Here is a 48,981-nt window from a genome sequence, read left to right on the forward strand (position 1 = left end):
TTCTAAAAATTCTCTAAAAACTTGCTGGATTTCATATAAGTTGTATGAATTTTCAGTTGCAGGATTGTTGATGAATTCATACTCATCACACGGAGCGTCCCCACATGTGTCTCTGTCGACCTGTGAGTAGAACTCCTGACCGCAAGTTTTGCAAGTCTGTTTTTTATAACCGAGTTCGTCAAAAATTTCTACCATAATAATCAATCTAAATTGTTTATTAGTAGATATTATGTTTTTTGTGTAATAAATAAATTTATGAAATTTGCGAATTTGAAAAATATTCTAAATTCAATTTATCAAATTGAAATCAATATTGGAATAAAAATTTATAAAAATTTATATATAATTTATTCCAAAAATATAGACCATATTGTGAGGCTGGAAAAAATGGTAAGTACAATTGGAGATAGAATTAAAAAACTACGAAATGAGAATAATTTCACACAAAAACAAGTTGCAGATTATTTAGGATTTAAACAAACTCAAATTGCAAAGTTAGAAAGTAATGACCGTACATTAAAATCTTCATCATTAAATAAACTTTGTGAATTGTATGATTGCACTCCAGAATACATTTTAGATGGTGTTGGTGAATATTCCATAAAAAAATTTAAATTCAGATCAAATAAAAACAACCTTGATTTAAATACATTGGCTAACATGAATAGGATAATTAAAAATTTGAAACATTTAAATGAATTAAATGGTGATTAAATGAATTTCTTCAAGCTTAATGAACTAGCTATAGAATTCAGGTCAGATATCGGGATAAACCATAGCGACCCAATTGATTTTTTTCCATTGATTACAAATAAATTAAAAAATCTGACAATAGCCTTTCTAGAAATGGATGATGAAATCAGCGGAGCATGTTACAAATTTGACACACAAAAGATTATGTTTATCAACTCCAATCATTCAAAGGGACGGCAAAGATTTACTGCCGCACATGAAATATATCATTTATTCTATGACAATACTCCATTTACAATCTGCAACATCAACAGCGATGATGAAATCGAAAAAGATGCTGATAATTTCGCATCCTTCCTATTAATGCCTATAAATGCATTATACAATTATAAAAAAGATAACAATATTGAAAAATGGGATTTGAATTTGATTATCGATTGCGAACAATACTATCAGATATCACATGAATCCCTCATTTACAGATTAAAAAACAATGATGAAATAACATTTGAAGAATATATCTCATTCAAAGGGGATGTTAAACTCAATGCCCACCGCAGAGGATATGATTCCAGTTTATATGAGCCTTATATCTCAAAAAACTACACATTAGGAAATTATGTGCGTTTGGTTGAAGAGGCCTTTGAAAAGGAACTGATTTCAAATGCAAGAAAAGACGAATACCTCCTTGATGCATTTTTGGATGATTTAGTATACAATATGGAGGATTTATGAGTAAAGACATATTTTATGATACGGACTGCTTAAGCTGTTTTATAAGTATTGATGATGTTTCGATTTTGAAGGAATTATTTGACAAAGTGATAATACCCTATGAAGTTTATCGCGAATTTTCAAGAGTGACAATACTGAAAAATCGTGTTGATGAACTAATCAGTGAAAAATTCATAGAAGTAATCGATCTAAAAAATAGTATTAAAAGCATTCAATCATTAACAAAATATGAGTAAAGCTCGTCCTTGACTTCGGTGTTGATTTTAAACTTGAAATTGACAATCGGGTGTTGCCTGCCATCGATTTCCCTGTAAACCTGCTTATACTTTAACGGAGTTAGCTTACCTATATAGTAAAATTCTATACCCTCATCATTGCTTTTCTGGATAAACAGTTCAATATCCAAACCGTTATAGTTAATAATCGGTTCAAGCTCTGGTGAAGAGGTTTTTCTGTTGTTTCTACTCATCCAGTTGAAAGTAACCTTATCAATGAAATGGTCTTCATAGTTGATGGTTTCTGAAATGTCCTCTTTTTTGTTGTAAGTTACAAAGATAGGGCAAGTGTCGTATTTGATTTTATACCCTCCGATGTTTTGACCGTTCATGAAGTGTTGCCAGTTCATTATTCTTAAGACATCTTCACGAGAGTACTTTTCATATAACTTGAATGGATTTAAATCACAATAGACATTGTCATATTTGTAAAATCCGTATTTTATGCTATCTTCCAAATGATTCAGATAAGTAGGATTTGCTAAACAGTTTTTAAATAAACTTGAAGCTTCAAATTTATAGTCTCCATTGTTTTTGAGGTCATTGTAAACGTTTTTGTCAAAATCAAAGAACAGATTTTCAATGTCCAAATCCTCATCGGTTACAAACTGGATTGTGTTTGCCTGATAATCGTCGCTTGTCTCTTTTCGATAGAAATTCATGCTTAAAACGTTTATTGCACTTTTTATTGATTCAGACTGATTTTCAAGACCATATTTATCTTTTAAGTATGTTTCAACCTGACTTACTGTGAAGTATCTGTTATATTTAAGGCAGCTCAATATTGCAAGCTCATGAGGCCTTATTCCCTTGATTAGCTTTTTGGAAATGAATCTTAATGTTGCAAGTTCCTCTTGTGTTAATGTGCTTTCATAGTCTTTGTCAACATAATCCAAAAACGTGTGGTAACAGTCAAACTTATTGTGGTTGAGGATAATTTCCGGGTTGAAGTCTCCGTTGATTGCAAAGTCATATAATGAAGGGATTTTACCGAGCTTGTACTTTAGATTGTTGTACTTTTCCTTAAATAAGGCGACTTTGGAAAATGAGGTGTTGTTTATAGACTCATATATCCTCTTTTTGGAAATCTCATCGAAATTGATTGAAGATGCACCGGGAATGATTTTGTTTCCTTCAATCAGGTATTTTCTGATTTTATCCTTATCATATGATCTGTCGCCTGAAAGGGCAATTGGAATCATGAAATTGTTTTTATAATTGCCAATGAAATCCAATATTACAACAAATTCCTTGTTTTTGTATTTTCTCAATCCCCTTCCCAGCTGTTGGATGAAGATAATCGGAGATTCTGTTGGTCTTACCAGAAGAACCTGATTGATTTCGGGAATGTCAACACCCTCATTGAAGATATCCACTGTGAAAATGTATTCTAATTTATTTGGATTATCATCGTTTGTAAGTCTGTCAATAGCTTCCAGACGTTTTTCCTGTGAATCATCACCGGTAAGAACAATAGACGGATGGCCTCTTTTGCTAAATTCTTGTGAAAGCATTTGCGCTTCCCTTTTTCTTGAACAGAATACCAATGCCTTGATTCTATCGCCGGAATAACCGTAAAACTCTGATTTTTCTAATAAATATTCAACACGTTTGTCTGAAGCCAGCAGGTTAAAGTCGCTGAAATCATCGTCAATTTCACCTGTGTCAAACTCAACATCTGTAATTCCAAAGTAATGGAACGGACATAATAAATCCTCTTCCAAGGCTTCCTGCAGTCTGATTTCGTGAGCAATGTTATTGTCAAAGAGATCATAGATGTTAAAGCCGTCTGTCCTCTCAGGTGAAGCGGTCATTCCAAGCCAGAATTTAGGTTCGAAATATCTGAAAATCTTTTGATAGCTCAATGCCCCTGCCTTGTGGACCTCATCGATGATGATATAGTCAAAATGATGTTTATCATATTTTGTGTAGACGTCATCCTTTGACATCGTTTGGATTGTTGAGAAAAGGTAGTTTTTATCATAGTCTTTGGAGTTTCCTGACAAAAGCCCGAAGTTATCGTGGTCCTTGAAGACGTTTTTATAGGCATCAATTGACTGTTTTGCAATCTGTTCCCTGTGAACTAAAAATAAAAACCGTTTAGGTTTGAAATCCTTAACGGCGAAAGCTGAAGCGTAAGTCTTACCAGTACCTGTGGCGGAAACCAGAATGGCCCTATTTTCGCCCTGCTTGATTAAAGACCTTAAGTTCTTGATGAAATCCTCCTGCATGATATTTGGAGTCAGATCTCTGATGTTTTGCTCCTTTAGCTCATCGGTGATTTTTCTGATGTTTTTGAAGTTTTTGTTATCGTTATATATTTTTTCATACTCTGGAAGGACATCATTTAGATTGTCCGCCTGCATCCACAAATCATTGAACTCTCTTTTGAGTTCACTTAACATTTCACCCTCTTCAAGAGATGTGAACTCGACATTCCATTCCTTGTTGACTGCAAGAGCATTCATTGTCAGATTGGAGCTTCCGACAATTCCTCTGTAGATATCGTCCTTTTTAAAAATGTAGCCTTTAGTGTGAAAACCTTCCTTTTCCTGGCTGTAAAGCTTGATTTCAAGGTTTTTGAACTCCTGAAGTTTTCTTAACGCCTTGGGTTCTGTGAAATACAGATAATCTGTTGTGAGTATTTTTCCTTTAATGTCGTTTTGCTCCAGATGCTTAAACTCTTCTAGAAGTTGTACAATACCGCCGTAAGTGATGAAAGCCGACGAGATAATGAATTCGTCACAATCCCTGATTTCATCTCTGATTGAGTTTATGACCTTATTGTTTCTGTTGTTGTAAAGCAGTTTAGGTCTAAAATCAGCACTGGAGCTAAATTCTTCGTTTATGAATGCAGTCTTTGCTCCGTTGATAATGTCTTCAGGGTTCATTTTTTATTCTCATTTTGAGTTAATCGTCCATGGTTTCCTTCAGATAGTTTACAGCTTCGATGTCTGCAGGAATCCAGTCGACTTCATCAAGTTCGGCTTTTGTGAGCCATCTGGCGTCGTTGTGTTCTAGAAGCTTTGGAGTTCCTTTTGTTATTACTGCTTCAAAGCAGGACATTTTAAGATAAAAAGTAGGATATTGATATTCCAAGTCTAGTGCAAATTTGGTGGGTGTTATTGTACAGTCAAGTTCCTCTTGGATTTCTCTTACAAGAGCTTCTTCTTTGCTTTCGTTGGGTTCTATTTTACCGCCTGGAAACTCCCACATGTTAATAAACTCACCATAGCCCCTTTTGGTTGCTAGGATTTTATTGTCCTTTTTAATAATAGCTGCAACGACATTTAAAGTTTTCATGTTGATAAATCTCCTGATTAAATATTTAGCAGCTTACGTTATATAGTTTAATGACTAGCACTATCCCAAGTATACATAATCAAACCATGATTAAATAAAAGTGTCTTTAACACTTCTTTAATGAAAATTTCAAGATTATCTTCCTCTACATCATCATTGCCCGGAGTTAAAGAAAATGCCCCCACAGATGGAATAATTAAATCAGATTCATAAAATCGTTTTGTTTTATTTCCCGGATACAAGACATAAGATCCCTCGGTTTTCAGAATTGAATCTTTATAAGTGTGCATTTTATAAATATCTCCATCTTTAAATTCACGATCTTTTTCTTCTAAAGAATCTCTTTCATCAATTTCTTTGTCCAAATCTTTATTGGACACTTCAATTTTATTGTAAAAATCAATGATTTCTAATTCTGAGCGATATTTTGCATCAAAGTGAATATAATGTCTATGTTCACTAATTGAAATAAGTAAAGTGTAATCCGGTTTAAAAGCAAGAGAATATGACCTATATTTTGATTTATCTGAAAATCTTAAATTATAAAACAGTTTAACATCAATTTCATTATCATAAATAAATAATTTGAACTTTTTAACCGATCTTTCTCCTTTTTTGATATTAATTGACCAGTTATCCTTGTTAATTTCAAATACATCCTCAAAGTTGATTTTATTAACACTTAAATCATTTAAAACTTTCAATATTTTGAAATAACACCAGTATTCATATAATTCAGACAATTTTTTCTCAAATCCTTTAAATTGATTATTTACTTCATCCCAACTTAATCTAAATGAGAATTCAAACATTAAGAAGTACTGGAAAATTTCCCTATAACCTTCTTTTTTCTGTAAAATCTGTGAATTGAAAGGAACATAATCCATTGAAGATATGTGATTGAAAAACTTACTTGAGAGATAATATGAAATTTCATCTCTAAAATACAATAGTTTATCTTTAATGTAACCTTCCTTTGAGCTTCCAAGTAATTTTTCGACCAAATTTTGTATTAATTCCAAGAAATATTTGAAAAATCTGTTTTCAGGAATATCAATAACATCCTCATGCTTGACTTGCTCTAATTCAGACGGAATATAACCATTTAATTTATCAACAATTAAAAAATCAGCACTTGACTTGGATAATTTATTTGGTTTTGAAACAATATTTTTTAAAGTATTCTGATTAACATTTGATGCGAATGAAACTGGAACAGTTTCAACATGATTTCTAAGCTGTGAATGAAGGTTTTTAGATAGATATTCAAAAATTGAAGGCAAATTATCTTCTCGGAAAAGATATTCTAAAAACATGAAATCTTCATAATATGTTTCTTTTTCTCTTGAATCCAGCTCAAATTCTTGATATAATGGAGAATTTACTTCAAAGATTAAGCTTAATGCATGTTGTGATAAATCAGCTATCATTGCCGAATATTGATTAAAATAATCTATTTTTTTAGATCTTACTTCAATTGGGATTTTTTTGGAGTTAATGTTATCCTTTCGAACGTCTAAAAATGATTTTCCAACATAACTTCTAAAGTTCAGAGTTCCAAGTATTTTATCATCTAAAGAGAACCTAAATGGTTTAAAATGATTGTCATTGATTTTAGTTAACGAGTATAAAACATCAAGATTATCTTCAGAACCCTTAGATTCAAATAAAATTTGATATTCTGTTTCTTCCAAAAACATTAACTTGGCAAAATTAGCTCCAATATTTGGACAATACTGAATAGGAGTTAAATTATCCGGTTTATCAACAATTGGAACATTTTTTAGAGTCATGGACTGTGAAATATTAACTTTAGATTCCGAATCTCCCCTGTAGTCAAGAGAACTAACTGTTAATGTTCCAAATTCATTTAAATCTTCATCGGTTAATTGAATAATAACTCTTTGCTCAATCATTTAAATCTTAATTAATAAATGAAACGTATCTTTGATCAGATAATACTTTAGACATGTTTTGAAGCTTTAAGGCTGAAGTATAATATCTGCAGTTTTCTTCAGTAATAGTGAAGTTTTTAGGATTTTCATTATTATTCCTATCTTCCAGACAACTGTTAAACAAACTAGTCAACACATTTCCAATAGCTTTTTCGGATCCATGTAATTTTGGAAGGATTTTTTGTTTAATTTGAGCATCAAAGTATCTCTGCCAGTTTTCCCATTCATAAGGTTCGTTTTCATACCTCCATGCCACAACCATGAACCTTAGAATTTCATTGATTACTCTAAAACCAAAGTCAAAACTAGAATCCTTAAGAATTTCTTGAAATGCTGTAAGTTCAATAGCTAAAATATCCCATAGATTATTATCATTATAGGAAATTTCAGATAGAATTTCCTTTAAATCTTCAATATTTAAGTTGGAGATGTCAGAATCCATTAATGGAGATTGCAAATAATTAATATTTCCTTCAAAATCTCCTTCATCCAAATCAGAGGACATATACTCCCATGCAGTTAAAGTATTAAATTCAATAGTATTTGCCCTATCAAGGACTTTCGGCGAAAACATATAAGTAGTTTCATCAACATTAACTGTTCCTATTATGAAAAGGTTTTTTGGAAGTTCTAAAGTTTCATTATTGCCATACAAAGGTATTTCTTCACCACTTTCAATAGCTGATAAAAAGTCGGCGAAATATCTTTCAACATGAGATAAGTTCATTTCATCCAATATTAAGAAATAAGGATTATTTAGATCATCTTGAGCTTGTTTAATTAACTCATAAGCAGGAGTTGATTGATAATCTTCCGTGATTACATTATAATAACCAACAATGTTAGTGTTATCAGTCCAATTAGCTCCGATTGGAACAATTTTATAATTCATATTATTAAAATTTGGTTCGAAATTTTCAATAGGGATAAAATTCTTAATTTTTAATTCAAATGATGATTCGCCTTTACTTTTAAGAGAATTTAAATATTCTCTAATTTCATCAGTTAAATAATTATACATTCTAAATTTTAAATGAAACCTTGCATCTGCAGAAATGCCTCCTGATAATGCAAAACAATCGACCACCGAATTTAAAGGACTATATTCATATATGTCCTTAGCAATAAGCACCCCATCATTAAGAAAAGAATCAATATTATTCATTTTAACAGAAAATTCATTTGAATGAATATAATCATTGGAAAGTATAGATTGTAAACTTTCACAAGAAATGCCTAAATCAACTAATTGATCTTTATGCTTAGTGCCTTCAGCCTTATCTTTTGTGATTTGCTCCTTTTCATCATAATACAATTCTCTAAAATAACTTTTTAATTCTTCATTATGCTTATCATAATATAATTGAGGGAATATCCTGATTTGAGCAGTAGTTGTATGACCGCCAACTTCAATTTCATAAGTATCTTTAATATTATATGGAACAATACCTTCAACATACTCCGGAAAAATAGTCCAACCACATCTATGTCCTTCAGTACCCTTTTTTTCACTATATCCCCAAGATCTAGCTTTTGTGGTGACTTTTATCATGTAAAAATTTGAATCTTTTAAAAATTGAGCAAACAACTGTGATAATTTTGTTTTTCCAGTCCCAGAATTTCCAGTTAATATCTCAAATGGTTTAACTTTTAAAGATAAAAGATAATTTTCAATTAATTCCTTATCAAAATAATAACCATTAGAAATTAAGTATTTATAAAATGAGTCCCCTTGTAAGTTATTTTCTGACATATTAAAAACCCGCTTAAATCAATATTTCATAATGAAAACAATTTTTCATAATCAATACAATTTATATATAACATTATATTAAAAAATGACTATAACTTACAAAAAAATAAATAATAATTTATTCTCAAAATAAAAAAAATGAGTTAAAAATTAACCCATATTTTTTTCAATCAATAAAGTTTCACGATACTCATCAGCGTCTGGCCTCTCAATAAAACTATGAACTGCCCCTTTATTTTCCTCAACGATTTGTTTAACATCTTCCATACTAATGCGGAAAAATTCTTTACGATTGTTGACTTTATTAACTCTTTTATTATCAAAACGTTGATGTAATTTATTTTCTAATTCATATGCATTTTTACTGAAGATGAACACATGTGAATCATATCTAAAAGGAACAGATGCTGAAGATAATTCTCTTATTCTATCTTCAGGATTATCTCTTCTAGTTACACCAATTTTAAAAACATCTTCTCCAAAACTACCTATATTCGAAATTATGTATACATATCCCGCACCAGGTGTTTCTTGCCATTCATTAATTTTACGAACTTCCTCATTATTTTTATCCAATGCTGCTTGGAGTTTTGCAATTTCCGCTTCTAGTTTTGCTATTTCATCATTCTCTGCTTTAGTCATTTTACTTTTAACTTCCTCAATTTCAGAAATAATAGTCTTATTTTCTCTTTCGAATTTTTTACGTTCTTTTTCTAAAGCTTTTTGGAGTTTTTTCTCTTCTTTTTCTCTTTCTCTTGCTTCACGCAGAGCCTCTTTCTCTTCTTCTTTTTTCAAATCATAATCAAGAGCCAACTGCAATTCTTCGAGTTTTAAATTTAAGTAGGGATTTTTAATGTTAACACCTAAATGATTATTTAATTTATTTAATTGTTCATAAGATTTTATAATTCTCTTTTTACTGTTTTCATAATTAGAACGTCTTACTTTACCAACAACCATATCACATTCCGTATTAAATGTTCTTAGAATTTGTTTAATAGTGTCCCTTATCATTGCTTGACCTTTTTTAAGATTACCATCCAAAGTCATTCTAGGATTGTCTGTGGTTGCAGTTTTATTTTTAATCATTTGTTTTTGTTGCTTGCGGATTTGATCAAGTTTCTCCTTATATGCTGTTGAATCCATAAATGGATATTTTGGCTCATATAAACCATAACTTTGAAGATTCACTTCATCAGTAGTGAAAACAAGCTCATCTTGAAGATTTCTTATTTCAAACTTAAGATTCATTTCTTCTTTTCTTTTCTCCGCAATTGATTTATTTAACTCTTCATTTTTTTCTTTTGTTAATTTTTCATATGTATCATCAAGATTTTCTAATTCAAGTTTTCTTGATTTAATCTTTTCATCAACTTCAGCAATTCTTTCCGCTTCCAAATCATCCAAAGTTTGTTGAATATTATCCAATTCTTTTTGCTTATCTGCCAACTTTTGTTTAATCTCAATTTCTTTGTCAGCTTCCATTTTATTTAATTTTTCATCAATATTTTTAAGTTCTTCTTGTTTATCATGTAATTCGTTTATTACATCCTGATTTGGATTTTTTAATGATTTATATACAAAATATGCTCCAATCAAAGTTAAAGGTGCTCCAATCAGAACCCCATAGATAGTACAACTTAGTAAACCGCCAATAATAACTAAAATTAATCCTTTATCCATAATATCACAACACCATAATTATAGTATTATATATTGTGAGAATTATATTTTAATATTGTGTTTATCTGAGGAAAAATATAATATTCTATAAAAATCAAAGCATATTTTCACTATAAAAAATACACCAAGACACCATTTGAGAATTATTAAGTTATATTAAATCTCTTAAAATCAGTTCTAACAAGTAAAAATTACTTTTAAAATAAAAATCATCTAAAAATACAAAAAGTTCAATTATTAAAAAATAGTTCTAAAAATAGTCAAAAAAAAAGAAAAAATAAAAGGTGATAGATTTTTAAAAAATCTATCCGAAGAGAGCACCTAATCCAGCTGCTGCTTCTTCTTCAGAAGCTTCTTCTTCTTCCTCTTCTTCTTCCTCTTCTTCTTCAGCTGCTTCAGCTGCTGCAGGTGCAGCTGCAGGTGCTGCTGCTGCCATAGCAGTAGTTTCCATAGCTTCGTCGATGTCAACATCTTCTAAAGCTGCGATTAAAGCTTTGATTCTAGCGTCATCAGCTTCAATTCCTGCTGCTTCAATAATACTTTTAACATTTTCTTCGTTAATATCTTTTTCTGCACTGTGCAAAATCATTGCCGCATATATATATTCCATGTTATCACCATTAATTTGTTTAAAGTGTTAGTTATTATAAAAATTTAAATTAATTTTAGAATAGCAACCCTAACCCAGCTGCTGGTTCTTCTTCCTCTTTTTCTTCCTCTTCAACAACTTCTTCTTCAACTTCCTCTTCTACTGGAGCTGCTGCTACAGCGGCAGATGAAAGTTTTTCAGCTAATGCTTCGCTTAAAGCGCCTTCAGTTCCGGCAACTTCGGATGCGATAGCCATCATTTTAGCTTGTGCTAAGCCTATGATTGGTTCTGAAGTTTCTGAAGTCATAATTGCTCCTTGGACACCAACATTTATTGCTCTGGTGTATGCGAGAGTAATTATTGTGGAAATAGTTTCATCAGTAGGAATAGCTGCGTTTACAGATAAATTGAATGCATTTTTGAATGCGTTTTGTACGTCAGCTAATGTTTGTTCTTCATCGATTGCAAGTACATCGGAAGTATAAATTGATCCTTCTTCGTATACTGCTTTTAAGTCAATTCCCACTTCCATAGGATTGATATCCAGTCTTGATAAGGTAGCTGCAACCTGTTTTGAAACTTCTTCGCCTGCTTTGACGACGACGGTTTCTTTTTGTACGCAGATTTTTCCTTTATCAATTTTTGCAGGAATTCCAACCTGTTGCAATTCACCTAAAAATGGACCTGGTTCAAAACCAGTGTCTCCTTCAGGTACGACAATATCGTCAGGTGCAACGGTTCCCGGTTTAGCAGGAGCCTGGGTTTTGCTGTCTTCCAATATTTTGTACAGTTTGAAAGGATTCATTTCGGTTGCAATAAGTGCAATCTGACCATCCATATGATTTGACAAATCAACAATGTTGGTTTTTTCAGCATTACAATCTTCAAGAGCTAAATTAATAAGATTAATTTTGGACATTCTGATTACAGCTTTACCTTTGAGAGATCTTCTCATTTCCTGGAGCTGTTTTGCAGGAATGTTTTCCAAATCTACAAGACCGATAACATCGTATTCGTCTACAATAGATTTGAGCTCTTTAACTTCTTCCTTTTTCCATTCAGCAACATGAGCCATTAGATCACCCTCACTACTGGTCCCATAGTTGTTTTAATAAACATGGACTTTATTTGACTTCTTCCTTTTTCTAAATTGCGGTCTAGGACTGTAAGAACAGTTTCCACATTTTCAGCTATGTCCTCGTCTGACATGTCCTGGCTTCCAACGACAATCTGAATACTTGCCTGTTGTTTTACGCCAACTTTGACAGTGTTTTGTAATCTTTCTAAAAGAGGGTCCAATTTGATACTTGCAGGCACTGGTTTTGGCATTTTTCCACGAGGACCTAATACAGGACCGAGGAATCTACCAACGAGTGGCATCATATCAGCTTGAGCTACTAAGAAATCAACAGAGTTTGCCATTTTTTTGGCGGATTTTCTGTCTTTTCCGAACTCTTCTAAATCTCCTTTATTAATTACAGTGTCAAGACCAGCATCTTTAGCTTGAACAATGAGTTCCCCATCAGCGATGACTCCGATTTTTACATCTTTGCCACGGCCGTTAGGAAGAGTAACTTCCTCATTAAACCTATTTTCTGGTTTTTTGACATCTAAGTCACGGATATTAATAATAATATCTACGGACTCAGTGAAGTTTCTCGGCTTAGATTGTTCTTTAGCCTCCTTCACCGCGTTAACTACATCTTGTGTCATATTCATCCCCCATGAACATTTGTTGTTCATTGGATTTTTTTGGTTTCATGAGTATCGATTACAAGAAAAAAATTCTTAAACGATTGCATGAATTAAAAACAGTATATCAATTATAATTGAATTATAACGTCATATACACTGTGTTGTTAACTTAAATTTTAAATTTTACAATATCTATTCGAGTAAGATATCGTCATATTCTCCAGCATCTACTGCTTTTTGTGCTTCTCTAGGATCTTTACCGTCTACGGATAATCCCATACTTACACAGGTTCCCATGACTTCTTTGATACCTGCTTTGTAGTCATTAGCGAGTAATGAATCGAATTTCATTCTGGTAATTTTCAAAGCGGTTTCAATAGGCAAGTCATTGACAATGTCCAAACCCGGTTCGTGAGAAGCTTTTTCGATGCCTAATTCTTCCATGATAAGTGAAGTAGTTGGTGGAGTACCGATTTCGATTTCGAATTCTTTGGTATCTCTGTCAACACTGACGATAACAGGCACTTTCATTCCTGCAAAGTCAGCGCTTTTTTTGTTGATTTCTTCGACTACTTGCATCATGTTAATACCGAGAGGTCCTAAAGCAGGGCCTAATGGTGGTCCCGGAGTTGCGCTACCACCTTCGATAAGAACTTCGACTGTATCTTTAGCCATCAGTCAGCCTCCTTTTGAATTATTCTAATTTGATCAGCTTTAACAGTAACTGGTATAGGTACTGCAGCTTCTATTAACTCAAGGACGACTTCTTCACGTGATTCATCAATACGAACCACTTTCGCCCTTTCACCTTTGAACGGTCCAGAAATAAGCTCAACAATACTTCCTTTCTGAATAGAGGAAATAATCGGTTCCGGTTTCAGGAATCTTTTTGCTTCATCAAAGGTAATGCCTACACTACCTTCAACAACCCCTCTTAAATGCTGTACCTTTAAGTCAGGGTTTCTTAGATCTATTTTTGTTGATGATTCAACTAAAATATACCCTTTCAAAGATTCTGGAACAAGAATTGAGGAAATGCCAATGCCATCAATGGTTCTGGCTTTACGAGCCAAAAGCCTGGCCACATTCCTTTCTTGACCTGCAGAGGTCTTAAGAGCATATATGGAACTATTAGATTCTTCCATGAAAAATTCACCTATTTTAATATTTGACTAAGTTAATGAAGTTCCACAAACAGTATGTGGTTCTTAGGTAATTCACAATCTTATGTGAAAATTTACTAAGCTATCCCCTATCTTCAATAGGTTTAAAAACTATCATCTATTTGATTAATTCACATATAAACTTAATAAAGTCTTAGTTTTTTTAATCCAAAAAGATAAATTCATACATTAAGTTAAAAGTTATTATAAAAGCCATGATTTTTCAGGAAAATGAAAGTCCTGAAAATCAGATTTCTATAATATCTATATATATGCAAATAAGTAATATATAAAACTTTTCAAAAAAATAGTCTTTTGAAATAAAATTAAAAAATTTTTATTATAAAAAAGTTGGGATCAAAAAAAATGTAAAATTGGTTTTATAAACCAATTAATGAACCTAATAATACAATTACAAAACCGATAACTCCAATGATTAAAACACCAATGGAAACTACTTTAGCGAGTTCTTTGTATTCTGGTAAATCAGGTTTTCTTGATACTTTCAATACTCTTTTACTGTCTTTGATAAATTTATTAAAGCTTTCTTGTACATTCATTTTAAATACCCAAAATAAAAAAACTATGAAAAAATCATAATTTAATGAATTATAATAAAATAATAGTAATAAAATAATCTATATTTTAAACATTAATAAATGTTTGCATTTTTGAAAAAAAATAATTAAATGGAATTAGAAAATTCCATCAATAAAATCATCCAATTGGTCATTTGCAGTCTCTGATTCAGTAACTTCTTCTGCATATTCAACATCAGGTTCATCATCAGAGTTGTAATCGGTTTTAATGCCTGAAACAACCACAGTTGTCCTGACAGTATTTTGGAGACTTTCATCAATTTGAGTACCCCAAATGATATTTGCTTCAGGATCCAGTTTGTCTGCAACAACCTGAACGATTTTTTCAGCTTCATGCAATGTCAAATCAGAACTACCGGATATGTTGACCAAAGCACCTGTAGCATTGGAAATGTCAATGTCCAGTAATGGGCTGCTTAATGCTTCATGTACTGATTCCAAAGCTCTGTCGCCGGAATCTGATTCTCCCATACCAATCATAGCCATTCCGGAACCGCTCATGATGCTTCTGATATCTGCAAAGTCCAGACTTACAAGACCTTTTTTGGTAATCAGTTCTGTGATTCCTTTGACTGCTCTTCCCAGTATTTCATCGGAAACCATGAAAGCCTTGTTCAATGGTAAGTTTGGTGCAACTTCCAATAACTTATCATTTGGAATTACAATAACGGTGTCTGCAGCTTCCTGGAGTTTTTCCAAACCTAATTCTGCATTTTCTCTTCTTTTAATACCTTCTGCAGAAAATGGCATGGTAGCAACTGCAACGGTTAAGGCACCTAATTTTTTAGCCAGTTTTGCAATGATCGGAGCTGAACCTGTACCGGTTCCGCCACCAAGACCGCATGTTACAAATACCATGTCTGCGCCTTCCAGTGCTTCTCTGATTTCATCTTCACTTTCTTCAGCACATTCCTCACCTACGGCAGGTTCTCCTCCTGCACCTAAACCTTTGGAAGTGTTTCTTCCTAAAAGGATTTTTTTAGCGGATTGGCTGTAGAATAAATCTTGAGCATCAGTATTAACAGCGATTGTTGTTGCTCCTTCAATACCCATTTCGTTTAATCTTGTAATAGTATTGTTTCCTGCTCCACCAGCACCAACAACAAATATATTAGTTTTAACACCTTGAATAATATTGATTAAATCTTCGTCTATGTCTGAAGAGATTTTTTCTGGAGCTTTCTCTTCCATTCTTTGTTCGGATTCTTTGATTGCATCATCTATAAATTTCACAACTTAACCCCACATAATGCTTATTAAAATTTATTGTTAAATATTTCTATATTATCTAATATTTAAATGCACCTATTATTTAAATGGTTTGAAAATTTAACCAACTTTATAGAAAAATATATTCAGTCCCTCGGCATTGCAATGATTTCATGGAACTTCATGTTGAACAGATTTTTTGAATTGACTGGAGTCAAAATGACTGCGGTATCGACACCATGTGCCCTTCCGCCTATTGCGATTATTTCCTCACCGACAGGAACCAGTCCTGCATCTGCAGCCATTATTGATATTTCACCGGCCACCTTCACGCCATGGGAAAACATTCTCAATGTATCTGCAACAACATCCAATGGAGAATATCCCCCGTATTTGTTGGTAACGCCTCTTGCAGCACCGCTGAATGCATGGATTCCCTGGAATGTTTTGATGCCTTCTTTTTCAAGCTTTTCAATCATCTCATCTGAAATGTCGGATTCGTTGTCTCCGCTGAATCCCACATTATGGGAAACGTTAATGATTGTAATGTCATCATCATCGATTGCTTCTGCCAGCTTGAGCGCTGATTCGCCTGAGGAGGATGCTATTAAAATATATTTAATGTTGTCGCATGTATCCAGCTTATCTCTGACTGCTGAGATTAGCTCATCGGTATAGTCTTCGCCCTGCTTGTCAAAATATGTTATAAATTTCCTTGCCATAATTACACTACCTTTTTATAATTAAATATATAAATTCAATGTATATTAAAATGTTCTAATTGATTTTTATGAATGGTCTGGAAAACATCAAGCACGTAACCAATGGAGATTACATCGTGATACCCATTGAAACCGGTTACATCAAACCGAATGAGGATTTGAGCTCCATAATAGAGCCTGCAAAGGAACTGATGCAGGACGGAGATTATCTGGTAATAGCCGAAACACCGATTTCCGTTTCACAAAACAGACTGGTTGACGAATCCCTTTATACTCCATCGCTTACGGCAAAATTCCTGACAACCGTATGGAGCAAATATCTTTGGGGATATGTTCTCGGACCCCTTCTGGGAATCAAGGAAAGGACAATAAAAAATCTGAGAAAGCTACCTGAAGAGACAAAGGCACACAAGGAAGTCGTTCTCCAGCTCTACGGTTTAAAGCATGCATTGAAGCCTGCTTCAGAAGCGGGAATTGATTTAAGCAATGCCCCTGGAACATTCGTATCGCTTCTTCCGGAAAATCCAGAAAAGGTCGCATGCGAAATCAAAGCGCAAATTGGACGTGACATTACAGTAATGATTATTGACACAGATGCAACCTATATGAAAAACGGGAAGTATTTTACAGGCCTTCCGATTGCAATCGAGGGAATCGATGCCGACAACGGGTTTTTCGGATACCTGAAAGGACAGCTTTCTGAAAACATGGGATCAACACCTCTCGGCTGCAGTGAAAAGATGGACGTTGAAAGCGCCCTTGAAATAGCCAATATTGCCGAGGACTATCAGAAATCATTATCAACCGAGATGAAAACAATACACAGCGTCAAGGCAGTTCTGGGAACCGAAATAGATGAAGTTACCGTTGAAGCCCTTGATTCAATCACCCACACACCAGCCGTCATCATCAGAAAAAAATTATAGTTATATTTTTATAATAAGAAAAACAAAACTAAACATTAATATTTTATATTTATTCAATGTTTTCCATGAAAATATGAATTAAAATCCAGGGGAAATCAAATGATAAACGATCCATTAGTAAAGACATTGCTGACAAATATTGTTGAAGATGAAAGTAATTTGCCTATTGTTGAAGCATTGATTGATGGTGTGGAAACCGATGAAGAAATCGCTAATAAAACAGGCATTAAACTAAATATCGTGAGAAAAGTGCTTTATAAACTTTACGACATGGGATTGGCTAGTTATAAAAGAAGTAAAGACCCTGAAACCCAATGGTTTACATACTCATGGAAATTTGAAAAAGAAGAAGTCATAAACCGCATCAAAAAGGATTCCGAGCAATACCTTAAAATGCTCAATGAGGAACTGGAACGTGAAGAAAACAACATGTTTTTCATATGTCCGCAGGGCCACGTCAGACTTGATTTTGATGATGCGTCAGATTATGAATTCCTATGTCCTGTCTGTATGGAAGAGCTTGAATTCCAGGACAATGCAGATAACATAAAACAAATCAAGGAAGATTTGGAAATGGTTGAAAGTAATTTTAATTCATTTAACAAGAAAAACGGATAGAATGGAAATAGAATTACTTAGAAAAGAAAATACACCGGAAAATGTTATTGAGCATTCACAGGCAGTTTATAAAAAGGCTATGGAAATAGCTGCTAATTTTGATGAAGCCGACCCTGATTTAATCAGAAAAGGCGCACTTCTCCACGATATCGGAAGGTCAAAAACCCATGGGATAAGACATGCGATAGAAGGCGTTGAGATTGCGCGAAAGTACGGTTACAGTCAGGACGTCTTAAATATTATTGAAAGACACATCGGTGCAGGCATTACCGCTGAGGAAGCCGTTAAGTTAGGCCTTCCTGAAAAATCATACCTTCCCCAGACACTGGAGGAAAAAATCGTTGCCCATGCAGACAATCTTGTAAGCGGCAGCGAGGAAGTGGACATTGATTTTGTAATTGAAAAGTGGAAGCGAAGAATAGAAGACCCCGATGAAAACATTGAAAGACTAATAAAACTCAACGATGAGCTAATCAAACCTTTTGAGGAATAATCATGAAAGTAATTTGTTCAAGTGAAGAATCTTTATGGCGCCCGGAAGCCGTCAGATGGAGACAGAGAATGGAGATGATGGAACCTCTGGGCGATACTGTGGTTCTGTTGCCGTGCAGCATGAAAAAACCGTATTCCAATTCAAAATCACATCAGAAATTCAGAAAGCTTACAAGATCATATCAGGAACTTATCGTAACTTCCCCATTTGGAATATGCCCGAGGGAACTTGAAAATACGTTTCCTATCCAGTCATACGATACCAGCACAACAGGAGTCTGGTCTGAAGATGAAATCGAGGAGACCGGAAAACTGATTGAAAAGTACACCCGTGGCAAAAACATTGTGGCAAACCTTGCTGGAGGATATTTGCAGTCCTGTGAAGCGTATATTGATGATTTCATTAATGTGTGCGTTGATGACAGGCCAACATCACCTGAGTCCCTTTACAATTTAAGGATGGAACTTAAAAACCATCAGAAAGTCAACAGAAGACAGAAGACCCTTCATGAGTTAAGGTCAATTGCAAAATACCAGTTTGGAGAAAATGGCGACAGGTTCATTCCGGACAACGTTAAAACAAAAGGAATGTATCACAAAAGAATCCTCTCCGACGGCGTTCAGCTTGCATTGCTCAATAAGGACTACGGAATGTACAGGCTCAACCTTGCAGGCGGAGAAATCCTGAAGGATTTGGGCATCAATATCGTAAACATTGACTTTGACCTCACGACCAACACTGTCTTTGCACCGGGAATCGACAGGGCAGACCACAATATCATTCCGAACGATGAAGTGGTTGTCGTTAAAGATGACAGCGTTGTTGGTGTTGGAAAGGCCATAATGACCGGTCGTGAAATGGAAGAATGTGATAATGGAATAGGTGTGAAAATTAAACACCGCTTGAAATAATCAAACTATTTATATATCATAACTTTTAAAATAAAAATATAATAAAAAATAGGAGACTCTATATGTCAGAAGATTTAGTAAATGATATTAAAGATGCTGTTTCTGTAATTAATGACCCTCACATGGGTATAAGTATTGTAGAAATGGGTATTGTACAAAATATTACTGTAGATGGCGATCAAGCAGAAATTATTCTCAAACCAACCAACCCTGGTTGTATGAGTATCACTCGTATTGCAGCTGATGCTAAAATCAGAGCAGAAAGTGTTGAAGGTATCGACACTGCAAAAATTATCGTTGAAGGACATGCTATGGCAGACTCCATTAACGAAATGATTAATAGATAAAATTTTAAAAATCTTATATAATTCTATATATAACCGAAAGTGTTATATATAGTAATTAATATAAGTATAAGTGTTGACAGTTAACTGTCGTCTAAATTTTATAGGCTAGTGGCACAGCTTGGTTAGCGCGCTCGGCTGATAACCGGGAGGTCATGGGTTCGAATCCCATCTAGCCTACTTCTAACTTATTTTCAAGACATTTTTCATTTTACCTGACAATTTTATCGAAATTTTACTCTTTTTAAAAATCATTAAATATCATGTTCAACATAATATAACCTGAATGTACAAAAAGTTGGAATGATGATAAAAATGTGGGAAAGAGTCAATGAAAAATTTAAAAAATACCCTGCAAGAATCAGGGTTGCAGAAAAGATGATTGAACTTGGTCTGTCCATCAGCGATGACGGAAAGATTTACTGCGGCAACCTGAAAATCAGCGACAAGGCCCTGGCCACTGCTGCAGACGTCGACAGGCGGGCTATAAAATCAACCATAGAAATAATAAGAGAGGATGAGGAACTTAACAACCTGTTTTCAAACATCATTCCTGCCGGAACACTACTGAAAAACATTGCAAAAAACCTCAAATTGGGAGTCATTGAAATAGAAGTCGGATCTGAAAGCGAAGGTATACTGGCTGCAACAACAAAACTGATTTCACAAAAAGGAATTGGCATAAGACAGGCCTACGCCGAAGATACTGAGCTTCAAAAAACCCCAATATTAACAATAATTACAGAAGAACCCGTCAAGGGTGATCTGATAAGCGAATTTTTAAAAATAAAAGGAGTAACAAGAGTGTCAATCTACTGATTTTCAGCTTCCATTCTTGCCTTTTCCATTTCCATATCCTCTTCCTCGAGGATATCCAAAAGTTCTTCCCAAGCTTCTAAAGATTCTTTAGCAGCTTCTTCGGTTAATTTTTCAATTGCATAACCTGCATGGATTAAAACATAATCACCAATCTCTACATCAGGCAAGAGATCCATTTTAGCCTGTTGTCTTGCTCCACCAAAGTCAGCATATAACCAGTTATCTTCCTTATTAATTTCTACAACCTGAGCGGGTGCGGCAATACACATTATTTACATCTCCATAATTTTAATATATACATTATTACAAAGTGATATTATATAAAATTATCTAAATTGGTGTTTTAATGGAAAATATTGTTATTGGTTCCGGCCCTGCAGGAAGATTAGGTTCCCTGGAGCTTGGAAAACTAGGAAAAGAAGTTACTTTAATTGAAAAAAACCACATCGCAGGAACTTGCCTAAATGAGGGCTGCATGGTGATTTGTGCACTGACAGACATTACAAAATTTATCGACACAAACAACAGATTCAACAACCACGGATTCATCAAAAGCCAGCTGGACATTTCCTACGACAAAATCGTTGAAAAAATCAAAGAGACCCAGGAAATGCTGAGGAAATTAAACCAGATGGAAAACGAAAGCTTTGGAAACAACATAATATACGGTGAAGCAAGCATCGATGGTGAAACCGTCAGTGTCAACGGTGAAAGCTTCGAATACGACAATCTCCTGATAGCCACAGGCGCCAGACCATTCATTCCAGATATAAAAGGCAATGAATACGGACTGACAAATAAGGACATATTAAAGCTTGATAAAGTTCCTGAAAAGCTGAATATCATCGGTGGAGGAATAATAGCCTGTGAAATAGCCAACATATACTCAACACTGGGAAGTGAAGTCAACATTCTTGCAAGAAGCACATTCCTAAAAGAGCTTGGAGAAAATGCAAAAAAATACATTCTTGAAAAAATAATGGCTGACGTCAACATCTTCGAAAACACCGGCGTTAAGGAAGCTTTCAAGGACAAGGTACTGACAGACAGCGATGAGGAACTGGAGGGAATTCCATTTTTTGCAACAGGAAGAACACCGAACAGCGAAATTGCCCAGGACATTGTCGAGCTGAATCCCGACAGAACCATCAAGGTCAATGAAATGATGAAAACAAGTGTCGGAAATATATATGCTGCAGGAGATGTCACTGGAGGATATCAGCTGACACCGGTAGCAAGAAAAGAGGGCATCACAGCTGCAAGAAACATGGCAGGATATGGAAATAAGATAACCTATGAATGCATTCCGCAAACATTAAGCCTGAACACCGAAGTCAGTTTTGTTGAAAATGAAAAGTCACAATGCGCAGATGAGGACAAATCAACAATTGCAATACCTGGAATTGCAGGCCCTCATGCGTTCTGGCACATACTGACCGGAGATACCGGATACAGCGAAGTGGAATTCGACAAGAAAAACAATAAGATAAACAGAATCAATTCAATATCCCCATCTTCAGTAAGTGATGTGGCATATCTCTCATATCTGATGAGAATGGACTATGATTTGGATGACTACTCAGAATTTATAGAAATACATCCTTCAACAGACACAAATTATAAAATCATAAAAAATATGTGGTTATAACCACTATTTTACTTTTTTTAACATCTTGTCTGCCAGAACGTCACTGGCTTCAAGACAAAGCTTGGCATATTTTGAAGTGTTCTTTTTTAAGGAATCCATGTTTTCAAATGCATACTGAACGCTTTTGACGGTATCTTCAACTGAAGATTCCACAATAGCTCCCTTGAATACACCGGCCATATTCTGATATCTTCCCCATTTGACATGGGTCAGGGCAACTATAGGAGTGTTGCAGCATAGGGCTTCCTGAATTGAAACACCGTCATCGGTTAAAACGGCCAAATCAGCATATTTGAACAGATGATTAATCCAGTCAACATAACCTGCGTAAATGATATTCCTTTTATTTATTTCATCCAAATACTCGTCATGCAACGGAAGTCCGACCAAAACGAGATTGTATTCATCGCTTGAATCAGAAACACTACAAACCCCATCAATCATTCCTTTGAAGATGGATGATCCGGATGAAAATGCAATTGTCTTTTTGTTTTCATCAAAATTTGGAAATTCCTTTAGCTTGGAAAGTCCCCTTTGAGCATCACCATCACCTGAATCAGGTGCCAGAGGATAAAATGATTTATCGGTGTTTTTAGGAAGTGTTTCCCATTTGAACTTATCCAAATCAGGTAAAATAAAGCATTCATTGAATTTTGGACAAACCTTTGAGTCAAGAGGGGTTGAAATTAAAGAGAATGCAGGTTTTCTTGCAAATTTTGCACCTAAAGAACCTACAATAGCTCCTCCACCCAAAACTCCAATTACAAAATCAGCGTTAATTTTTTTAATGAGGCTTCTTGCCTTAAATGTTGCAGTCATCAGTTTCAATGCACCTTTTGCAGCAGACAGTTTTGTAGCCGCATGGCCTCCTGCCTGAGGTATGGATATTTTATGCCAGGAATATCCGTGTTTTTTAAACAGTATTCCCGGAGCGGACTCATCCAGTGCGATTTCACATTGAACGCCCCTTTTTTCAAGTGCCTTTATGACATTCAATGCAATTGCAGCATCTCCTCCAAGCCCTCTTCCTGTGACAACAAGCAATGCCTTCACGAAATCACGCTCCCAGTCTCAATTTTGATTTTTTGGGAACATATGCCTTTGGATGAGGCGCATGAGGATTAAATAATAACCTTCTAAAGCCTAACTTAATCAGCAACGGATTGGTAACCTCGTGCTGTTTGTCCTTAAGTATCCATTTTCTAAACAAATCACCCAATCCCCCACCGGTAAGGACATCCATGAAATAGTCTCCGAATGTTGGATTGAGCAGTCTCAGATTCTGTCTGAAGAATACCTTTAAGGTGTTTCTTCTAACAAAGGCTATAAGTACTGTAGTTAATATGAACATTACAATCAGGCCAACTAAACCTCCCATTATGTAATAGGAAACTCCCAACGCTATTGCAAAGACATGGTTTCCGACTTCACCGAGCATGATTTTTCCTGAAAAGTCAAGAGGTGAGTATCCCATACATACCACAAAGAGCAGTAGAGGAGTGTAGAGAGCCGGCAGTTCAGCAACTTCAGCGGAACCGAAAATGACCATTAAAATCATTGTCAGAATGCACATTATCATTGTGACAATACAGGTTGATCCCGGCTGCATGTCTGAAATGTTGAGAGGCTGTACAAGAAGAGCGATGAAAATTGCAGATACTCCCAATCCCTGAATGAATCCTGCAATCATGACAAGTATGATTCCGATTCCTCTTGACAGCTGACCCCATTCAATGCCAAATGGAGATTTTCGCCTGCCCATGACGTCATCGATGAATGCAAAGATACCAATGATTAGAATAAGACTGTTATATCCCGGCAAAAAGTAAAGTGACAGAATTACGAATGGAACTAAACCTACTCCTCTTGGAATTCCACCACGAACATTGGGATATAAATTTCCCAAATAGCCCCTTTTGCCTAAAAACCTAAAAATTATGTCTATAATAGCGGTTCCAAGCAAAGATAAGACAAAAACAAAAATCATTGCTATAACTATCGATGCATACATATAAATCACGGATTTTTTAATTTTATTTTGACTAATAATAGATTACTAATTAATATTATATAAATTAAGCTATTTCATATCTTAAAATTGCCGCCATGCCACCAAGGCTTTCCAATTGTTTTCCGCCTTCATGTTCGCTGCTGATGACCATCACTTCGCCCTTCATGTTCTCGACCATGTCCATCAAATCGCCCATGTTTTCCGATGCAACCTTTGTATCCAAAACCAGAAGCTGGCTGACTGCACCCAGATTAATTGCATTTTTAACTTCCTTAAGCCCATAAGCAATTTTGGATGAATTTCGCCCGATTTGCTCAAGCAGGTTGTTGATTGCACCCATTTCTATGGCAACACGATTTTCGACTGTCAGCTTTTCGACCGTTCCCTTCTTTAGAACCTCGCTTATTCCCACACGACCTCCAGAACCTGTGGATTCTATGATGGATATCTTTGCGAGATCCTTATGCTTTTCTTTGAGATAATCATAAAAGTCATTTTTGACAAAGCCAGGTCCTGCAAGAACGATATTTTCGATTGAATCGAACTTGATGATTGATTCAATGACCTTTTCATAAAACTTGATGATGTTTTTCTGCCTGTTTTTGTCGACAATTCTTTTGCCTGAAACCTGACCCTTGATTGGACCGTAATACTCTATTCCGAATTGTCTCATCAGCCCCAATGTTGCAGTATCATCTTCAAGAACAACAATGATTGCAGACAGTTTTTTGGAAGCGTCAATTGCCTGGTTGAGTCTTTTGATAGCCCACTTTGGCCATCTTTGTTTTTTGATGGTGATTGGAGTGTTTAGCTTAACTTCCAAAGTGTGGTGAGATCCAAGAGGAATCAAGTCTTCAGGCCCTCTTGTAATGACTCCGGTCAATCTTAACTTGCCTGTGAACAAATGAAAACTGATATTTTCAATATCCAAACCTAAATAAAATGTTTTTTTAACTCCCCTGTCGCTTCTGAGTTTATCTCCGGTATTGTCCTGAATACGACGGGTTGTTTTTGAGGATGCATTGTCTCCAACCTCCACAATATGGGACAAATGCCATAAATCATCCAGGGTTTCGGGAACTGTTTCAATTATTCCTTCTTTTGTATCTTGTTTTATGATTTTCATGCTTTCAAAGATAATATATACTTACTTGTTAATGAAACTTACCAATTTTTAACTCAAACATCCCCGCTGAAAACATGCCTCTAATAACCTTATAAATTATAAAAACATATTACATTACATGAATGTTGGAATTATTGGAGGTAGTGACGGTTTAGGAAAAACCCTCATTTACTATTTTAGAGACGAATTTAACGTGTTTATAACCGGAAGAGACCACAAGAAAGGGCAAAATGTTGCAAAGGAAGCCAATGTAAATTACATTGAATCAAATGCAGGTTTGGCAAACATCAGCGACATGCTAATAATCTCCGTTCCGATACAGCACACCTCCGATGTTATCCGTGAAGTTGCACCGTTTATGAAAGAAGGCTCAGTAATGGTTGACGTCACATCCATCAAGGAAGAACCTACAAAAACCATGGCAGAGGTGTTGCCCGACACCATAGAATATATTCCGACACACCCTATTTTTGGTCCGAGAACCACACAGCTGGACAATCAGGTAATCGTTCTGACAGCAGACAAAAAGGGCAAATGGTATGATAAAGTCTACAGATATCTTGAAGGCAAAAACATGAGAATCATCGAGACCACTGCCGAAAAGCATGACTATATGATGAGCATTGTACAGGTTCTGACTCATTTTTCATTTATTTCAACAGCTTCAGCAATTGAAAAGCTAAAAATCAACATATCCGAAACCGAGGATTATGAAAGTCCGATTTACAATTTGATGATAGATCTTATTGCCCGTATTGTAGCTCAAAATCCATATCTGACATACAACATTCAATCAATGAACAACAACGGTCCAAAAATCCGAAATACATTTGCCGATGCGGTCATTGAACTGAGGGACGTCATCAACAATGAGGACAGCGAAAAGTTCATTGAAATAGCCATCAACGCAACAAAACATATGGGGGACATCAAAAATGCTTTGGGTAGAAGTGACAAGGCAATCAACGGACTCAACCATGAATATAGCGTATTATATGATTCAATAGGCTGTGAAGTCGGTTTAAAACACATCTACTCCGGAAAGATTCACGTCGGAATTCTTGAAGGCCTTGACGGCAAGACAGCATTTCTGAAAACCGGAAACAAAGTCAAAAACTTAAGGATAGCAAACATCGAAGTTTTAAGCGATGATGAACTTTACCGCTGGAAAATAAATAATCTTGACAAGAAAACCGAATCCATAAGCTGCGTGTTTTCCAAAAACGTTCATGTGGAAACCATCGAAAGGACCGTGCTTAACATTGACAACATCATCGACATCAGACTGACTGATGCATATAACGGCCCGCAGATTGATGAAAACTCAATCAGCCTGACATTTGAAGTTACGGCAATGTCAAAAAGCGACATTGAAAATGTGAAAAAACTGTTTACAGGATTTGGCGGGACAATAAGATAATTTGTTCTATTGCATACGAACAAATATTAAACTGTCAAAAAGTAATTAAATTTTTAATTCAAATATAACAATCACACCATTACTCTTTTTTGAAAATAATGCTAACAAAAAATTTAAATTAAAAACTAATTAATCAACATTATTTAAAAGAAAAATAAACATCTTAAAATCTGTTTTTAAAAAGTTACAAAACCGAAACCTTTATATAGTAAAACATACACAGATATGTTTGTCACTAAAGTTACAAAAAGTAACAAAAAGATTGGCCAAATTACAATTATTCAAATCACAGCCATAAAAGGAGATGATAACATGGCACAAAATGAAATCACACTAAAAGTTGCAGAAGCAATTTCTCAAAAGGACGTCGGTCAAGGGGTTGCAAGACTTGACCCAAACGTCATGGATGATTTAGGCATTAAAGAAAGAGATTTAATCGAAATCAACGGAGAGAAAAGGACTGCTGCAATTGCTCTTCCTTCACAAACCGACATTGGTCTTGGAGTTATAAGAATCGATGGGTTAGTACGTAAAAACTCAGGAGCAACAATCGGCGGGGAAGTTACAGTCAAAAAAACCAAAGCGACCGAAGCTAAAAAAGTCGTTTTGGCACCAACCGAAAACAACATTCGCGTACAGGGTGATGTTCGTGGCCTGTTTGCCGGAAAAGTAATGATGCAGGGAGACATCATCGGATCACAAATCCGAGCACCCAGACCAAGCATGGGCTTCAACAGCCTATTCGATGAACTGATGGACTTTACACCTGCAATGAAGGAAATAAAATTTGCAGTAATATCCACAAACCCTAAAGACATCGTTATTGTCGGACCGAATACAGAAGTGCAGCTCCACGAATCTCCGGTTGACGTAAGCAAAATCGAAGGTGTCGGAAACCTTGTTGATGTAAGCTACGAAGACATCGGAGGTCTAAAAGAAGAGGTTAAAAAGGTAAGGGAAATGATTGAAATTCCTCTTAAAAGACCTGAACTCTTTGAAAAGTTAGGAATTGCACCGCCAAAAGGAGTACTGATGCATGGTCCACCGGGTACCGGAAAAACCTTACTTGCCAAAGCTGTGGCAAGTGAAAGTGATGCCCATTTCATTGCGATAAACGGACCTGAAATCATGAGCAAATACGTGGGCGGATCTGAAGAAAACCTCAGAGAATACTTTGAGGAAGCTGAAGAAAACTCCCCTTCAATCATATTTATAGATGAACTGGATGCAATTGCACCGAAAAGAGAAGAAACCAATGGAGAAGTTGAAAGAAGAACCGTTGCACAACTTCTAACATTGATGGACGGCCTTAAATCCCGTGGCCAAGTGGTAGTTATCGGTGCAACCAACAGACCTGATTCACTTGATCCCGCACTCAGAAGACCTGGAAGATTTGACAGGGAAATCGAAATAGGAGTGCCTGACACTGAAGAGAGAAAGGAAGTTCTTGAAATCCACACAAGAAACATGCCTCTGGCAGAGGATGTCGATTTGGATAAAATCGCATCAACAACACACGGATTTGTTGGAGCGGATCTTGAATCATTATGTAAGGAAGCCGCAATGAGGGTAGTCAGAAGAATACTGCCTGAAATCCAAAACGATGAGGAAATTCCAAAAGAAGTTCTTGAAAAGATTGTGGTAACCGGAGATGACTTCAAATCAGCTCAAAAGGAAATCCAACCTTCAGCACTCAGAGAAGTTCTCGTCCAAATTCCGGACATAAAATGGGATGACGTAGGCGGACTTGAAGACGTCAAACAGGAGCTGAAAGAAGCTGTTGAATGGCCTTTAAAACACCCTGACACATTCCAGCGCCTTGGAATCAGACCACCAAAAGGAACCCTCCTTTACGGAATTCCAGGAACCGGAAAAACCCTTCTTGCAAAAGCCGTTGCAAGCGAAAGTGAAGCGAACTTCATTTCAGTGAAAGGTCCTGAACTCCTGTCAAAATGGGTTGGAGAATCCGAAAAAGGTGTTCGTGAAGTGTTCAGAAAAGCAAAACAGGCTGCACCGACAGTGATCTTTTTCGATGAAATCGATGCAATAGCCAGCACACGCAGCGGAAACGACACCGACAGCGGAGTAACAAAAAGGGTCGTAAACCAGCTATTGACTGAAATGGACGGTTTGGAAGAGCTTGAAGACGTTGCAATCATTGCCGCAACAAACAGGCCGGACATTCTGGATGCAGGTTTGATGAGACCTGGAAGATTTGACAGACACATACAAGTCAAGGAACCTGATGAAGAGGCCAGACTTGCAATCTTTAAAGTACACACAAAAGACATGCCTTTGGCAGAAGATGTAAACCTCAAAAAACTTGCCAAAAACACTGAAGGATATGTTGGAGCTGACATTGAATCAGTATGCAGGGAAGCTGCGATGCTTACCTTAAGAGACAACCTTGAAGCTAGTGAAATCCCGAACAAATACTTTAAGGAAGCAATCGACAAAGTAAAACCTGGAAACAGCGCAGCTGACGAACAGCTCGTACAGTACATGTAAGGAAGAAAACCCCAATTTTCTTCCTTTTTTCCTCCTTTAATCTTATAAAAACTTTCTAACCATATTTAGTGGGAAGATGGAACTTCCCACACAACCTCCAAAAACATTTTAATACTATTTTTTACAATATCTTCAAATATGAGCGAACATATTATCGAAGCATTGGGATTGAGCCGAATAACCATCAGAAACGGAAAGGTAGTTGAAGTAACCGAACCTGAAGTTGAATACTGTCCTCTTTTTGACCACCACAGAGGAATCAAGAAACTCACCACAGACGTCGTTGCCAAAAACATCCAGTTCAGAATTGATGATTTTGGAATGTGCACAGCAAACAGACAATTGAGAATGAAAGACTTTTTGAACTTCGGAATATCTGAAATCCTGTGCACCCTGCTTGAAAAGGAAGTGATCGATTCTGTTGTGATGGTTCTGGAAGGCTGCGGAACCGTAATCGTAAGGGAACCGGAACTTGTTCAGGGAATCGGAGGAAGGGTTTCAGGCCTTGTGAAAACCAGCCCAATACCTGAACTGTTTGATGAAATCGGCGAAGACAACATTTTAAATACCAAAACCGCCGAAATTAATCAGGGCGAAGGAATTAAACTGGCCATTGAAAAAGGATGTAAAAACATTGCCGTTACAGTGGCTCTTGCAAGCGACATCGATAAAATTAACAGACTGAAAGATGAAAATCCTGACATAAACATTTACGTCTTTGTTGTCCACACATCAAAAAGAACACCTGAAGAGGCAAGAAAGCTGTTTGACGGATGCGACGTTGCAACAGCATGCGCTTCCAAAAACATAAGAGATATCGGTGAAAAGGAAAGCGTGAAAATCGTTGGCCAGTCAATACCGATTTATGCAAGAACAGAAGCGGGAAAGAGGTTTCTGGAGATGCGTCTTGAAAAAATTGGCGGGGAAAAACCTAAAAAGGAAAATCCCGATTTGCCTTATCCGTTGATTTAGGCTATTTGTTTGGAAGAGTCCTGTCTGAGGGCAACAGTCCGAAATTCTGATAGTAATGGGCCTTATACTCAATGAACGGGAATCTCATTCCGCTGACACCATATTTCGGATTGAAACCGAAAAGATTAATGTAATCTCCTAAATCATCCCTTTCATCTTTCATTGCCAAAGTCAAATCATACAGTGCCTTCGTATCGTCTATTGCCCTGTGAAAATTAACTGTTTTTAACTCATAATGATTAACGCCGTCAATCAGTTTGTGAGGATAGGTCTTTCTGTCCTTTAAAACTGTCATGGTGTCAAGCCAGTCCACGTTCCTTACAATGTCAAAGGCGTCATCGGGAAAATGCCTGCTCAAGAGATGGAAAACGAATGACAAATCAAACTGCGTGTTGTGGGCAACCATCAAAGTGCCCGGAGTGAGCCTTTCTTTAATGTGGACGGCAACTCCCTCCTCTTTCAGGCCATCTTTTCTCAGCATGTCATTTGTAATTCCGGTAAGTTTGGTGATTTTTGGTGAAATGGGCCCTATGTTTACGAATTCATCGTAATCATCAACAATCACGCCATCTTCAACAGTCAGCATTGCTAGCTCGATTATTTTACAGTCCCTACAATCCAGACCACTTGTTTCAGTATCAAAATATATAACTCTAATGTTAAAATCCTCCCTACAATAAAATTATATATGTAATACAACATTAAAAAATTAATTCTATATACTTGAAGCAACAATATTATTAGTGATTAGTCAATACGAGGGATAAATTTGACTCAAAAAAGTGAAGCTCAAAAAGGCAACATCACTCCTGAAATGGAATATGTTGCAGAATATGAAAATATAGATGTAAATAAATTAGCCAAACTGATTGATAAGGGACTGGTTGTAATTCCCAAAAATATCAACGGACACTCAAAACCATGCGGAATAGGTGAAGGACTGAAGACAAAAATCAATGCAAACATAGGTTCATCATCCAAAATAGATGACATTGACCTTGAAATCAACAAGGCAAAACTGGCCCAGGAATACGGTGCCGACGCACTGATGGACCTCTCTACAGGTTCCGATTTGAAGCTTTTCAGGCAGAAGATTATGGATGCAGTTGACATATGCATCGGAACCGTGCCGATTTATGAAGCGGGAGTGGTAACCCTTTCCAAAAACAGGGAAATCATTGACATGGACCCTGACGACATATTCAAAGCCATTGAAAACCAGGCAAAGGAAGGAGTGGACTTCATGACACTCCACTGCGGAATAACAAAGGATCTGGTCCAAAAACTTAAAGCAGCAAACAGGATGATGGGAATTGTAAGCCGTGGAGGAACATTCATGGCATCCTGGATAAACCACAACGACCAGGAAAACCCATTATATGAAAATTACGATTACCTTTTAGAGTTATCTTACGAATACGACATTACACTATCTCTGGGAGACGGCCTTAGGCCTGGATGCCTTGCAGATGCAAGCGATATCCCTCAAATTCAGGAACTGGTAAATCTTGGAGGACTTGTTAAAAGGGCACAGGACGCCAATGTTCAGGTAATGGTTGAAGGGCCGGGACACATGCCTTTAAACCAAATCAGGGCAAACATGGAAATTCAAAAGACAATATGCCACGGAGCTCCATTCTATGTCTTGGGACCTCTCGTAACCGACATTGCCCCTGGATACGACCACATTACAGGAGCCATCGGAGGAGCGATAGCGGCAACCGCAGGAGCCAATTTCCTATGCTACGTAACACCTGCAGAACATTTATCACTGCCTAGCTTGGAAGACGTTAAGGAAGGAGTTATCGCATCCAAAATTGCTGCTGAAGCGGCTGATGTTGCAAAAGGTCTTGACAGCGCATGGACCCGTGAAAAGGCAATGGCAAAGGCCAGAAGGGATTTTGATTGGGAGGCCCAATTCGACTTGGCTTTGGACAAATCAAAACCTAGAAAATACAGGGACAAATGCGAACTGGATGACAATGAAATGTGCGCGATGTGCGGAGAATATTGTGCAGTCAAAATAGCCAAAGGAGAATTCTAATGAAATATCAGGAATTGGTAGACGTCTATTCCGCTCTCGAAGCGACTACAAAAAGACTTGAAAAAACTGAAATCATATCCGAATTTCTTAAAAAACTGGACTCCGAAACCATTGAAAAGGTAGGACTGCTAATTTTAGGTGTCGTATTTCCTGCATGGAGCTCAGAAGAGATAGGAATTGGCGGAAAACTTGTGGAAAGGGCAGTGGCCGAAGCCGTCGGAACAACACAGGCAAATGTCGAGGACGCAGTTCGTGACGAGGGAGACATAGGTCTTGCATGCATCAAGCTATATGCCAAAAAATCCCAGATGACATTCTTCTCACAGCCCTTGACAATCGATTTCGTATTCAACAGCCTGCGAAAACTGTCCCAGATTTCAGGATCACGTTCGACAAACCGTAAAATAGCAATCATTTTGGAGTTATTGTCACAGGCAAGCGCAACCGAAGCCAAATATCTCACCCGTACAATCACAGAGGAATTAAGGATTGGTGTCGGTGACGGCGTTGTAAGGGATGCAATCGCCCAGGCATTCAATATTGACAAGAAGGTGGTTGAAAGGGCGCAGATGCTTACCAATGACTTTTCTGTTGTTGCAAGAACAGCTAAGGACGAAGGTGCCGCAGGTCTTGAAAAGCTTAACCTGACCCCCGGAACCCCAGTCAAACCTATGCTGGCTCAGCTTGCACCGCCTTTGGATGAAATCATACCTGAAATGGGTTGTGCAATATGTGAGACAAAATATGACGGAATCAGACTTCAGGTTCACAGAAACGGCGATGAAATCAAGATTTTCACACGAAGACTTGAAAACATCACCCATGCCCTTCCGGAAATCGTGGAACTGTTCAACGAATACCTGCCCCATGAAGACTACATCGTTGAAGGGGAAGTAATAGCTACAAGGGACGGGAAACCTCTGCCATTCCAGAATATCCTCCACAGAGTCAGAAGAAAGCACAATGTCGAAGAGGCAATGGAAAACGTCCCATTGAAACTGTTCCTTTTTGATGTGCTCTACTATAAGGTTCCGATGATTGACGAGCCCCTCTCAAAAAGGCGTAAAATACTGGAGGAAATCGTCGACACTTCAGTTGACGAGATGAATCTCAGTACCATGAGAGTGGGAAACGAAAACAACATCGACGAGCTTCAGGAACTGTTTGAAACATCAATTGAAGGCGGCCATGAGGGCATAATGATTAAGGACTGCAAGGAACCCTATATTCCTGGACTTAGAGGTAAAAAGATGCTTAAATACAAGGCAGAACCTGAGACACTGGACATGGTCATCGTTGGCGGAACATACGGTATCGGAAAGAGAGGCGATTTCGTCGGATCATATCTTGTAGCACTCAGGGATGAAAACGATGATTTTAAAACCGTTGCATATGCTGCAACAGGCCTTGACGATGCCACACTGGAATATCTTACCGGCAAGATGAAGGAACTTGAAATTTCAACAAAAGGCCGTGAAATAAAGGTCGAACCGAAGATAGTTCTGGAAATTGCATTTTCAGAAATCGTCGAATCACCGGAATATGAAACCGGCTACTCCCTGAGGTTTCCTGTCGTTAAAAACATAAGAAAGGACAAAAGCCCTATGGATGCCGATACGGTTGAAAGATTAATTTCCATGTACAACACTGGAAATTAATTCAATTTCCTCACATACATTATACCATTACCGCACAATATTTTAAGGATGAATCTAATTGACAAACTGAAATCCTATCGGCTATTTTTACCAGTTCAACCAACACAAAAACCATGGAAATTACAGATGACAAATTACTTAGAATAGCTTTGATAACATCGCTTATCGGAATTATCGGACTGATAATATTTACACCGACAATTGAAGTTAAAAAAGTTGAGATTAAAGACATTTCAAGAGGAATGATTGACGAGGAAGTCCGAATTGACTGCGTCATAACAGATATAGCCCAATCATCATCCAAAAGCAGTTATTTTTTAACGATAAATGACGGCACCGGACAGATGCAGCTGATAATATTTGAAAGCCAGGCAGCAGAAATACAGTCGAACAATATGGACATCGATGAGTTCAAAAACAAAAGGGTCGAGGTTACAGGCAAAATAACCGAATACAAATCGGATTTGGAAATAATATTATCCGGTGGAGACAGCCTGAAAATCAAATAGTTATTTATTATTTGAAATTCAAAAATAATAATGATTAACTTAATAGGAAATTAAAACATGTCTGATAAAAAACGATTATTTGGAACTTTTGGAGTCAGAAGAACTGCAAATGACGTTTTGACTCCTGAGTTCGCATCAAGACTTGCAGCCTGTTACGGTACTCAAATTCAGGGAACCGTAGCTGTCGGAGGAGATACAAGAACATCAACACCAATGTTAAAGGAAGCCGTTAAGGCAGGACTTTTATCAAGCGGATGTGACGTAGTGGATTTGGGAATCCTACCTACACCTGGAGTCCAATATGCTGTTCGCAAATATTATGATGGCGGAGTGATGATTACCGCTTCACACAACCCTCCAAAATATAACGGACTTAAATTTTTAGATGAATTCGGTATCGGAATACCTGACGAAATGGACATTGCAATCGAAAAACTGTACTTTGATGAAGAACCTAAAAGGGCGCACTGGTCCGAAATCGGTCAGATATATCACAATGACAAAATAATCGACGAATATGTCGATGAGGCAATATCAAAAGTCGACGCCGAAGCAATCCGTAACGCCAAACTGAAAGTGGTCGTCGACTGCGGAAGCGGAGCGGGATGTTATACCGCACCTTATCTGATTAGAAAACTCGGATGTGAAGTGACTACCCTGAACTCACAGGCAGACGGATTTTTCCCAGGCCGTGACCCGGAACCTATTGAAGAAAACCTTCAGGAACTCATCAGCGTCGTTAAGGAACTGAATGCAGACATCGGCCTTGCACATGACGGTGATGCGGACAGGACCATCTGCATTGACGAGAAAGGAAACTTCGTTTTGGGAGACAAGACTTTCACACTTGTCGAAAAGCAAATGCTTAAGGAAAATGACGGCGGAATCGTTGTCACCACAGTTGCAACTTCCCAGGCAATTTATGATGTGGCTGAAGAGTACAACGGAGAAGTCATAGCTACTGCCGTTGGAGATTTGCTTGTTGCACGTAAGTTAAAAGATGAAGACGGACTGTTTGGTGGTGAAGAAAACGGAGGACTCATTTTCCCTGACTTCGTTTACGGAAGAGATGCAGTAATGACCGTTGCAAAAATCCTTGAAATCGTTGCAAAAGAGAAAAAACCTCTATCCGAACTTGTAGCCGAGCTTCCGGTTTATTATGCAAGCAAAATGAAAATCGAATGTCCCGACGATCAAAAGGAATTCGTCATGGACAGCATTGCAAAAGAAATTAAGGAAACAACTGACTTTGAACTTGACCTTACAGACGGCGTTAAAATCCTAAAAGATGACGGGTGGGTAATTGTCAGACCATCCGGAACCGAACCGATCTTCAGATGCTTTGCCGAGTCAGACTCACAAAAGAAAGCTGATGAAATGACCGATTGGGGAATAAGTTTAATCAAAAAATACAAACAGTAAACCATCACTGATTTTGTTTTAATTATATCGCTTCAAGATATAATTAAAATAAAACCTACCTTAAAAAAATATAATTAAATCATAGCTAATTTTAAAATAAAACACTGTAGTGATAAAACCAACAATATTGGATTCGGCCATCTACATAGAAATGCCTAAAAGTTTTCCAAACACTCTTCTTTTAGGAAAAATGCATCTTCATTATCAGGATTTCTAAGCAATACCTTGTTGAAACTGTCAACGGCCTCTTCAAATTTGCCCAATTCCATCAGTACAACACCCTTATTCAAAAGAAAGTCAATGTTATGTTTTTCAAGCGCAATAGCCTTGTTAAAGCAATCCAAAGCCTCATCGAATTTGCCCAAATCAATGTATGCATTACCCATCCTGTTGATTGCACTTGCATCCATTTCAGAATCATCCAGACACACTTCAACGGCCTTGTCGAATGATTGAATGGCTTCCTCAAGCATTCCCATGTCTGTGAGAAGATTTCCCCTTGCATTCCATACCTCAGGGTTTTCCCCGTCAATTACAATCAACTTGTCATAAACCCTCAATGCCGCATCATATCTGCCAAGCATTTCCAGGATGAATCCTCTCCAGTATAAAACAATAGGGCTGCTCGGACGGTAATTGTATGCAATTGTGCTTGCCTTGTAGGCCTCTTCGATTCTGCCCGCATTCAAAAGTGCAATCGCCTTGTTGTTCAGGATGTATTCATTGTCAGGCTCGAATTCCAATGCCTTGTCATAACATCCTATGGCATCGTCAAACTTGCCCAGCCTTGAGAGGTTGTCGCCCTGCTTGTTTAGAAGGTAAACGTCATCAGGGTCAAGTCTCAGTGCCGCTTCATAGCACATTGTGGACTTGTCGAACTTGCCGCTGTCAAAAAGAATATCCGCCCGTTTGGTAATCATTGCCTTTTCATCGATTTTATCGCCTTTCCACTCATCGATGTCAAGCTTTTCAAAATAAATTATCTGGAACTCTTCAGAATCGGCAATCTGACCGCCGTACATCTTCTTGAATTCCCTCAGCATATCATAGGAGTCCTTGAAGCCTTCCTGCACCGCCAGTTCATCATTGTCCTTGATGTCAACAAATGAAATGTTTTCAACATCAGTAACCAGTGCCTCAAAGATTTTCATTTTTTCCTTTGAAACCAGATTCCAATAGCAGTAAAGTCTGTCTCCCTTTTTAAGTGGAGTCTTCCATGCTTTACGGATTGTTCTGGTTTTTTTACCGGTGATTACATCAATATCATTACTTGAAAATGATAAAATAGGCATTTCAACTCCTCCTTAAATTTATTCTATTAATCTTTCACCAAATTCTCCGGACTTGACCTTGATTTGGCCTTTGAAGTAAGGTTTGATTTCACGTGCAAGCTTTTCGAGATCATGAGGATTTGGAACCTCAACCTTTTCAAGGGCAGGATCCAGAACATTCTTGTTTCTGAACTGCTGAATTGTATAGATATCCGCTTCAATTTCATCCGCCAGGTTTATGATGTCCTTTTTGGTGTGCAGCGTAGGAACATATGTTGTTCTGATTTCAAGATGAACATTCTCATCGGCATTGATAAGTTCCATTGATTTTTTAACCTGAAATCCCACATTTGAACCTGTAATCTTTCTGTATTTTGAAAATACTGTCTTTACATCAAGTGAAACAAAATCCAGAAGCTTCAAATCAAGAAGCTTTTTAATCTTATCCGGATATATTCCGCTGGTGTCAAGCTTTGTCTTCAAACCTATTTGGCGAACATAAGTAAATATCTCAATCAGCGCATCAAGCTGAAGCAACGGTTCTCCACCGGAAATTACAATGGCATCCAAAAAATCGGCTGAAGAGTCAATTTCACTTTTAATTTCTTCAAAGGATTTTTCTGTCTTGTCATCCAGAAGTTCCACATTGTGGCAATATCTGCATGTCAGAGGACATCCTGACATGAAAAGAACCAGTGACATGTTTCCATGAAATTCAACAGAAGATATTACAGATCCGCCAACATACATTTAACTTAAAACCTCATTAATGATTTCAATAAATTTCCTGTCCTCATCCAGAGTGCAGATGCTTATCCTTATCCAATATTCATCCAAACCCTTGAATGAAGTGCAGTCCCTGACAATTATTCCCTTTTTCATAAGCTCCAAAGCCAACTCGGATGCTGTAAAACCAGTATTTCTAACATCAATCAGCATGAAATTGGATTTGGAAGGGAACACATGCAATGAATCTATTTTAGATAGCTCATCATACAGGTACTGTCTTGATTCTATTCCCTTTTCAATTGAATCTTGAATGTATTGCTTGTCTCTAAAAGTATTAAGCGCAGCTACAAAGGACAGTCTTGTTAGTGAAAATACCGGTTTGATTCTGTGCATGTATTCAATAATCTGTTCGCATGCAAGACCGTAACCGATTCTCATGCCTGCAAGACCCAATACCTTGGACATTGTACGGATTATGAAGATGTTGTCAAATTCATTAATCAAATCCTTGTTTGTGAGCTCGGAATATTCAAAGTAAGCTTCATCGATGACTATTAGAATTTCAGGGTTTTTTGAAGCAATACGTCTTAATGTGTCCTTTTCAATCAGCGTGCCTGTCGGATTGTTCGGACTGCATAAAAAAATCATTTTGGTTTTCTCGCTTATCGCATCAAATATAGAATCCAAATCAAGCTCGTTTTTATCCAAATCCCATCTTGCATACACCGGACGGGCGCCGTACTGCTGTAGGAGGTATTCATAGTACATGTATGACGGCAGAGGCACTATGAACTCATCGCCCTCGTCAATGAATGTCTTTGCCAGAACGTCAATAATTTCATCGGCACCGTCACCGCCGACAATGACCTGACTGTCCTCAACGCCGGAGTACAATGCCATTTCATGGACAAGTTCCTTCAGCTGGGATTCCGGGTATCTGTTAATTGATTTGATTTCCCTGCCTATGGCTTCCATTGCCTTTGGAGACGGACCCCAAGGGTTTTCATTTGACCCCAGTTTAATAATGTCATCCTTGTTTAAGTTGAATTCCTCGGCAATCTCGTCCTGAGACCTGCCGGGAACGTATGAATCCATTTCATCTACTATTTTTCTTGCTTTCATCATTCATCTTCCGCATATTGTTTAGAAAGTTTAACGTAATTGTCTGCGTTATCCTGAATAAGTTTTACCTGTTCATCACTGAGCTGCTTTACAGCCTTTGCCGGAACTCCCAAAATCAGACTGCCTTCGGGAAATTCCTTTCCTTCACTTACAACGGCTCCGGCACCGACAATTGAGTTTTTGGATATGTGTGCACCGTTTAGGACTGTTGCATTCATTCCAATCAAAACATTGTCATCCAATTTGCAGCCATGAACAACCGCACCATGACCAACGGAAACGTTTTCACCAATTTCAACCGGAAAACCTTTTGTACAATGGACAACGCAATTGTCCTGAACATTTGAATTGTTTCCGATAGTGATTGAGTCAGTATCTCCCCTTATTACGGCACCGTGCCATATGGATACATCCTCGCCTAATTCAACATTTCCGAGTACTTGTGCACCTGGGCATATTATAACAGAGTCTTTTTTATTTTCCATAATATCGCCAATTTATTCTTTTTTCTTGTTTTTATCTTGTATAATATGATTCTGTTTTACCAATACCCTTGTATCGGAGGGGACATCATCATATAATAAAACCCCAGAACCGATTGTGGAATTGTGTCCCACCTTAACACCCGGTGAAAAACTGGAATTGATTCCAGTCTTTACGGAATCACCGATAATGGAACCCAGCTTACGCCTTCCGCTGTCGATCATCTGATTTTTGATTTTTGTTTTTACCGGACGGTTGTCAAACCTCAGGTTGGCAATGTTGGTTCCTGCAGCTATATTGCAGTTGGACCCGATTACAGAATCCCCGACATAACTCAAGTGGCTGACATTGGTGTTTTCCATAACGATTGAATTTTTAATTTCCACCGCATTTCCGACATGCACGTGGTCACCGAAGTATGAATTTCCACGAATATAGGAATTAGGACCTATATCACAGTGTTTGCCTATGTAGACATTTCCTTCAATGTATACTCCAGCCCTGATAATGCTTCCCTCATCGAGAAATACTTCGCCGTGAATGTGTGCTCCGTCTTCGACGACACCCTTGATTTCTGTTTTAAGCTGGCTTATCAATTCCTCGTTGACTTCAATGAGCTCCCATGGACGGCCAACATCAATCCAGTCCTTATTTGTTTTATGGCCGATTACCTTTTTGCCGTCGGCAATCTGGAGAGATACGGAATCGGTGATTTCATATTCTCCACGTTCGGAAACCTCGGTTTTTTCAATCTTTTCAAAAATATCCTTGTTGAAAATATAGATACCTGCATTGACAAGATTGCTTGGAGCCTCCTCTTTTTTAGGCTTTTCAACAATCTTTTTAATGTTGCCTTCATCGATTTCAACAACACCGAAAGCGGAAGGATCCTCCACTTCAGTCAGAACCATCAAGGTGTCAGGCTTCATGTAATTGTATTTCTTGATGATTTCGTTGATGATTTCATTGTCCAGAATGATATCACCATTAAGAACAATCAGACTATCTTCAATAAAGTCCTTACCGTAGGAAATCGCATTTGCTGTTCCCAGGAAATCCTCCTGAGTCTGGTATGTAATGTTTACGCCAAACTCGCTGCCGTCACCAAAATACTCACGAACCATCTCTTCCTTATAACGGACAATCAGCAGGATATCCCTGATGCCATTGTCCCTTAATGATTCAATGTTGTATTGAATAATAGGTTTTCCAGCAACCGGCAACATGGTTTTAGGCTTTGTAAGTGTTAACGGCCTCATCCTTGAACCTTCACCGGCGCTTAAAATAATTGCTTTCACTTTGACTATCCCCTTAAAAATATTATCTAATAATATTATATGTTTAACTTCTAACATATAAATTAACTTTACTACTTCAAATAAGTAATTTTAAATAATAGTTTCAATATAGACAAATTATAACTAGCTATTAAAAATTTTAATAGTGAAACTTAAAAGGAGATTATTAAAATGACTGTTTATGTATGTTTACACTGCGAATACAGATTTGATACTGAAAAAGGTGACCCTGCTTACAACATTCCTGCTGGAAAAACTCCTGCAGATATGCCAGATGACTGGGTTTGCCCAGAATGTGCTGCTCTTGGAGTAGACGCATTTATTGCAGAAGAAGAATAAATCTTCTTCTCATAATCTTTTTTTTAATAATTTTAATTTAAACTCTTTTTAACCTTAAAAAATAATGAAGTTTATATAATTTAATGATTAAATAGGTTAATAATAGCAGATTATCTTCTGTTAATAATTTTTAAAAATAAATGTGGGAATTGAAAATGAAGAGAACAAAAAAATTGATTATAGCAATTCTTCTTGTAATTCTTATCGGGCTGTTAGTTGTCATTGCTGGCGCATTGTTTACAGGTCCGGATTTGACAGCTGAAGACAAAAACGTTCTTGTATTGGCTTCAGATAAATATGAACAGCCTCACGGTAGTGTGGATATGGGATTCATGGTCCATTTGGTCAACGGATCTCTTAAAAACTACACCCCAGTTTATCCTGGAGGTATGAGCCACCCTACACAGCCTGCCCCTGGAGGCATCGGCGGAAATATGATGCTTCACGACTGTCTGTGGGACGGAACGGATCAGGGTATGGACTATGCGGTGGAAATTGTAGAGCACAATACCGGAATGCATGCTGATGCAGTAGTCATCGTTTATGACGAAGGTATGGACAACATCATCGATTCCATCAGACCTCTTTACGTTGATGGGGAAATAACCAACCTCAGTGCTGCAGACATTGTTCGTTCCAACGATGCATACAACGGTTATGCAGGAAATGAAAACGTTCAGGGAACCATGTCCAGAGGAGATGCGGTAATGGTACTTACAAAAGCAATCATCAATGCTACAAAAGATCCTGACAAGAAAAATACCATGGTGCAATCTGCATTGCAGGAATACTCCAACGGAAACATCATTATGAAACCTGACGGTTCATTTACAAGACTACTTGCTACAAAAGGATATGAAAGTATAGCATCTTAATCTTTAAAGAATTCTTATTCTTTAAAGAACTTTTTTTATTTTGATTTAAAAAAAATAGAGGAATTTATAATTTAGAAATTATAAGATTCCATGATTTTACCAGTTATATCACGAATTTCTGCAGTTGCTTCTTCCAAATGGAAAATTGCCAATTTAAAACCAGTTTCATCATTGTAAATGCTTTGCAAAAATTCATTGCCCTCGACTATGCTGTCGGCAAAGTCATAATTTTCTTCAAATACGGCTTTTCCATAGTATCTCAAAAAGTCTGTTTCGACCAGAGCCACTATTTCAACATAGGGATTTTCAGACATCTGCTTGAAGACTTCCTTCTGATTTCCGATACCGAAATAGAGTTTGTCATCCTTTAAAAGATGAAAGCCCAAAGGCCTGTTTTTTGGTTTGTCTCCGTCTACTGTCGCTAAGAAAAATACTTTCGCTTCGTTCATGAATTCATCTATTCTTTGTGGACCTTCCACCATTTAATCACCTCATAAATTTTCATTAATGATCTTGACACATGTTTTTCTGATAGATTCCGCCCTGTCTGCATCTCTTGATTCCAATGTAATTCTGATGTAGTCTTCAGTTCCGGACGGCCTTACAAGCACCCAGCTGTCATCTTCAAATGTCAGCCTTACGCCATCGATTGAATTGACCTCAACTATATCGTCAAAGGCGCCTTTAAGCAATTCCTCCATATTCTCCATTACCCTGACTTTGGCCTCTTTGGAGCAGGTTATCTTTTCACGAATGTTAGGATATGACGGAATTTGAGCCAGCAGTTCGGACAGTTTGCCGTCCCTTGATACGATTTCAGCCATTCTCAAACCGGAAAGTATTCCGTCAGGACACATGCAGAAATCCGGGTGAAGCCATGTTCCGGAAGGTTCCCCTCCAAAACTTGCATCCTTTTCGATGATTACTTCAGCAACATTAACATCCCCAACAGGAGTCCTTAAGACTTCTCCCTTTACGGATTCGTCCATGCAAAGTCCCGCATCGACAGTTGTTACTATGTCCCCATCGAATTCCTTTGAAATCAAAGCAAGTAAAGAGTCAAACGGTGAAATGTTTCCCTGCTCATCAACAGTAATCATCCTATCTGCATCACCGTCATGGGCTATTCCCAAATCAGCGCCTATTGCAACAACGGTTTTCATCAGGTTGCCCAAGTTTTCAGCATTCGGTTCAGGGTTTCTTCCAGGGAAAAATCCGTCAGGCTGTGAGTTTAAGGTTGTCACTTCGCATCCCGCCTTTCTGAATACTAAAGGTGATATTTCGCTTCCGGCACCTGATGCGCAATCGATTACAACTTTAAGTCCTTTTTTAATATCCACCATATCAACCAGATCATCAACATATCTGCCTTTGATTTCCTCATTGAGACTTAATGATCCTACTTTGTCCCAACTGACTGAGATGTATGATTTTTCAGCGTAGATTTTTTCGATTTCGGCTTCCTGAGCTGAAGTATAAGCCATTCCGTTCTTGTTCCATAGCTTAATTCCATTGTAAGGGGAAGGATTATGGGATGCTGTCAGCATGATTCCGGCATCCGCATCAAGCTTTTCGGTAGCATAACCAACCAATGGAGTTGGAACCATGCCTATTTTGATGACATTGACTCCGCTTTCAAGCAATCCTGCGCAAATGGCCTGGTCAAGCATCCTGTTTGTGGTTCTTGTATCATAACCCAATACGACAGTTCCTGCATTTCCCAAATAATATGCCAGGGATTTGCCGACATTCAGCGCAAGCTCACAGGTTACCTCAGAGCCTACCAATCCTCTGATTCCTGATGTTCCAAACAGTTTTTTAGCTACCATATAACCACCTTATGCACCGAACTTATGTGCATAGTTCATTAAATCCATCATTATGTTCATTACATCTGAGCCTCTGATTCTGCAAAGGCCTCCTTTTGCACATGCAACTTCTGAAAACTCACTTACATCATCAACCCTCACTTCAGGACCTCTGATTAAAACAGGTACTGGATCTCCTGAGTGGTTCATGACTGAAATCGGGGTTGAGTGGTCAGCTGTAAGGAAGATATAAACATCCTCAAGTTTTATCAATTCGCTCATTACCACTTCATCGACCTTTTCGATGAATTCCTTTTTCTCGATGGTCTGGCCGTCGTGTCCGGCCTCATCGGCACCGTCAATGTTTATTAGGAAAAAGTCATGGTCTGAGTTTTTAACCTGGTCTATGATTGTATCACGGATATTGTCTAAATTGGTGTCAATTCCGCCAGTCACGTCTTCCATTTCAATGACATCCATTCCTGCAAATCTTCCGATTCCCATGATAAGGCCAGTTTCAGCAATACAGGCTGAGTTGACTTCATACTTGTCGTTTATAGGTTCGACGCTAGGAACTTCACCGGCACCTCTAGGAATTACAATGTTAGCTGGAGGTTCACCCGCTTCGATTCTTCCTACATTAACAGGATGGTCCTTAACCATTTCATAGGTTTTTACAACAAGTTTGTTTAGGATATCTGCAGTTTTTGCAGCTTCAGGAGTATCATCCAAAGGTTTGACTTCTTTCGGTTTGTTGCCTTCGACCTTAGGGTCTGCATCGCTTACTTTTCCGGAGAGTCCTTCTCCCCTTAAAACCAGAACAGCCCTGTGGCCTGTTGACTCTTTAAAAATGATTTTTACGTCAGGATAATCTTCCAAAACCATTGTGTTTAGAACATCGACTATTTCCTTAGTGCCTTCCTTGATTCTTCCGGCACGCCTGTCTGTTACGATTAAATCCTCATCCACGGTTGAGAAGTTGCATCTGAATGCAATGTCGCCCGGAAGAACGTCCACACCGACACCGTTTGCCTCAAACGGCCCCCTTCCGGTGTAGACTTCATAAGGATTGTAGCCTAAAATTGATAAATGTGCGGTGTCACTTCCAGGAATAATGCCCGGAGCGATTGAATCCATAATACCTGTAATTCCTTCAGCAGCCATCTTGTCCATGTTAGGAGTGTTTGCCGCTTCAAGAGGAGTTTTATTTCCTAATTCCTTAATAGGGCGGTCCCCCATACCGTCCATGATTAAAATAAGACCTTTCATAAATATCACCTTTTATAAAATATACTGTTATAAAGTTTATTTCTTAATAGTTAAATAATTTATTTAAAAATGAGATTAATTAATTAAAATGAAATTTATAAAAAAAGTTAAATCAATAAAATTCCAACAATGGCTCCTACAATTGTTGCAATCAGATTAACATGCTCGTTTGTAAGCAAATCCCTGTTTTCCAAAAGAGCACCCAAAATACTATCCATAAAGCAACCTACAGTTCCTGAAACAATTGAAACCACAATTGCAGATACCGGATTTGGTACAATTCCCAAAAGATATGCCGCAATACCGATTATAGCCGCACCAACCATTCCTGAAACTGTTCCCAAAACTGAAACTGCACCATTTGTACCTGGATCCACTTTCTGAAATGTGGTGATTAATCTAGGGTGCTGGTCGAGAACTCCAATTTCAGAGCCCAAAGTGTCTGCTGTAGCTGTTGCAATCGCTCCAATGAACCCTCCTACAAACGGCAGGTAATAGCCACCGAATGCTGCCATAAAACAGGCAACAACACCATTTGAAATTACATTTTTGGAGGTCCTTCTTCCTTCAAATTCCCCTAAAGACATCTTATACTTTCTGGAAAATTTGGTTGCAAGCAAACACATTACTAAAAATAGTACAATAAGCAATAACCAGTTTGCTCCGGCTGAAAATATAATTACAACACCCATAAAAATCATGACCGCTGAACCGAACAAATCCAGAGATTTTCTTCTATAGGTTATGAACCCCAGAATAAATAAGAGAATTACATAAACCCAATTAATCATTATTGCTTCAACCATAGTATCAACAAACCTATGTTTTTATTAAATTATGTTTAAAACAATATAAAAAGATTTAGTTAAATCATGCACTTTAAAAACCCGCTGAGAAAAATGATATTTTTACCCATATTTTGAATAGCAGAAACTGAATGGAAATTCCCATGCTTTTAATTAAAATAACGATTAAAAATATTAACTTTGATGAATTTAACTATAAAAATATTAATTGAATTTTTAATTAAATGAAGTATATGATTATAAAAAATAAAAAAGGATTTTGGTAATATATATGAAATGATAAAAATAATTAAATTTCTAAAAAAATAAGAAAAAATTAAGAAAAATTATTTTCTAAATCTTCTCAATTGTGCTGATCCGAGAGCCAATAGAATCAATAACAATATCCATATCGGATTACCAGTCGAATATTTGGATAAATCTATGCCCTCGTCCTCATGCGGACTGACCAGATTGTCAGGGTCTCCATCAACAACAGTTACGTTAGTTACTGTTTCATTTGCATCATAGTTACTGTCTCCAGAGTAATAAACATCAATAGAATGAACACCTTTGCTTAATCCAGGAATGTGAAATACCGCTTTACCATCAACTACATCTGCAGTATAAGTTTCACCGCCGGTTTTAATGGTTACAGTTCCTGTTGCATCGCTTGGGAGGTTTACTGTTACGGTTCCGTCATCTCCAATTACAATATAATCTCCGGAAGCTGAAATCGGAGTAGTGGATTTGACTACTTTAAATGATGTTTGTGTAGTGGCCGGCAAGTATTTGTCATCCCCTTCATAAATTACAGTAGCGTCATAGTTTCCGGCCGGAAGGTTAGGAACGACCAGTTTTACTTTACCTTTGATAATTTCTCCGGAATAATCAACACCATCAATTCTGACAGTCACACGTCCTGTTGCATCCTGAGGAACATCAATTCTAATAACTTCATCGCTTCCATATTTAACGGTCATTGAAGTTGCCTTTGCAGTTGAAGGAAGTTTTTTAACTTCAAACTGACCTGTGGTGAAGTTTTCCGCATATCTGTCATCACCCAAGTAAGTTACCGCAACGGTTTTGTTTCCAAATGCCAGTCCTTTTATGTCAAATACTGCCTGTCCGTCTTTGATTGTGGCATTGTATGTTTGGGCATTGATTTCAATGATTACAGTTCCGGTAGCGTCCTCAGGAACGGTTACGACAATGTGTTCATTATCTTCCACATATATATCCTGTGCTGTAACGCTTATTGGAGTTTGTTTTTTAGGAATATAAACTTCAGACTCAACTGTTTTAGCTGAATGGCTATCGTCACCGGAATAGATCACTTCAATATCATGTTTTCCTGCTGAAGTATTATCCAAATTGATTACAGCAACACCATCCCTGATTTCGGCAACATAAGTTTGGTTTCCAACTTTAACTGTTACATTACCAGTAGCATTATCTGAAACATATACTTTAACAGTACCGTTACCCAAATCAACGACATCAATATCGCTGGCGCTTTGAGAAACTGTGAATACTGTTGAATTGGTTGATTTCAAGTATTTGTAATTACCATTGTATGTTACAGAAACATTATATTCCCCGGCAGACAGACCTGACAAGACCAGTACTCCTTTACCGTCACTGACAGCTACAGTGAATACGCCCGCATCATAAATTGGAACACTTAAAAGTTCATCCAAATCAAATGTGAAGTTTTCACCATTGATAACAACGCTTAAAGTTCCGGTTGCATCACTAGGAACATCAAATACGATAATTTCATTTTCGCCAACATTGATATTTTTGGCTGTCGGAATTACAAATGATGGAACTTTATTTACGTTGAATACTGTGTTATTTGTACTTGGCAGATATTTATCATCACCAACATATGTAAGGTTTACAGGATAAATTCCATTTGGCATGCGAGGAATCTGAGTGACTCCAATACCGTCTGTTACATTTACATAATATCCTACGCCATCAATATCTATCAATACCTGACCGGTTGCATCGTTAGGAACAAATACTGTGACAGTTACGTTTTCGCCAACGTCAATGTCAGTAATAATAGCACTTACGTTTGATTTGACTTTGGATACTGTGAATGAAGCTGTTGTGTGTGCGTCTTCATAGTTGTCATCGCCTGAGTATTCGACAGCTATTGTTTTAGTTCCTTCAGTCAGGTTATTGATTGTTAATGTTGCAGTTCCGTTGATGATCTCAGCAGTGTATTTTACACCGTCAACTTCGACTGTCACATTGCCTGTTGCATCTTCAGGTGCTTTTACTGTGATTACTGTGTCTTCACCTACGCCACCAGGAACTGTAATGATTTCAATTGGGGAATCATATTTAGGTCCTGTTACGGTAGCGTTTACAGATGAAGGTGCATGAGTGTCGTCTCCACTGTAGATTACTTCAACGCTGTTTTTGCCAGGAGTCAAGTTGTCCAATGTTATTGTAGCGGTTCCGTTAATGACCTCAGCAGTGTAAGTATCATTTCCGACTTTAACTGTTACGTTACCGGTAGCATCACCGCCAGCAACCACAACAACAGTACCGTTGCCATAATCGATGACCTTCATGTCAGGAACAACCTTAGCCTCCTTAACAGTCAGGTTACCAATTGTGTAATTAGCAGCGAAGTTATCATCACCAGAATACTCAACAACAAATGTCTTATTGCCAGCAGTCAAATCATCTACAGTGACAACTGCCACACCATCAATAATCTCACCAGGATACTCCTTACCATCAACATAAACAGTAACATTACCAGTTGCATTAGCAGGAACCTCAACAGTGACTGTCAGAGGTTCGCCTTCAGTAATCTCAGAAACATCAACCTTAATATCAGCAGAATACTTAGGAGCAGTAATCTCAGCAGTGGCATTGGAAGCCTCGTGAGTATCATCACCAGAGTAGATCACTTCAACCTCATGAGTACCCGGAGTCACATTGCCATCCAACTGAACAACAGCAGCACCATCAACAACAGTAGCATTATACTCCTTATCACCCACTTTAACAGTCACATTACCAGTAGCATTATCACCAACAACCACAACAACAGTACCATTACCATAATCAACGACCTTCATGTCAGGAACAACCTTAGCCTCCTTAACAGTCAGGTTACCAATTGTGTAATTAGCAGCGAAGTTATCATCACCAGAATACTCAACAACAAATGTCT

General features: G+C 37.3%; 48 protein-coding genes and 1 tRNA gene (1 of these 49 only partly in view). 20 read left to right on the top strand and 29 right to left on the bottom strand.

The features are described from left to right. On the bottom strand, nt 1-195 hold the 5' portion of the coding sequence (gene alaS, locus Q0W04_RS01540; protein ID WP_298499370.1) for an alanine--tRNA ligase. Its footprint begins 2,502 nt before the window's first position; only the first 195 of its 2,697 coding nucleotides appear in the window; the start codon lies at nt 193-195; the stop codon falls past the left edge of the window. Between the two features lie 60 nt (nt 196-255). Between alaS and Q0W04_RS01545 the strand changes: the two genes are divergently transcribed. The 3 genes from Q0W04_RS01545 to Q0W04_RS01555 are packed head-to-tail and all read left to right on the top strand — an operon-like array spanning nt 256 to nt 1,664. Further along, nucleotides 256-714, top strand: a complete 459-nt coding sequence (locus Q0W04_RS01545) for a helix-turn-helix domain-containing protein (RefSeq protein ID WP_298499374.1) — start codon at nt 256-258, stop codon at nt 712-714. Further along, nucleotides 715-1,428, top strand: coding sequence for an ImmA/IrrE family metallo-endopeptidase (locus Q0W04_RS01550; protein ID WP_298499377.1), 714 nt, complete (start codon nt 715-717; stop codon nt 1,426-1,428). It abuts the gene before it with no gap. Further along, the gene (locus Q0W04_RS01555) at nt 1,425-1,664 is read left to right on the top strand and encodes a hypothetical protein (protein WP_298499380.1); all 240 of its coding nucleotides are present in this window, start codon (nt 1,425-1,427) and stop codon (nt 1,662-1,664) included. The genes Q0W04_RS01550 and Q0W04_RS01555 overlap by 4 nt, the downstream gene beginning before the upstream one ends. On the opposite strand, the gene Q0W04_RS01560 is transcribed toward Q0W04_RS01555, so the two are convergent. The 13 genes from Q0W04_RS01560 to Q0W04_RS01620 all read right to left on the bottom strand — a co-directional run bounded on the left by Q0W04_RS01560 (nt 1,640) and on the right by Q0W04_RS01620 (nt 16,374). Beyond that, entirely contained in the window at nt 1,640-4,594 is a 2,955-nt protein-coding gene (locus Q0W04_RS01560) for a DEAD/DEAH box helicase (protein WP_298499383.1), read from the bottom strand. The two genes, Q0W04_RS01555 and Q0W04_RS01560, sit on opposite strands and share 25 nt — an antisense overlap. Before the next feature lie 19 nt (nt 4,595-4,613). After that, nucleotides 4,614-5,006, bottom strand: a complete 393-nt coding sequence (locus Q0W04_RS01565; RefSeq protein WP_298499386.1) for a (deoxy)nucleoside triphosphate pyrophosphohydrolase — start codon at nt 5,004-5,006, stop codon at nt 4,614-4,616. A 47-nt stretch (nt 5,007-5,053) separates the two neighbouring features. Beyond that, on the bottom strand, nt 5,054-6,922 hold the full coding sequence (locus tag Q0W04_RS01570) for a DUF2357 domain-containing protein (RefSeq protein WP_298499389.1): 1,869 nt from the start codon (nt 6,920-6,922) through the stop codon (nt 5,054-5,056). Between the two features lie 7 nt (nt 6,923-6,929). Next, nucleotides 6,930-8,714: an McrB family protein gene (locus Q0W04_RS01575; RefSeq protein WP_298499392.1), complete on the bottom strand. Its 1,785-nt coding sequence runs from the start codon at nt 8,712-8,714 to the stop codon at nt 6,930-6,932. Nucleotides 8,715-8,864: 150 nt separating this feature from the next. Beyond that, nucleotides 8,865-10,397, bottom strand: coding sequence for a DUF4041 domain-containing protein (locus Q0W04_RS01580; protein ID WP_298499395.1), 1,533 nt, complete (start codon nt 10,395-10,397; stop codon nt 8,865-8,867). Nucleotides 10,398-10,701: 304 nt separating this feature from the next. Next, complete coding sequence (gene rpl12p / locus Q0W04_RS01585) at nt 10,702-11,007, bottom strand: 50S ribosomal protein P1 (protein WP_295000801.1); 306 nt, start codon at nt 11,005-11,007, stop codon at nt 10,702-10,704. A 55-nt stretch (nt 11,008-11,062) separates the two neighbouring features. Next, nucleotides 11,063-12,061, bottom strand: a complete 999-nt coding sequence (locus Q0W04_RS01590; RefSeq protein WP_298499398.1) for a 50S ribosomal protein L10 — start codon at nt 12,059-12,061, stop codon at nt 11,063-11,065. Further along, nucleotides 12,061-12,699: a 50S ribosomal protein L1 gene (locus tag Q0W04_RS01595; protein WP_298499401.1), complete on the bottom strand. Its 639-nt coding sequence runs from the start codon at nt 12,697-12,699 to the stop codon at nt 12,061-12,063. The genes Q0W04_RS01590 and Q0W04_RS01595 overlap by 1 nt, the downstream gene beginning before the upstream one ends. A gap of 174 nt (nt 12,700-12,873) precedes the next feature. Beyond that, nucleotides 12,874-13,356 carry a 50S ribosomal protein L11 gene (locus tag Q0W04_RS01600; RefSeq protein ID WP_292814875.1) on the bottom strand — a complete coding sequence of 161 codons (483 nt, stop codon included), beginning with the start codon at nt 13,354-13,356 and terminating at the stop codon, nt 12,874-12,876. Further along, nucleotides 13,356-13,826 carry a transcription elongation factor Spt5 gene (locus Q0W04_RS01605; RefSeq protein ID WP_292746499.1) on the bottom strand — a complete coding sequence of 157 codons (471 nt, stop codon included), beginning with the start codon at nt 13,824-13,826 and terminating at the stop codon, nt 13,356-13,358. The genes Q0W04_RS01600 and Q0W04_RS01605 overlap by 1 nt, the downstream gene beginning before the upstream one ends. Nucleotides 13,827-14,224: 398 nt before the next feature. Beyond that, nucleotides 14,225-14,404: a protein translocase SEC61 complex subunit gamma gene (locus Q0W04_RS01610; protein WP_292814882.1), complete on the bottom strand. Its 180-nt coding sequence runs from the start codon at nt 14,402-14,404 to the stop codon at nt 14,225-14,227. A 135-nt stretch (nt 14,405-14,539) separates the two neighbouring features. After that, on the bottom strand, nt 14,540-15,676 hold the full coding sequence (gene ftsZ, locus Q0W04_RS01615; protein WP_298499407.1) for a cell division protein FtsZ: 1,137 nt from the start codon (nt 15,674-15,676) through the stop codon (nt 14,540-14,542). A 122-nt stretch (nt 15,677-15,798) separates the two neighbouring features. Continuing rightward, on the bottom strand, nt 15,799-16,374 hold the full coding sequence (locus Q0W04_RS01620; protein ID WP_298499410.1) for a pyruvate kinase alpha/beta domain-containing protein: 576 nt from the start codon (nt 16,372-16,374) through the stop codon (nt 15,799-15,801). 68 nt (nt 16,375-16,442) lie between these two features. Between Q0W04_RS01620 and Q0W04_RS01625 the strand changes: the two genes are divergently transcribed. The 7 genes from Q0W04_RS01625 (at nt 16,443) to Q0W04_RS01655 (ending at nt 20,485) form a co-directional block, all read left to right on the top strand. Beyond that, nucleotides 16,443-17,300 carry a coenzyme F420-0:L-glutamate ligase gene (locus tag Q0W04_RS01625; protein WP_298499412.1) on the top strand — a complete coding sequence of 286 codons (858 nt, stop codon included), beginning with the start codon at nt 16,443-16,445 and terminating at the stop codon, nt 17,298-17,300. 99 nt (nt 17,301-17,399) lie between these two features. Beyond that, nucleotides 17,400-17,918, top strand: coding sequence for a transcription factor E (tfe, locus tag Q0W04_RS01630; RefSeq protein WP_298499415.1), 519 nt, complete (start codon nt 17,400-17,402; stop codon nt 17,916-17,918). 1 nt (nt 17,919) lies between these two features. Next, nucleotides 17,920-18,411, top strand: coding sequence for a TIGR00295 family protein (locus Q0W04_RS01635; protein WP_298499418.1), 492 nt, complete (start codon nt 17,920-17,922; stop codon nt 18,409-18,411). 2 nt (nt 18,412-18,413) lie between these two features. Then, the gene (locus Q0W04_RS01640; protein WP_298499420.1) at nt 18,414-19,322 is read left to right on the top strand and encodes a DUF5591 domain-containing protein; all 909 of its coding nucleotides are present in this window, start codon (nt 18,414-18,416) and stop codon (nt 19,320-19,322) included. Nucleotides 19,323-19,384: 62 nt separating this feature from the next. Next, a complete protein-coding gene (locus tag Q0W04_RS01645) occupies nt 19,385-19,669 on the top strand; it encodes an iron-sulfur cluster assembly protein (RefSeq protein ID WP_292814906.1) in 285 nt (94 codons plus the stop codon). A 102-nt stretch (nt 19,670-19,771) separates the two neighbouring features. Further along, a tRNA-Ile gene (locus tag Q0W04_RS01650) sits at nt 19,772-19,846 on the top strand. A 123-nt stretch (nt 19,847-19,969) separates the two neighbouring features. Next, entirely contained in the window at nt 19,970-20,485 is a 516-nt protein-coding gene (locus tag Q0W04_RS01655) for an amino acid-binding protein (RefSeq protein ID WP_298499424.1), read from the top strand. Here Q0W04_RS01655 and Q0W04_RS01660 read toward each other — a convergent pair. Next, nucleotides 20,479-20,754 (bottom strand): HypC/HybG/HupF family hydrogenase formation chaperone, encoded by a 276-nt coding sequence (locus Q0W04_RS01660; RefSeq protein WP_298499427.1) that lies wholly within the window; start codon nt 20,752-20,754, stop codon nt 20,479-20,481. The genes Q0W04_RS01655 and Q0W04_RS01660 overlap by 7 nt on opposite strands. Nucleotides 20,755-20,831: 77 nt before the next feature. Here Q0W04_RS01660 and Q0W04_RS01665 point away from each other — a divergent pair, with 77 nt between their 5' ends. Beyond that, nucleotides 20,832-22,133, top strand: coding sequence for an NAD(P)/FAD-dependent oxidoreductase (locus Q0W04_RS01665; RefSeq protein WP_298499429.1), 1,302 nt, complete (start codon nt 20,832-20,834; stop codon nt 22,131-22,133). Nucleotides 22,134-22,136: 3 nt separating this feature from the next. On the opposite strand, the gene Q0W04_RS01670 is transcribed toward Q0W04_RS01665, so the two are convergent. The 3 genes from Q0W04_RS01670 to Q0W04_RS01680 form a co-directional block, all read right to left on the bottom strand. Further along, nucleotides 22,137-23,186: a glycosyltransferase gene (locus tag Q0W04_RS01670; RefSeq protein WP_298499431.1), complete on the bottom strand. Its 1,050-nt coding sequence runs from the start codon at nt 23,184-23,186 to the stop codon at nt 22,137-22,139. Nucleotides 23,187-23,190: 4 nt separating this feature from the next. Continuing rightward, nucleotides 23,191-24,120, bottom strand: a complete 930-nt coding sequence (locus Q0W04_RS01675; protein ID WP_298499433.1) for a cell wall biosynthesis protein — start codon at nt 24,118-24,120, stop codon at nt 23,191-23,193. Between the two features lie 88 nt (nt 24,121-24,208). Continuing rightward, nucleotides 24,209-25,270: an mRNA surveillance protein pelota gene (locus tag Q0W04_RS01680; RefSeq protein ID WP_298499435.1), complete on the bottom strand. Its 1,062-nt coding sequence runs from the start codon at nt 25,268-25,270 to the stop codon at nt 24,209-24,211. 118 nt (nt 25,271-25,388) lie between these two features. On the opposite strand from Q0W04_RS01680, the gene Q0W04_RS01685 reads away from it, so the two are divergent. The 3 genes from Q0W04_RS01685 to Q0W04_RS01695 all read left to right on the top strand — a co-directional run bounded on the left by Q0W04_RS01685 (nt 25,389) and on the right by Q0W04_RS01695 (nt 30,170). Then, the gene (locus Q0W04_RS01685; protein ID WP_298499437.1) at nt 25,389-26,690 is read left to right on the top strand and encodes a prephenate dehydrogenase; all 1,302 of its coding nucleotides are present in this window, start codon (nt 25,389-25,391) and stop codon (nt 26,688-26,690) included. A gap of 312 nt (nt 26,691-27,002) precedes the next feature. After that, nucleotides 27,003-29,198 carry a CDC48 family AAA ATPase gene (locus Q0W04_RS01690; protein ID WP_298499489.1) on the top strand — a complete coding sequence of 732 codons (2,196 nt, stop codon included), beginning with the start codon at nt 27,003-27,005 and terminating at the stop codon, nt 29,196-29,198. 138 nt (nt 29,199-29,336) lie between these two features. After that, nucleotides 29,337-30,170: a methanogenesis marker 8 protein gene (locus Q0W04_RS01695; protein WP_298499439.1), complete on the top strand. Its 834-nt coding sequence runs from the start codon at nt 29,337-29,339 to the stop codon at nt 30,168-30,170. Nucleotide 30,171: 1 nt separating this feature from the next. Here Q0W04_RS01695 and Q0W04_RS01700 read toward each other — a convergent pair whose 3' ends face one another. Continuing rightward, nucleotides 30,172-30,828 (bottom strand): 3'-5' exonuclease, encoded by a 657-nt coding sequence (locus Q0W04_RS01700; protein WP_366938612.1) that lies wholly within the window; start codon nt 30,826-30,828, stop codon nt 30,172-30,174. Between the two features lie 111 nt (nt 30,829-30,939). Here Q0W04_RS01700 and thiC point away from each other — a divergent pair, with 111 nt between their 5' ends. The 4 genes from thiC (at nt 30,940) to glmM (Q0W04_RS01720) (ending at nt 35,803) form a co-directional block, all read left to right on the top strand. Continuing rightward, nucleotides 30,940-32,214 carry a phosphomethylpyrimidine synthase gene (gene thiC / locus Q0W04_RS01705; protein WP_298499441.1) on the top strand — a complete coding sequence of 425 codons (1,275 nt, stop codon included), beginning with the start codon at nt 30,940-30,942 and terminating at the stop codon, nt 32,212-32,214. Beyond that, nucleotides 32,214-33,872, top strand: a complete 1,659-nt coding sequence (locus Q0W04_RS01710; RefSeq protein ID WP_298499443.1) for an ATP-dependent DNA ligase — start codon at nt 32,214-32,216, stop codon at nt 33,870-33,872. The genes thiC and Q0W04_RS01710 overlap by 1 nt, the downstream gene beginning before the upstream one ends. A 113-nt stretch (nt 33,873-33,985) precedes the next feature. Next, nucleotides 33,986-34,381, top strand: coding sequence for an OB-fold nucleic acid binding domain-containing protein (locus Q0W04_RS01715; protein WP_298499445.1), 396 nt, complete (start codon nt 33,986-33,988; stop codon nt 34,379-34,381). 57 nt (nt 34,382-34,438) lie between these two features. Next, nucleotides 34,439-35,803 carry a phosphoglucosamine mutase gene (glmM, locus tag Q0W04_RS01720; RefSeq protein ID WP_298499448.1) on the top strand — a complete coding sequence of 455 codons (1,365 nt, stop codon included), beginning with the start codon at nt 34,439-34,441 and terminating at the stop codon, nt 35,801-35,803. A 155-nt stretch (nt 35,804-35,958) separates the two neighbouring features. Here glmM (Q0W04_RS01720) and Q0W04_RS01725 read toward each other — a convergent pair whose 3' ends face one another. The 5 genes from Q0W04_RS01725 to glmU are packed head-to-tail and all read right to left on the bottom strand — an operon-like array spanning nt 35,959 to nt 40,763. Then, entirely contained in the window at nt 35,959-37,095 is a 1,137-nt protein-coding gene (locus Q0W04_RS01725) for a tetratricopeptide repeat protein (protein WP_298499451.1), read from the bottom strand. 18 nt (nt 37,096-37,113) lie between these two features. Continuing rightward, nucleotides 37,114-37,824, bottom strand: coding sequence for an anaerobic ribonucleoside-triphosphate reductase activating protein (locus Q0W04_RS01730; RefSeq protein WP_298499454.1), 711 nt, complete (start codon nt 37,822-37,824; stop codon nt 37,114-37,116). Next, nucleotides 37,825-38,925 carry a histidinol-phosphate transaminase gene (gene hisC, locus Q0W04_RS01735; protein WP_298499496.1) on the bottom strand — a complete coding sequence of 367 codons (1,101 nt, stop codon included), beginning with the start codon at nt 38,923-38,925 and terminating at the stop codon, nt 37,825-37,827. It abuts the gene before it with no gap. Then, nucleotides 38,925-39,410 carry a gamma carbonic anhydrase family protein gene (locus tag Q0W04_RS01740; protein ID WP_298499457.1) on the bottom strand — a complete coding sequence of 162 codons (486 nt, stop codon included), beginning with the start codon at nt 39,408-39,410 and terminating at the stop codon, nt 38,925-38,927. Before Q0W04_RS01740 ends, hisC begins: the two co-directional genes overlap by 1 nt. A 12-nt stretch (nt 39,411-39,422) precedes the next feature. Continuing rightward, nucleotides 39,423-40,763: a bifunctional sugar-1-phosphate nucleotidylyltransferase/acetyltransferase gene (gene glmU / locus Q0W04_RS01745; protein ID WP_298499460.1), complete on the bottom strand. Its 1,341-nt coding sequence runs from the start codon at nt 40,761-40,763 to the stop codon at nt 39,423-39,425. 114 nt (nt 40,764-40,877) lie between these two features. Here glmU and Q0W04_RS01750 point away from each other — a divergent pair, with 114 nt between their 5' ends. Continuing rightward, nucleotides 40,878-41,045 carry a rubredoxin gene (locus Q0W04_RS01750; RefSeq protein WP_296874506.1) on the top strand — a complete coding sequence of 56 codons (168 nt, stop codon included), beginning with the start codon at nt 40,878-40,880 and terminating at the stop codon, nt 41,043-41,045. Nucleotides 41,046-41,200: 155 nt separating this feature from the next. Beyond that, on the top strand, nt 41,201-41,920 hold the full coding sequence (locus Q0W04_RS01755; protein ID WP_298499463.1) for a DUF4012 domain-containing protein: 720 nt from the start codon (nt 41,201-41,203) through the stop codon (nt 41,918-41,920). 71 nt (nt 41,921-41,991) lie between these two features. Here the strand turns inward: Q0W04_RS01755 and Q0W04_RS01760 are convergent, their stop codons facing one another. The 5 genes from Q0W04_RS01760 to Q0W04_RS01780 all read right to left on the bottom strand — a co-directional run. After that, a complete protein-coding gene (locus Q0W04_RS01760) occupies nt 41,992-42,402 on the bottom strand; it encodes a pyridoxamine 5'-phosphate oxidase family protein (RefSeq protein WP_298499466.1) in 411 nt (136 codons plus the stop codon). A 9-nt stretch (nt 42,403-42,411) separates the two neighbouring features. Continuing rightward, a complete protein-coding gene (glmM, locus tag Q0W04_RS01765) occupies nt 42,412-43,749 on the bottom strand; it encodes a phosphoglucosamine mutase (RefSeq protein ID WP_298499469.1) in 1,338 nt (445 codons plus the stop codon). 9 nt (nt 43,750-43,758) lie between these two features. Further along, a complete protein-coding gene (locus Q0W04_RS01770; RefSeq protein ID WP_298499473.1) occupies nt 43,759-44,997 on the bottom strand; it encodes a 2,3-bisphosphoglycerate-independent phosphoglycerate mutase in 1,239 nt (412 codons plus the stop codon). Nucleotides 44,998-45,104: 107 nt separating this feature from the next. Beyond that, the gene (locus tag Q0W04_RS01775) at nt 45,105-45,803 is read right to left on the bottom strand and encodes a TIGR00297 family protein (protein ID WP_298499477.1); all 699 of its coding nucleotides are present in this window, start codon (nt 45,801-45,803) and stop codon (nt 45,105-45,107) included. A gap of 326 nt (nt 45,804-46,129) precedes the next feature. Then, a partial coding sequence (locus Q0W04_RS01780; protein WP_298499480.1) for an Ig-like domain-containing protein occupies nt 46,130-48,981 on the bottom strand: 2,852 nt, incomplete at its 5' end.

Origin of the sequence: uncultured Methanobrevibacter sp. (genome assembly GCF_947170395.1) — an archaeon.
Taxonomy (GTDB): Archaea; Methanobacteriota; Methanobacteria; order Methanobacteriales; family Methanobacteriaceae; genus Methanocatella.

Coding starts and splice junctions, on each gene's coding strand:
- Q0W04_RS01545 (WP_298499374.1), top strand. CDS start 256: ATGAAATTTGCGAATTTGAAAAATATTCTAAATTCAATTTATCAAATT.
- Q0W04_RS01550 (WP_298499377.1), top strand. CDS start 715: ATGAATTTCTTCAAGCTTAATGAACTAGCTATAGAATTCAGGTCAGAT.
- Q0W04_RS01555 (WP_298499380.1), top strand. CDS start 1,425: ATGAGTAAAGACATATTTTATGATACGGACTGCTTAAGCTGTTTTATA.
- Q0W04_RS01560 (WP_298499383.1), bottom strand. CDS start 4,594: ATGAACCCTGAAGACATTATCAACGGAGCAAAGACTGCATTCATAAAC.
- Q0W04_RS01565 (WP_298499386.1), bottom strand. CDS start 5,006: ATGAAAACTTTAAATGTCGTTGCAGCTATTATTAAAAAGGACAATAAA.
- Q0W04_RS01570 (WP_298499389.1), bottom strand. CDS start 6,922: ATGATTGAGCAAAGAGTTATTATTCAATTAACCGATGAAGATTTAAAT.
- Q0W04_RS01575 (WP_298499392.1), bottom strand. CDS start 8,714: ATGTCAGAAAATAACTTACAAGGGGACTCATTTTATAAATACTTAATT.
- Q0W04_RS01580 (WP_298499395.1), bottom strand. CDS start 10,397: ATGGATAAAGGATTAATTTTAGTTATTATTGGCGGTTTACTAAGTTGT.
- rpl12p (WP_295000801.1), bottom strand. CDS start 11,007: ATGGAATATATATATGCGGCAATGATTTTGCACAGTGCAGAAAAAGAT.
- Q0W04_RS01590 (WP_298499398.1), bottom strand. CDS start 12,061: ATGGCTCATGTTGCTGAATGGAAAAAGGAAGAAGTTAAAGAGCTCAAA.
- Q0W04_RS01595 (WP_298499401.1), bottom strand. CDS start 12,699: ATGACACAAGATGTAGTTAACGCGGTGAAGGAGGCTAAAGAACAATCT.
- Q0W04_RS01600 (WP_292814875.1), bottom strand. CDS start 13,356: ATGGCTAAAGATACAGTCGAAGTTCTTATCGAAGGTGGTAGCGCAACT.
- Q0W04_RS01605 (WP_292746499.1), bottom strand. CDS start 13,826: ATGGAAGAATCTAATAGTTCCATATATGCTCTTAAGACCTCTGCAGGT.
- Q0W04_RS01610 (WP_292814882.1), bottom strand. CDS start 14,404: ATGAATGTACAAGAAAGCTTTAATAAATTTATCAAAGACAGTAAAAGA.
- Q0W04_RS01620 (WP_298499410.1), bottom strand. CDS start 16,374: ATGGCAAGGAAATTTATAACATATTTTGACAAGCAGGGCGAAGACTAT.
- Q0W04_RS01625 (WP_298499412.1), top strand. CDS start 16,443: ATGAATGGTCTGGAAAACATCAAGCACGTAACCAATGGAGATTACATC.
- tfe (WP_298499415.1), top strand. CDS start 17,400: ATGATAAACGATCCATTAGTAAAGACATTGCTGACAAATATTGTTGAA.
- Q0W04_RS01635 (WP_298499418.1), top strand. CDS start 17,920: ATGGAAATAGAATTACTTAGAAAAGAAAATACACCGGAAAATGTTATT.
- Q0W04_RS01640 (WP_298499420.1), top strand. CDS start 18,414: ATGAAAGTAATTTGTTCAAGTGAAGAATCTTTATGGCGCCCGGAAGCC.
- Q0W04_RS01645 (WP_292814906.1), top strand. CDS start 19,385: ATGTCAGAAGATTTAGTAAATGATATTAAAGATGCTGTTTCTGTAATT.
- Q0W04_RS01655 (WP_298499424.1), top strand. CDS start 19,970: ATGATGATAAAAATGTGGGAAAGAGTCAATGAAAAATTTAAAAAATAC.
- Q0W04_RS01660 (WP_298499427.1), bottom strand. CDS start 20,754: ATGTGTATTGCCGCACCCGCTCAGGTTGTAGAAATTAATAAGGAAGAT.
- Q0W04_RS01665 (WP_298499429.1), top strand. CDS start 20,832: ATGGAAAATATTGTTATTGGTTCCGGCCCTGCAGGAAGATTAGGTTCC.
- Q0W04_RS01675 (WP_298499433.1), bottom strand. CDS start 24,120: ATGATTTTTGTTTTTGTCTTATCTTTGCTTGGAACCGCTATTATAGAC.
- Q0W04_RS01680 (WP_298499435.1), bottom strand. CDS start 25,270: ATGAAAATCATAAAACAAGATACAAAAGAAGGAATAATTGAAACAGTT.
- Q0W04_RS01685 (WP_298499437.1), top strand. CDS start 25,389: ATGAATGTTGGAATTATTGGAGGTAGTGACGGTTTAGGAAAAACCCTC.
- Q0W04_RS01690 (WP_298499489.1), top strand. CDS start 27,003: ATGGCACAAAATGAAATCACACTAAAAGTTGCAGAAGCAATTTCTCAA.
- Q0W04_RS01695 (WP_298499439.1), top strand. CDS start 29,337: ATGAGCGAACATATTATCGAAGCATTGGGATTGAGCCGAATAACCATC.
- Q0W04_RS01710 (WP_298499443.1), top strand. CDS start 32,214: ATGAAATATCAGGAATTGGTAGACGTCTATTCCGCTCTCGAAGCGACT.
- Q0W04_RS01715 (WP_298499445.1), top strand. CDS start 33,986: ATGGAAATTACAGATGACAAATTACTTAGAATAGCTTTGATAACATCG.
- glmM (WP_298499448.1), top strand. CDS start 34,439: ATGTCTGATAAAAAACGATTATTTGGAACTTTTGGAGTCAGAAGAACT.
- Q0W04_RS01725 (WP_298499451.1), bottom strand. CDS start 37,095: ATGCCTATTTTATCATTTTCAAGTAATGATATTGATGTAATCACCGGT.
- Q0W04_RS01730 (WP_298499454.1), bottom strand. CDS start 37,824: ATGTATGTTGGCGGATCTGTAATATCTTCTGTTGAATTTCATGGAAAC.
- hisC (WP_298499496.1), bottom strand. CDS start 38,925: ATGAAAGCAAGAAAAATAGTAGATGAAATGGATTCATACGTTCCCGGC.
- Q0W04_RS01740 (WP_298499457.1), bottom strand. CDS start 39,410: ATGGAAAATAAAAAAGACTCTGTTATAATATGCCCAGGTGCACAAGTA.
- glmU (WP_298499460.1), bottom strand. CDS start 40,763: ATGTTAGAAGTTAAACATATAATATTATTAGATAATATTTTTAAGGGG.
- Q0W04_RS01750 (WP_296874506.1), top strand. CDS start 40,878: ATGACTGTTTATGTATGTTTACACTGCGAATACAGATTTGATACTGAA.
- Q0W04_RS01755 (WP_298499463.1), top strand. CDS start 41,201: ATGAAGAGAACAAAAAAATTGATTATAGCAATTCTTCTTGTAATTCTT.
- Q0W04_RS01760 (WP_298499466.1), bottom strand. CDS start 42,402: ATGGTGGAAGGTCCACAAAGAATAGATGAATTCATGAACGAAGCGAAA.
- glmM (WP_298499469.1), bottom strand. CDS start 43,749: ATGGTAGCTAAAAAACTGTTTGGAACATCAGGAATCAGAGGATTGGTA.
- Q0W04_RS01770 (WP_298499473.1), bottom strand. CDS start 44,997: ATGAAAGGTCTTATTTTAATCATGGACGGTATGGGGGACCGCCCTATT.
- Q0W04_RS01775 (WP_298499477.1), bottom strand. CDS start 45,803: ATGGTTGAAGCAATAATGATTAATTGGGTTTATGTAATTCTCTTATTT.